Here is a 46,845-nt window from a genome sequence, read left to right on the forward strand (position 1 = left end):
TCCTTGCGGGGTAAATATGGCCTTCTCGGAGGACGGTGAACCGTTGACGGTTGACCTTGTTCTTCAAAGCGAAGCTTCGTCTCAAACTCAAAGCATCTTCTCGCTCTTCAATTAGCCTTCTCGGAGGACGGTGAACCGTTGACCGATGACCTTTCTTCCTGTTGCCTTACTCTTCCAAGCTATCAGCGTCTCCTGGCAAGCGACCCGTGCGCGGGTCCTTGGACGGTGAACCGTTGACGGTTGACCTTGTTCTTCAAAGCGAAGCTTCGTCTCAAACTCAAAGCATCTTCTCGCTCTTCAATTAGCCTTCTCGGAGGACGGTGGACCGCTGACGGACAACGTGGTTTCGTAAGCGTTCAGCGGGTTTTTGCTCTTAAGCGCGCAGCGGTTTCTAATGCGAGATCCCGTGCAGAAACATCACGGGATGACAAAGTGAGTGGATTTAGGTGCGGGCTCTACGGGATGACCGAAGAGGCGCCCATCAGGTCAGGCTTACGGGATAACAGTCTTTCAAGTCATCCTGAAATGCTCCTGTTCAGGATCTGGGATTTTCTAAGAACCGTGGTTGGGGTTAGCGGGTTGGTGGTAGGAAAGAGCAAAGGAGCAGTTCCAAGTTGTGAGTTGCATGTGAGAATAGATTCGATCCAAACGGATGTAGGGGCGTGCGGCTGCACGCCCGCTGTAAACAACGATCAGTCTTCCCAAGGATGAGATCGTCCTCTTCAATAGTTTAACGAATCGAATTCTGGGCAGAATCATGTATGAATAACGCAAAGAGTGTCATCCCGAACTCTTTTCGGGATCTGGTTTTGATCCTCTCGGCGGGGGACGGTGGACCGTTGACCGATGACCTTGTTCTTCAAAGCGAAGCTTCGTCTCAAACTCAAAGCATCTTCTCGCTCTTCAATACGGTCTTCTCGGTTATGTTGTCCCCTGAATGGACAGAGCACTATAATAGGTTATCCGAACACAAGCGAGGTGCAGAGGTGAAGAAGGGATGCAAGCTGATCTATCAGTTCAAGATAATTCTTCTAGACATCACACCGTTAATCTGGAGAAGAATACAGGTTCCGGATATCTACACCTTCTGGGATCTTCACGTCGCTATTCAGGATGCCATGGGCTGGTCTGACTATCATCTCCACGAATTCCAGGTCGTTGATCCGAAGAGTGACGAGCTCGTTTATATAGGGCTTCCGATTGAAGACACCTTCAAGGAAGTTCACGATTCCAGAGAACTGCGCATTTCCGATTATCTTTCAATCAATAATCGGAAGGCCTCTTACCTCTATGACTTCGGCGACAACTGGATCCACGATATTCTTCTCGAAGATGTTCTCGGTAGAGACTTGAGTGTCAAGTATCCAAGGTGTATCGCCGGTGAACGAGCCTGTCCGCCTGAAGATGTAGGAGGAACAATGGGTTATCGGGATCTTGTTGAGGCAATGAAAAATAAGAACCGCCCCGATCGAGAAGATCTGATCGACTGGCTGGGAAAAGAATACGATCCCGAATCCTTCGATCGTATGCAGATACACTTCGACGATCCTGACGAGCGGCTGAAGAACACATATTGAAGAAAGCAGAATAGGACGTAAGACTAGGCCATAGCTGACGTTCCAACACAGATTGCTTATAACAACAGTCTCCGAAAGGCCCTTTTATCGACAAAGAGACATGAAACGGAACAGCTCTAAAACAGCTCTGCTGAGATCTTGTCGGGTCGCGAAAACCCCTCTCCAGAACCAGGCGGCCTAACTTGAAACATCGAAACTGAACAGACTCATAGGGCATTCAGTTCTCTAAACGGCAAATGAAAGGAGCATCTTGGAAGAGCTTCTATTCGGAGTTCTCAAAGAAGGACTCTACACAGTCTTCCAGAGTGAAGCGGCTACAACATATCTATTCGGACCGAAGGATTTTATAGACTACCGGATCTTTCTTCCTGGAGATTCTTCTTTCCAATTCCTACTTAGTAACTGATGCGAACGTCTTCATCTAGCATCTAAAGCATGCTGCCTCTCGTTATCCAGACTTCAGGAGTTACGCGAGATAATCTTCTTCGAACTCCTCGATCGTCTTGTATTCCTTGACCTCGATGTTGTTCTCGTCATACAGTGACCTGTACTCTTCCATCGCTTCGTCAAACACCCTGGCCGACCGCTGCAAATCGTTGATATCGAAGTGTTTCATAAGATCGATAGATGCGCCTTCGTACTCCTCTCTCATCTCATCATAGAATCGCTGGCAACTCGCGGCAGTCATGAAAGAAATGTACTTGTTATTGGTCTTTGCAGCAAGCTTCATCTTGTTTCTCCAGTCAGAATAAATCTCCTCATATGTACCGATCAAAGCCTGCGAGTCAAGTCTCTTCTTATTCTTCAATCTGTGCTTTATCTCTTCGATTTTCTCTTTTGTGCAACGCATCAGTGAAGTCGCGTTCTTCTTGATCGAGCTAAGCGTGTCGGCCTCTATCAGTAATCGGTAATGGTCTAGAAAGCAAATCGGCAATTCCCGCATCTTTTCGATCTCTTCAGGTATGTGTCTGGACCCAAGACTCACATATGATTTATTGATTAGATACATGATCATTTCGATAGAGTTGATCAATTCGGCCGATTCATATTTGGCCACGCAGTACTCTTCACTAATTACCAAATCTGCAAGAGACTTCTGCGCCTGCTCGAAATGGGTCAGGATATTACTGAGATTACGCTCATTCAAGGGGCTATTCAGGCGTTCCGAGGCTTCTTCACGAAGCTCCATAAACCTCTGGAGATACCTGTCGTCAAGATAGTAGACAATCTTCAGATCCATCAACCTGGAGATGTATGGTGTCGAGCACTTAGCCATGTCTTCAACCTGCTGCCAGGTAGTGCAGTAGATATCATGGGCGACATCTCCCAATATGAAGCATGAACTTATTCCGTATCCTTTAGAATCGTTTATCACCGTGAAGAGATCCAAATCAGACTTGTCGTGTATGTCTCCAGAGGAAAATGAGCCGTAGATGCCGATCAATGCGACCGAGTCTGGACAGACGCGCTTCGATTTCTCGATCACAGCTTTGACAATCCTTTCGTTTCTAATCAGTAGAGCCTCTTTTGTCTTCTCATCCATAATATTCTCTCCATTTTGCATATTTACTTCTTTCACCATAGCTTGCTGAAAACACTCACTGCTCGGTACCCGCAAGTGGGTTTCACAGAATGATTGTATCAAGCGAATCGAAATTCACAAGAAGACAAGAACACTCCGCTAAGGACGAATGAGGGTAATCCTCTATGAGATCACTCGATCCATCTGAGCAGTCATCAGAGGTTTCCCCCGATAAGCACAACTTCGTGATGTTACACTTGGAGTGAAGCATAGGATGCAAAGCTGGAACATATGGGAGGTGTGCCTTGCTGGGAGCAATTGTTGGCGATATCGTCGGCTCGAGATTCGAGTTCAACAACCACCGAAGCAAAGCCTTTGATCTATTCACGGATGACTGCTTTGCTACAGACGACAGTATGATGAGCCTTGCCGTCGCCAAAGCGATTATGAAGACTGAAAGTACCATCGACAAATCTCAGGGAGACTACAGACTGAGCAGTAGCTATAACCGTCTGCTGGGAGAGTTTGCAGTAAAATACATGCAGCAGATCGGTCGAAATTATCCAAACTGCGGTTATGGAGGAATGTTTGGAAGTTGGGTATTCAGCGCCAAGCCGGAGCCGTACAATAGCTTCGGCAACGGAGCGGCTATGCGCATCGGCCCTGCGGGATTCACTGCGCGAACTGAATCGGAAGCGATAAGCCTCTCAAAAACGATAACCTCTGTCACTCACGACCATCCGGAAGGCATAAAGGGGGCTGAGGCAACCACAATTGCCGTTTTCCTTGCGTGTCAAGGCTTCTCAAAGGGTGATATTCGCGCCAGGATCTCAAGAGATTACTACTCAATGGATTTCACAATCGACGAGATTCGCTCATCATACGCCTTCAATGAAACCTGTCAGGAAACGGTGCCACAGGCCATACAGTGCTTCCTCGAATCGGATTCATTCGAAGACGCCATCCGTACTGCAGTTTCGCTTGGCGGAGACAGCGACACAATCGCGGCAATAACCGGAGCGATAGCCGAGGCTTACTATGGCATTCCGGACGACATAAGAAACAAGGCACTGTCCTATCTAGACGGAGAACTCCTTGCGATCTTCTTTGAATGGGAAGACTTCATGAAATCATAAAAATAATCGATAGAGGGGGGAACGTGGTTGGGGTTAGCGGGTTGGTGGTAGGAAAGAGCAAAGGATCAGTTGCAAGTTCCAAGTTGTGAGTTGCATGTGAGAATAGATTCGATCCAAACGGATGTAGGGGCGTGCGGCTGCACGCCCGCTCTCAACAATGATCAGTCTTCCCAAGGATGAGATCGTCCTCTTCAATAGTTTAACGAACCGAATTCTGGGCAGAATCATGTCTGAATAACGCAAAGAATGTCATCCCGAACTACTTTCGGGATCTGGGCTTGTGAAGGGCCGTGGTTGGGGGTCGGAAAGAGCAAAAAACCAGTTGCAAGTTCCAAGATGTGAGTTGTAAAAAAGGCCGGGGTTGGTGGTTGGAGGTTCGTAAGAGCAAAAGAAACTGGTTGACCGCTGAGCGGTTCTCCGTTCTCCGAATAAAAAACCTGTTCTTCGTTCCAGAGCAAGGATCTGTTCTTCGTTCTTGGTCAAAACCGTAAAGCAGCAGCATCAAGATTCCGAACAGGAGCTTTGTCGGAATGACGGAATCTGGCCTTTAGGAATAACCATTCGCTGTCATCCCGAACTTGTTTCGGGATCTGGGCTTGTGAAGGGCCGTGGTTGGGGGTCGGAGGTTAGGGGTCGGAAAGAGCAAAGTGAAACCGGTTCTCCTTTCTCCGAATAAAAAATCATGTTCTTCGTTCTTGGTAAAAGTGAAAAACGAATCGAGATTCTGAATCAAGTTCAGAATGACGGGTTCTTTCGCTCAGCGGAAAGCGGCTCTTACATTCGAGATCCCGATCAGTTGCATACCGGGATGACCCTTAAAGGAGCATTTAAGCTGTTGTTGTTGATTTTCCCCTTATTCGGGGGGCGGGGGACCGTTGACGGACAACGTCGCCTTCGGCAGCGCTCAGCGTCTTCTAGCCAAGCGACTATCTGCCCTGCACAGTCGGAACTGGCCTCGCAAAACGCGAGACTTGCCACCGAAGGTGATTGGCCTGAACCAGCAGATAAGAATTATCAGCTCTCCTTCCTTCCACCCGGTCTTGTTAACCCGAATTTCCTAACCCGCTCCTTTGTTTCCCCGCGAAGCGGAACTGACCTGAGTCAGCAGACTGGCTTCTAAATCCCTCGTCCTCTCGGTGAGAACAGCGAACATCTCGACAATGCTCTTTCTCGCTTGATCTTATCCTAAGAACGGCTCTTCACAGCGTTCAGCGGCTCTTTCCCCGCTCTTCAAACTCCGGCCCCGCCTTTTGAACAAGAATGAGCTGATCTAGGCGCGCAGTCTAGAGAGAGCACGTCACGATATCTACTTCATTCATGAATCGGATGCAGTGAACATCTCCTTTAGCGCTTCAGCGATTTCGAGTGGGTCTGAGACACGAATCAGTCGTATCCCTTCGGTCTCAGATATTTTCCGGATACCCACATTCTCTTCTTCACTCACAAGAATCATCACATTCGAATTGGGCATGATCGCTTCTATTGCCTGATTCGAGTTTCGATCGGATAACTCGATCCCTCCGGTCACATGCAAACCGATGATTGGAACTCCCCTGGATTTGGCGAATTCTATCAGCTTGTAAATTCTGTTCAATTCGTCGTCTACATCGGTCGCTATTGCGGAGCAGACAATACACATGTCTCCATCGACCAAGGAACCGGCGTCCATGACGAGCGTTAGCGGAGTCTCAGAAACTTCCATCATAGCCGACAATTCCTCCGCGCTAAGTGTCGGCGCACTCGTAACTTCGATTCCATTCCTTTTGCAAACCGTTTCCAGCATGACCGAACCCGGTCCGTCTCCCAACGAAGTGACTATGAGAGGCGGGCCAATGAGAAGAGCATCGCTCCCACCGCCAAGAACCAAAACTCCAGAGATGAGCACGAGAAGTACCGCCAGCTTTTTCAATGAATTCATAACTTAATTCCCTCCAAAAGTGATTAGTTACGGACCTGCCTCAAAGAGGATGTTGTCCTCATTTCTCCATATTAGACCAATTTTATCAGTTTTTGTGTCAATTCAAGCGTTCTAATTCTTGGATTCTCGCAATTGCATTGAGACCGGAGAAACTGAGTGTATGAAAGAGCAATTGGTAGGTAATCAGATTTTGAAAGAACGGCTCCTGGTATTCAACAGAGAGATAAGAAGCGATCCGATCCATCAACCCGCGTGGCTTATTGAATCCGAAAACTCAACGATTTGCAGTCTATACTCTTCACAGTGAAAGCCAGGAGTAGTCATCGCACCAATGTTTTGCTTAAGATTCAACGCTGCACTTCTCCAGAGATGCCGACTGGGGAGGTCACCTTCCGCGCATCCAGCGAACATCAACTGGAAGACTGTTCGATCTTGCCCACAATTAGAGGATTCTCGCTCTTCTTCATGTTCCTCTTCATGTAAGAGAGAAAATCCTCCGGTGGCTGGTACTGCCTGAAGCCTTCAGCTATCTCGTCTGTCTCTCTCTTCAGGAGTCACGGATATTGTCAGCTCATCCGAAATCAGCCGCAACTCTCTTATTCTTCCGGGGGACGAGAAGTCCTCAAACTCTAGGATTACTATGTTTTCCTCATCCCTCTTAAGAAGTATAGCCGCACAGGTAATATAGTCCTCAAAACAGACTCTGGGAGCCCGGTACCCAGAACCATTACTGCATATACGGCTTCAATTCCATCGATCTTCACATCAAAACAACAATCTTCAAGACTGATTTCCCTGTCCTTCAAAAAAATCCCAAGGATCACTCTATCCCTCCTTCAAGATATCTTACAGCGACAAGTCAAAAATGCCCTGTTCTTGAAAGGCGAAAACGGTCTTAGCAAATTGGCTTGATCTGGCTGAGCAATATTGGTAATTTGTAGGAATGGTTGTAGGCAATACACAACTACAATTCTATAATGTGATACCGTTGCGTCTAACTTACAATCATGCAACCTTGAGTCAGTTATTTCTGAGGCGACAGTTTTCAGCCATGTCGAGTCTCAGAAAGAAGGAGATTCAAACCAAGCGACTTGGCCATCTAAATGCACTGAAGATAGAGCTTTCTCATAATACTACCCAATAACGTCGATGCATTTCTGGCGATTACATTTTTTGACTCAACTTTGACAGCAAGAAATCTGAAAACAGCTAAACAAGGGAAAAAATGAAAAGAAAAATAGACGTACCACCACAGTGGTCTGTTATGCAATCTCTTTGAGTAGATCCGGTGGTCTTATCTTGAGTGCTTTGAAAGCGTCGTAAGCATTGCCCATCGTTTCAGTCCTTGCAAGAAAGCGTTTGTTTTCTGCCGTTATCTCAACTGCCCTTATCTCTTTCAAGTCTTCAAGTATTTCTGCGTAAGAGAAAGTACTTCCAATCTCTTTCAGCTTTCTGCATAAGGCAGTCTCCATTACCAGTGCAAGGAAACAGATCATTATGTGTCCCTTCACCCTCGTGTCTGTGTAATGGTATATGGGACGAAGATCGAGTCCGCTCTTCAGTTCCCTGAAGGCTCTCTCTACTTTCCACAGTAACTTGTATGATTGAGCAACCTCTCTATTGGTTAGTTTTGTGTTCGTTCTTAGAACGTATTTGCCATCATATTTGACTTCCGAAGCCATCTTTTCCTGGTCTATCTTCACATCTGTTTTCTGTATACTCAGATATCTTCTGTATCCTCTGTTTCCCACAAGACTCTTTGGCCCCTGTTTAAGTTTCTTCGTAAGGTTCTTCACTATCTCTTCTCTCTTGATTCTGTCTCTTTCTGCTTGAAACGGATTGAAACAGATTACGTATCTCTCCCCCTCATGCAGAACTTCCTTTACTTTCAGATTCTCTTCCACTTCTTCGTAATCACCGGGCTGATTCAATACCGCTTCAACTCTCTTGCTTCTTCTCATCTTCACCCCGAATATGTATGAAAGCCCGGCCTTATCTATCTCCTCAATGAGTCCGTTGCTTATCATTCCTCTATCGGCTACCACTATAACCCTGTCTATGTTGAATCTCCTTCGTATATCCTCAAGAGCTATCCTGAAGGTATCTATGTCTGCTGTGTTTCCGGGAAAGATTTGGTGAGCAACGGGGAAACCATCCTTCGTCATTAGTACCCCTATCATCACTTGCTTGCAATCAGACCTGTGATCCTTAGAACGACCATACATTGAAAGTTCGGGTCCTTCTCCCTGGAAGTACGTGCTCGTTGTATCCCAGAAGACTAGATCGAGATTCAAGTTGAAGAGAGTCTTCACATTACTGAATAGCTCTTCCTCCACCTCTTCCTTGAACTTCTCGAGATAATCCAGTCCACGGTAGTAATGCTGAAGACTCAACTGCTCGAACTCAGGTCTGTAAACCTTGGCTACCCACTTGTCTACTCCCCTCTTCGATCTCGGTTCGACAAGTCTGTTAAGTACCATAGCGAATATAGCCTCAACGTAATCGCTAACTGCATCCGTATCTCCAAGCAGTCTCTTCAATACTCTTTCGATACCCAGTTCCTTCCATAACTGCTCGAAGATAATTACAGGTCCCCACAGATAGGTTTGATTCACATTAAGGGCTTCTTTCCTAATCCACTCTTTCGTTGAGAAGTTCCTCAGACTTTCAATAAGCCTATCTATCTGGCCACTGTTCTGAAGATCATCTACCCTCCCCAGATTAACCAGAACTTTCTGTCTAGTCTTATTCCCCACTCGTATATTCTCTACGAGCTGCAGGTAATTCCTGGTGGAACCGTCCTTGTTTTTGAAGTGTTTCAGTCTAAGAAACATGGCACCAATATTATATCACTATAACTAACGATAAGTCAAGCAATAACAAAGTGACAAGCAAACCCACATGGCACCGCATTTCAAAAACGATTCCAGTATCTAAGACGAACTTATGCACCTTTCAGAACTTATTCCTACCATTTATTCACTTTTGCTGTCAAAGTTGAGTTTGACATTAGCGAAACAAAGACTGAAATGCCATACACTGACTCTGGGCTGCATGCATGGAAATCTCACACAAGCCCTTTGAGAGAAGCAAAGGCCAGCCGGTACAGGCTCTTACCGGCCAAGCAAACTGAGCCAGTGCGCCCTGCTCAGTCGGAAATCCTGCGAGACTTAAGCCATTTGTATGCCTTCGGACTGGATTCCCAGACCCTACGATAGTCTAGGGCATACATCAGAGCTTCCCGCTCCTCATCTCTATCCTCTGATTCTTCGAGCTCTTCCGGCCCAATTTCTCTGAAAAGCGTCTCAACAATTCCGGGATTCATTTTTGTTGCGCGAAGAAGGTACAAATTGGCATCCTGCTTTCTGTTTCTTATAGTGCTAATGAACGCACGCCCCATTAGAAAATCTACGTCTTCCTCTCTAGAATGGTGTTCTAGCAACTTCTCGGATTTCATGAAGTTTTTCTGTCTGAATAAGCTGTTAAGAAGGCCATGCTTTGCGTGCACTCTGTCTTCCCGGTCTATATCGAGTAGCATTTCATAGATTTCTATCGCTCGCGCCTGGTCGCCTACTCTAATTCTCAGAAAGTCAGCATAGTCAACTAGTAGATCCAGCAGGGGCCTGTTGTTCATACGATCATACTCGAGTGAGTAAGACTCCGATTCAATTTCCTCTAATAAACTTGCCACTCTTGAATAACCGGCTTCCAGAGTGTGTTGGCATTGATTGTTTAAACCTATCTCAGAGTAACTATTGGCCAGCATTGAGTAGAGCTGAAATTCATATGGGTCTCTCTCAAGTGCGTTCTCCATCCGAACAACCCTTTCAGAATTATCACGTATAGAGGCGAGTCTCATCAATTTGTAATTTCCCGGTGGGAGGTTGTACTCGATTGTGGGAGAATCGCCCGAATGCAGAACGGTTAAGCCGGGAAGAAGTGCTTCTCTTTCCTCAAGAATGATCTTGTGTAGATACTTCGTTGAATGATAGGCCTTTTCAAGAAGAGGAGCGATTTTCATGCTCGACGATAGATCTATCGGGAGTACCGGTGGGACTTTCGAATCGGAAAGAAATCTATCATAACGCTTCCGATCAGACCTCGAAAGCATTTCTTGAAGAGCTGTTGCTTTGGATGAGTAGCCCGCCTTCTGTGCAACAAGAGCCACAGCTAACTTGGTATTTGAGTCGGTTTTCAATTCAGTAACAAATGTGATCAGATCCTCGAGGGGTTTAGACTTGGGGAGAAGCTCATTTTCAAGGAGGACAGAGCATAATCCACACACTATATCTGTCACTTCTTTCTTTTCCTTACTTCCCAGAAGCATTCTAAGAAAATTCAGAATCGGTCTTCCTGAATGGGAGAAATCTGTATTACACGCAATTTCACCGAGAATCATTGGAAGAGAATCGTCAACGATCGAATTCTTTACAATGATATACAGAGGGCTGATCTGGTCTTCACTCCACTCAAGCAGATTTTCTGCGACAGCGGCGGCGTTCCTCCTTATTTGCTGATCCTCATTTGTTAGAAGACATACGAGTGCAAGTGCAGACGCACCATATCCTGCCATCGACCCGGCAGGAGTATCTTCGAAAATATATTGCAGGAAAGGAACTTCCACATCTTTGTTCAGACCAAGGGCATAGTGCGCCACTACAGTTTCAATAAGCCCGAACACAACATCGGAATAAGGATTCACGTACTGCAAGTAGAACCTTGGACAGTATTTCGCCAGCCTCACTGCTTCATACTCAAGTTCTTTCTGTTCAGCATCTTCAATCTCCGAATCAATTTTCACAGTATGATGAAGGAAATACGAAAGCACGCTGAGACCTGCAAGAAAATACCATCGGGCCATTTCAGGTCCTCTGAATTCATTTACCCCCATTGCTTCGTAGACTGACTCTTCAACATCTAAACCCGCAGAAGCCTTATCAGGCAAATTATTCAGATTCTCATGTCGGAGCTTGTTGCCAATACTGACGATCTCTTTCGCCGCAGCGAACCTCGTGTCGAATGGTATAGTCTCGTCCCAGACAAAAACACTCCAGTAATAAAGTACAAAGAATTCGCTCTGCTTAACGATTTCATGGTCAAGAGCAAATACTTCGGACAAGAGCTTCGAAAGTCTCTCGAAAGTGTCCGAACAAGACTCGTTCATAAGCTTCTCGCGATCAAAATCAGGTCCAGTAAATTCTATACCCATCCCCAAGAGATCCCGAAGATAGACAATTCTACTCTTCTGATAGTTACTCCACATAATTACCCTCCTTTGTTGCGCGATCTTAGAGGATCAACCAATCTTCACATGAAACTTCGGTTTATTGCAAGCTGTTCACAAGGACCGCCCAACAAGTATGATATCCAAATCTTCAAGACAAGACTCCATTATTGGCATTATCGCACACTTCATTTCTATTCATAAGAATTTGAGCTGAGCCCTTTATCAATTGGGAACAAATTTAGTAGACATTCGTCATAACAGTTATTAGTAGCCTTTGTCAATTAGGTGAATACGCTGGAGATTTGAACCTGTAATGCTATAGAAAGCATCAGGGACGCATACACCTAAAGAAAACCGAGTTTTGAGACACTATACAGAGAGGTGCCTTTAATTCCTTCTGGTCGACGCATTTCGATTGCTTTGCATCTTTTGCACCAACCAATTTCCCTTCCTCGCAACGAAATTTTGAGAATATCCACAGTAATCACAAATAACAAGGAATAGGCGGCGTAAGGGTTCTCTAAAGGAATTCTTTGAAATTAGTTTATTCTTCCCGCAATTGATAGAATGACTTGTAGTTTCCAATTTTGCATAATTTGCATGAGCCACTCGATCAATGGAGGTAATTACTGTGGCGACTCTAAGAGAGATCTCTGAAGCGTCTGGCGTATCCATTTCGACCGTATCAAGAGTACTTAGCAATGACGGACGAATCAGCGAAGCCACAAAGAAGAAGGTCTTGAGAATTGCAAAGAAACTCGGATACTCAGGTGAGATAGCCAATGGGCCTGGGAGCAAGGTTGTCATGTTCTTTGTTAGCAATCCTCACAGATCAATCGAAAGCGACGAATTCTTCTCTGGAGTCCAGCGAGGAATATTGAGAGGAGCTGGAGGATCGGATATTCACTGCCTGGTTCAGTCAATCAGAAGCAGAAAGAGCTTCGATGAATCACTTATTCCGCTCGATCTTGTCGAAGGCTTGATCGTTGGAGGCATCCCCATGCCTGACGATCTAAAGACGTTCCTATCGGCGGTAAAGATTCCGGTAGTCTTAATCGGCAAATATGCAGGTCTGGAATACTTGGCTTCTGTAAACAATGACAATGCGAGAGGTGGCTATCTCGCCGCAAATGAGATTATCAAACATGACTACTCCTCAATTACCATTATCACAGGACCAAGAAACGTCTCGACATTCGCCGACAGACTGGAAGGCTTCTTCAAATGTTTGAGCGAAAACAGCTTTCCATTTGACCAGGTGAAAATTATTGAATGCAACTCCTTCGAAGAGAGAGACGGAAGACAAGCCATCGAAAGTCATTCCATAACGCCGGGAAAGAAGGAAGTCATTTTCTGCACGACCGATTGGCTTGCAAAAGGTGTGATCGAGGCCCTGCAGGAAAGGAAGGTCTCTATTCCTTCAGACATAGGCGTTATTGGATTTGGAGGACTAGATTTCTGCAAAATGATCTCACCAAGAATAACTACCGTCGCACTGAACCCCTATCTTCTTGGAAGAATCGCCGTAACCCTGCTTCGGGAATTGATGGATGGCAATTCCGAATCAAAAGGAGTTGTATTTGTAGAACCTTTCTTGATGGAAGGCGAAACTTTAAGGAGGGGAAAGTAGTGCATTTCAGAGATTTAATGGATTCGAAAGACAGGCTCTTGGTCGTCAGCCTTCCCGAAAACAGTCTCGAGTACGCAAGAGCTGCCGTTGAGAACGGTGCAGACGCAATTAAGCTTCACATAAATGTGAAGCACCGAGTAACTGGAAAGGCTCATGTTACATGGACCAATGTTAGGGAGACGGTGAAGAGCATTCATTCCACTCTTGGCTGCTGCATGGGAATCGTTCCAGGAGCGGAGGCAATGGCGTCAGAAGATGAGTTACGGGAAATGGGTGAATTCGGTCTGAGTTTCTTTGATGTCTATGTCGACTACGCCCCGCCCTACGTTTTGAAAAACGATCTCTGCAAGATGCTTGCTCTTAATCATACGTATTGCAGATCAATGGCCTCTCATCTCAGAAGATTGGGGGCAGATGCGGTAGAAATATCGATCATCAACCCAAAAGACTACGGGAAAGACCTTTCTCTGGAAGACCTTCTCAAATACCTGGAAGTACTTGAACTTTCGGGATTGCCTTCTTTTATCCCGACCCAGAAAAGGATTACCGTTGACGATGCAGATAGAATTCTCAGTCTTGGCTTCAAGGGCCTGATAATCGGCCCGATAGTAACTGGAACCGATATTGAAAGTTTTTCACGGACTGTCAGGGAGTTCAGCAAAATTGCCAGAGAATGACAAGGAGGTGTGGTAATGAAGAAGTGGTTATTGATTATGATCATCTGTCTTGCTCTAGGTTTCACGGCTCTTGGTAAGACGAAGGTCACAGTTTGGTTTGCAGGTACACCCGAGGCCTTGATGGAGGCTGTGGATGATCGACTAGTTCCTGCCTTTGAGAAAGCCAACCCTGATATTGAGCTAGCTGTAGAATACATACCCTGGGGGGAGCTTTCCACGAAACTGACCACCGCCTTTGCCGGCGGCATAGGACCCGACATATTCATGCATGGTCAGGCCGCAATTGCAGGATTTGCAGAAACGGGTGTAATAATGAGCATCGACAGCCTCATCGACAAGCTAGAGGATCCAGGGGATTTTGGGGGTACTCTGGGTGTCGGTCTTTACCGAGGCAAGAATTTCATGGTTCCAGTGTTCGGCTCTGGCAGACTCCTCGCATATAGGGAAGACTTCTTCATTGAGAGCGGTCTAGATCCCGATGAGCCACCTGTGACTTGGGAACAGCTAAGAGCTTACGCGGAGGCTTTGACAATCTACGAATCCTGCAGGCTAGTGAGGGCAGGTCTTGATATTCCCGTATCAGCAATCGATCTCCAGCAAGTGTGGACAGGCTTCCTCATTGCAAACAACGGCACTCTCTTCGACAACGACTTCAATCCGATATTCAATTCCGAAGCGGGTATAGAGGCTCTAGAATACTACGTGGGCTTGATACGAGAGGCCAAGGTCGCTTCTGAATACGGTCTTACACCGATTGGAAACCTTTCCCCTATTGCGGCGGGCACAGCAGCAATCTGCTTCATGAATAACGAATCTCTCGCAGCCATCAAGGAATACAGCCCGGACGTTTACTCCAAAATTCGCCTCTCTTTCCCACCCGCAAGATACGAGAGAGCCGGTTTCTACTCCTTCGCGGGCTTCATGGTTTCGAACAGCACAAAGAATCTGGAAGCAACTGCAAAGGCTCTTGCCTTTTTGACATCAAAAGAAGGGCTAATAGAAATTAATACTGCTCTTGGCAGTTTGCCACCAAGGCAGTCCGGTGTCGAGGCTGAGTACATAGCAAATGATCCAAATTTGATGAAATTTGTGGAAGGCTCGAAATACGCCTACGGAAATCCAAATGTTCCTTTCTGGGTTCAAGCAAGAGATATTATCTCTAAGTATCTCGAACGAGCAATTATGGGAGTCATGACTCCGAAAGACGCGCTAGACGGCGCAGCTGATGAAATAAGCAAACTCAAGTAATTGATGAAGGCCGGCTTCTCCTCAGGGATGGGCCGGCCATTTATCTTTTAAGAGGTGGAGCGTGAGCAGTGCGGGGAAACTCAAGAGGCGAATAACAGTAACAGCCTTGATCTTCATTGCACCGGTGGTTGTTTACAACTTAATCTTCAAAATAGTCCCTATCTTTGTCTCTCTCTTTCTGAGTCTAACGAAATTCTCGGGGTTCGGAGAAGCCAGGTTCATTGGCCTTGAAAATTACCTCCGGATATTTGGTGACTCGGAGTTTTGGAGAGCAATTCTTGTGACTTTTCAATTCTCAATTGAAGTCCTGCCTCTCAATATGTTGATCTCTCTGTTGCTCGCCTTGCTCGTCAACAGCGCTCTGAAGGGAATGGGAGTTTTCAGGGCAATTTACTACCTCCCGGTTATTACTCCTATGGTTGCTGCAAGTATGATCTGGATCTGGCTTTATGACCCTCAAATCGGTATATTGAATTTCCTTCTTTCACTTTTTAACATACCGCCTGTGAATTTCCTCAGAAATCCAAGCACTGCGCTTCATTCAATTGTTGCCATGAGGATATGGAGAGGAGCAGGCTGGAATATGCTTATCTATCTAGCCGGTCTTCAGGGAATTTCAAGAAATCTATATGAGGCAGCAGCGATCGATGGAGCCTCGTCAGTTCGAAGATTCTTCAGGATCACTCTTCCTCTATTAAGACCTGTACACGTTTATGTTTTGATTGTAGGCATGATTAGCACTCTTCAGTCCTTCACAGAGATGTATGTCATGACTGGTGGAGGCCCTTTACAGTCAACAACTACGGTTGGCCTTCTTATTTACAGAGCTGCCTTCGACTACATGGATATGGGGTACGCAAGCTCGATGTCGTTCGTTCTAGGGATAATTATTATGATCCTGTCCGTTGTCAGTTTCAGATCACGTCAGCAGAAGGAGGCTTAAGAATGAAGAAAAACAAGCTCCGAACTTTATTACTGCTCTCGCTTGCCGCAGTCATATTCGGGTCGCCTTTCTTCTGGATGGTTATCTCCTCGCTAAAACCGAATGCAGAGCTATTCGCCTGGCCGCCTACATTCATTCCAAAGACAGTAACTCTGGAACACTACCAATCGGCACTTACCTCCAGAGGCTTCAGCAACTATTTTCTAAACAGCGCCATAGTATCACTGATTTCGATGGCGTTTAATCTGGTGTTCTGCTCTCTTGCAGGCTATGCCTTTGCCAGACTTGATTTCCCTTTGAAGAATGTTTTGTTCATAACACTATTGAGCACTATGATGATACCAGTTCAGGTGACTCTTGTTCCGACTTTCTTGATGGTGAAATCATTCCCTCTCGTGGGTGGGAATGATATTCTGGGAAGGGGAGGAACCGGCCTTCTCAACACTTACGCTGGTCTTGTTATCCCACACATAATGACTGTTTTCGGGGTTTTCATTATGAGGCAGTTCTATATGCAGTTTCCAAAGGAGCTTTCGGAGGCTGCCAGGATCGATGGTGCCTCCGAACTCGGAATCTTTAGAAAGATCTTTCTTCCACTGGGAAGGCCTGCGATGTCTGCCCTTGCGATTTTTACATTCACTCAAGCTTGGGATGATTTTCTCTGGCCCCTTGTAGTTACAAGCGACAGATCTATGAGGACTCTGCAGCTTGGACTGGAAGTGTTCAAGAACAGGTACACTGCTGATTGGGGCCCTCTGATGGCCGCTACGACGGTTTCGGTTCTACCCGTCATTATTGTTTTTCTCGTTTTTCAAAGATACTTCACTGATACAGCTTTGAGCTCCGGAATCAAATAGAGTGGGAAGTGAAGAGATGGATTTAGTTTACGATGTTGTAGTTGTTGGCGGTGGCGTAGCTGGCGTATCGGCAGCCATTGCAGCCTCCAGAATTGGAGCTAGAGTGCTCCTTCTGGAGAAAGACATGTCATTTGGAGGGGTACTAACCACTGCTTTGGTAAATCCGATGATGACCTTTCATTCACCTGCAAGACAGGTGATAGGTGGAATAGGCCAAGAGATAATCGATAGGCTCGTTTCAGTACAAGGAAGTTATGGTCACATAGATGATCCCATAGGTTTTGTGAAGTCGATCACACCATTCGATCCCGAAAAAATGAAATCATCACTAATTGAACTGCTTGTAGAGGAAGGCGTAGACTTTCTGTTCAACTCACTTGTCGCAAGTGTATCGAGAGAGGGGGACTCTATTTCAACAATAACAACTGAAAGCACTGGCGAGAAGAACAGAGTTAATGCAGAGGTTTTCATCGATTCAACGGGTGGGGGAAATCTTTCTATTCGTGCAGGAGCTTATTACAACATTGGAGACGGTAGCCCTTCCAGCTGCCAGCCAATGACACTGGTGATGAGAATTGGAGGTGTTAATCGAGAAGAGATTATTTCTTATGTCAATGGAAACAGAGATGATTTTGTTATCAATGAGCATACCGACCTGAGCTATCTGGGAATTGCCGGTTTCTTCAGCTTCATGAATAGAATTGACGATTATGGAATATCCTTCAAAAGAGACAGGCTTCTGTTCTTCGAGATCCCCTATCATCCCGGTCAGGTATTTATGAACACAACGAGATATCCTGGTTATGCAAACACGAGCAAAGAACTTACTAAGGCTCAAAGCAAAGGAAACATAGATGTTTGGAGATTCATGAATTTTCTTAAGAAAGAGATTCCTGGATTTGAAAACTCATTTCTGATTCAAACAGGCTGTCACATTGGAGTTAGAGAGACTACTCACATCGTTGGGGATTACGTTCTGAAAACGAATGACTTGATCGATAGAAAACCTTTTGATGACAGTATCGCCGTTGGATCATATCCGATCGATATTCATTTGCCCAGTTCGGCAGAGTTGAAGACGATCTCAATTCCTTACCCCGGCGAATACCATATTCCAATGCGTTCGCTAATCCCAAAGGGCTTAGCAAATGTCATTCTTGCCGGGAGAGCAATCAGTGCAGATCATACGGCCTTTTCCGCAGTCAGAACCAGCCCTCTTGCAACCGCAACCGGCATGGCTGCAGGTATTACTGCGGCACTCGCTGTGAAACACAGAAGACTTGTCAGAGATGTGAACATCGACCTGATACAGAGGGAGATCGTTGAAATGGGAGGGATCCTTTGAAAACAGTAGTTGTTCCAATGGATGATAGACCCCCAAACTACCAGCTGGTTTCCAAGATAGCAGATCTGAATTGTCTGGAGATCGAATTGCCAGATAAGAACCTGCTCGGAAGATATTTGAGGCCGGGAAATTGCGAGGAACTGGCCCGATGGATGCTTTCAAGAGAGGCAGACAGATTCATAGTCTCCGTCGATATGCTTTCTTATGGCGGTCTAATAGCCTCAAGGGAAGATGGGATCAGCACGAGAACAGCTATCGACAGACTTAGCTCGGTGAGAGAACTGAGGAGAAGATTCCCAAATGCTGAAATTCTCCTTTCCTCAATTGTCAGAAGAGCATCTGTCTCCGTTTCGTCGGCTGGCTCTAAGGAACTTTGGACGATGCTCAACAACTATCTATGGCTCTCAGGAAATGAAAGAATCAAAGAAGCCGAGGCCGTAGAAGACGAACTACCCAGAGGATTTGTCGGCAGATATCGTGAACTCCGCTTGAGAAATCACGAGGTGAATAAGGAGTGTCTGAAGCTTGTTAAAGCAGGTTGTGCAGATATTCTAGTATTAGCTCAAGAAGATACTTTTCAGCATGGCCCTCAGGAGAGAGAACTGGCTATTCTTGAAGATATGGCGAAAGACTACGTCATAGACGACCGCATATTCATACATAACGGCGCAGATGAAGTGATTCAGGAGATGCTTTCTTACAGACGAGACCAAGAGTACCCCATCGAAGTCATTTATGACTCACCAGAGACAAGAGAAAAAATCATGGATTTCGAGGACAGAGAGTTTGGGAAGAACGTAGAATCTCATATGAAGTTTCTTGGGATGCGACAGTCTTCCGGTTCTTCAACCGGGATTCTGGTTGCTGGCACAAAAATAGACAATTCGATTGAAGCTCTCAAAAATCTCAGTGAGCGGAAGCAGCGGGTCTTCATTCTAGACGTTTTCTGTGCAAACGGTTCTAGTCATTCTTTTGTTGATGCTTACCTGGGTCTGGATCTGAAGAACATCTGGGGATACTCCGCCTGGAATACAGCTTCAAACAGTCTGGGGACTCTTCTTTCTCTGGCCGCCACCTCCAGCTCTTGGGAAGTGGAAAGGAAGGCTTTTACCGAGTTTTACATCTCGCGGCTTCTTGACGACCATCTTTACCAGGGTATTCTCAGAAACACTTTGGAGAGAATGGTCGATGAATCAGGTGGCGACATATACAAAGTCAGCAAATCTAAGGGACTCTTTGAAGACTTCAGAGACAATCTCTTCATGCCTAAAGCAGAAGAGTTTCTTGATAGATTCATTCGTGGGAGGAAACTTGACATTTTCGATTTCTCCTCTTCAGAGAATCGAATATCGATTGAGAAATTCATCCTCCCGTGGGACAGAACTTTTGAATGCGAAATAGAAGTAATGATTCGCTGAACGAAATCTTGTCTAATCCTAAGTGAAGGGGGTATCTCCAGTGAAAAAGAAAGTGGCAATTGTAGGAGCAGGTGTTTGGGGAAGAACTCATGCATTTCTATATAAGGAACATCCAGAGGTTGAACTGGTGGGAATTTGCGATCAGAACGTAGAGAGAGCCGAAAAGTTCGCTGATGAATTCAGCATCCCACGAGTCTTTCCAGACCATAGGACAATGCTGGATGGGCTTGACTTTGACGCAGTATCGATTGTCACTCCGGATTTCGCTCATGGTGCGATTGTGGTAGACTGCGCAAATGCCAGAAAGGATATCCTCGTCGAGAAACCAATTGCAACAACAAGAGAGGACCTCATCAGGATATCTGAGGCGGTGAGCGAGAACAACGTAAGGATAATGACCGATCTCCACAATAGATGGAGCCCTCCCTTTGCAGTGGCCAAGAAGATGATTGATGATGGTGAGCTCGGCAGCCCCGTCAGTGCCTATTTCAGGTTGAATGACGTTCTCTGGGTCGCAACAGATATGCTCCCATGGTCGAGTAAATCATCTATTCTATGGTTCTTGGGTAGCCATTCAGTAGATACATTAAGATGGTTTTTCGGCGACGAAGTCGAGACTGTTTACTCTGTCAGTTCTTCAGGCGTCCTTAAGAATCTGGGGCTTGATACAACCGACATCTATCAAACAATTCTGACCTTCAGAAACGGTTGTATAGCATCGATGGAGAACAGCTGGATAACGCCCAACACAAATCCTTGCGTGAACGACATAAAATTCAACTTCACGGGTAGTAAAGGAATGGTTAACCTTGATCTAAGCAACAACCAGATGATCGAGTACTTCACTCAGAACGAGAGCAAGCATCCTGATGTGCTGGTAAACCACTTTGTCCACGGCAAGGCGAAAGGCTTTGCATATGAAAGTATTCGACATTTCATCGACTGTCTGGTGACTGGAGAGGAGTTCCTCATAAAGCTGGATGACGCCATCAACACCTCGCTTGTAGTTCTTTCGATTCTCGAGTCTGCCGAGAAGAGTATTCCGGTGAAGGTTAAATACCTAAATTCAGACTGAGAAAGCAATGCTCCAGCATCAGCTTTTCGGTTAACTGAATTCCATAGTTCAATATTCTACAAACGGGCGGAGTCTCCGAATCCCTTGTTCTTAAGGACTCATAGAGATTCTCTCTGAAATGAGTGTGCCACTATGTATGACTACGCATCTCGGATTCGGCTGAAGGCCTGCAACCGTTATTTAGTAAGGGAGATACTAGATTGTGCTCCAACTTTGTTGTCCAGTAATCATAAGATATTTCGAGTAAAGAGTACGAAGTTGTATGTATCACTTGTCTACTCGTTTCATTTATTTCGGCTTTCCGATTGACTCGCTTTAAGCAGATCTGAGTACAAGAGAAGCAAATTCAAAAACCCTCCTCTGTATGCAGAGTTATCACAATTATCCTGAGCGCCGCTGCCAAAGGCAAAGAACCTTTACAGCTCGTCATAAAACTTGAGGATCTTAAGCGCCCTCAGAGTCAACCACTTGGATGGCTTTCCCTTTTCTTCAACGGCAACAAGCATCTTGTCATTGAATGAGTTCTGCATCTTCCAGAATCCTTCATTGTTTCTCTTGTTTGCCACGATTCTAATTGCATCCTCGAGCCTGGGATCTTTGATTCCCAGCTCGGCAAAAATCTCCAGCAGTTCCAGCAAGTCCGTCTGATACATCAGGGGAAAACCGAATCTCAGCCAACCGGGCTTTGCTACTTTCTCGAGATCGTGGCTTTTCTTGTAAATGCGGTGTAAAAGAAAATACTCGACCAACTGCTCGATCTTCTCTCTTACTGACTCACTTCGCCTGTCATCGGGAATCGCCGCCAAGGCCTTCAAAGCCTTTGCAACGCCCAAGTGGCATGAGTGGCGTCCCCAGCAAGCTTCATATCTCTCATATAGCTTTCCGGAAGGTGGCTCTTCAATACCGTCGTCTGCTCGCTGATAGGAGCAGATCCAGTCGATGGCTCTCTGCACTCTTTTATCTTCAATGAAGCCTAGCCTGATTAGTGAATAGACCATGTTACCTGTTAGGCAGGGGATTACCCCGCTCGGGAGGCCCGTCTTGGTCTTCGCGCTTTGAGTATATGAAAAACCCCCTTGCTCGAATTCCTGAGAGCAACTCAAGATGAATTCACAGGCCTTCTTCACTCGCTCATTCTTCGGATCTGCCCTCATCTCGGCAAGAATTACGAGATTCCAGACCGTTCCACGATACTTATCGGTGTAAAACCTTTCGGGTTTACCCCAGGAGCCGTCTTCGTTCTGGAGATCTAGCAGAGTGGGCACCACACCGATCGACATTATTGCCTCTTTCGCGCCCATGACTTCAGCTTCGTCTTCTGATCGATCCATGAGAGAACTCAGCGTCAGATATCTGACTGAAGGGTTCTCTTCTTCTAGAAGCCAATCAAGAACCTTGTCCGCCATGCCACTTCCTCCAATTCTGCCTGAACCGATCTATTATATGTCGTTTTCGACTCTTGAAGACCGATTTTTACTCTTTGTATCAAGCTGTCTCCATAAGTCAGGGGTTGAATGAGATCAAGAAAGTCCGATCTGTTATCATTATTGCGAAAGACAGCTGGAGGTGCGAAATGGAAATAAGAAGGATTGACAGCTCTTACAAAGACAAAATCGTAGAGATCTTCCTGATGTCATTCGAATACTTCGAACCGGAAGAGAGCGAGTTCTTCTTTTCAGATCCATCCCTCTGGGAATATGTCTGGGGCGCATTCGACGAAGAGAAGTTAGTTGCCGCATACATAAGCTACAAATATCTCGCGAAAATCCGTACCAAACCTTTTGAATGCAGGTACGTCGAGGCCGTGGCCACACTGCCCGAATATCGCAGAAGGGGTATAACAAAAGCAATTCTCTTGAGGGATATACAGGAGACTCTGAAAAGCGGAGTAAACATTATTATGCTCGATCCTTTCAAGCATGACTTCTACGTAAGGCTGGGGTTCGGGCTTGGCTTCGAGAGTCTTGAACTGACCTTCGATTTCTCTCTTCTTTCAGATGAACTGGAAGACGACGATCTCAAAATAGTTTCCGGCAAGCTACTAAACAATGAAGAGATGAAAACGTTGATTGAAGAGGCCCGGAAAGTCCTGTGGGAAACCTCTCGTTACACCGAGGCGCTGGAAATTGCCGCTTGCAGTCAGGAGATATTCCACAAGAAGGAGCTGTTTGGAGTCGTAGCCATCGATGCCAATGGCTCACCTCATGGAATGATGGTCTACAGTAAGAAGGAGAGAAAGATGCTTATAGAGAGCTTCTCCTTCGTCGATCTTGCAGGATTATTCGCGCTGAAGAGATTCATACTAAATCATAGGGACCAGATTGCAACTTTCGAAATGAGGAGAATGCCGCCAGATTTTCCAATAGAACTCTTCTTCCATTCGAGATGGCAGGCCGGAAAAGAGCTCAAGATGATAGATGCCTCATCAAGGATGGTAAGAATCCTTCATCCGCTTCCAGTGATTTCGAAGCTCATGGATAGGTCCGTTCGCGGAAATGTTGTTCTGAAGGTAAAAGACGAACTACTCTCCCAGAATAACTGCAAAATCCTGGTCGGAAACGGGAAAGCAGAGATAACTGAAGCAACAGAGGATTTCCAGATAGCGATTTCGGACCTAGTTCCGCTTTTGACAGGGAGGATTTCGGCAACCAGGCTTTGGAGACTTGGAAAGCTCCTGACCGGCTCGTGGAATAACATCCCCTGGGGAATCTCTGAAGTTCCGGAGAAGGTTAGCATTCTCGACTCGATCTTCCCAGAAATCATAACGCATAACGTTTTGTAAGTCACTTCCAGCTGATTGATCTGAAGAGGTGATCTGAATGAGAGGAAAGCCGGTAATAGTTGAAGAATACAGTACTGCTTGGCCTAGATTGTTCAGGGAGGAAGCAGAGCGGATTTCTGCCTCACTAAATGAGTTTCAGAAGACGATAGAACATATAGGAAGCACAGCCGTCCCGGTGCTTCAGGCAAAACCGGTAATCGACATAATGATCGGCGTATCATCACTTGAACAAGCCGATTCCTGCGTGCCTTTCATTGAAATAACGGGCTATCTTTACAGACCCGAGCACGAGGATTCAATGCCGGAGAGAAGGTACTTTGAGAGATCCGGCAGTGAGATTGATTATCATATACACATGGTCGTTTTTGGAAGCAAGTTTTGGAAAGAACACATCTTCTTCAGGGACTATTTGCGCGAGAACCCAGAGGCCTTACAACAATATGCCGCGCTCAAGAAAGAGCTCGCCGAACAATTCAGAGACACCAGAGAAGCTTATACAAATGGCAAGGCCGAGTTCATCCAGGGGATACTGAAACGGCAGAAGGATTGACGTCAGGTCCCGCCTGCTGAATGACAAAGGATTGCGTTTTCCCGTTAAATAAGAAGAGCCGCTCTTGCTACTAGCTGATGGATCGTATGCCTCTTTTGGACTTACCTCCACAACACTCTTATACGCTTCGCAATAAAGACCTTGCAGCTATTGTCACGAAAGACGACCAGTCTACCGGTCACTAATACGAGAATCTGCAGAGTATAGAGGTCACTTTCCTGCATTGATTTACATGATTAGTCATAGGAAAACCGCGGATACTTGCATAATTCTTTCAAGAGCGGCTTCTTTGGCTTTCAAGAATCCAGCGTACTTTACGCTAATGTTAAAAATGGAGTCTGTCCCCGAAAAAGGGGGGTGTCTCGATACAGTTAGCTCCTTTCGAGAGCATAAAGAGCAGCGTACAGTCCGCTCATCAACTGTATCTGAACGAGTTTCTTTATGGGGATTATTGTGTATTCGAGTTCCTTCTCCAGTTTGTCGCTCATATCCTTCATGTGTTTATATGCTTTCTCTGCGGCGGCTTTGAATTCATCGTCATTCGTCTTCTCGTAGTTTAGAAGCATGATCCTTCTGAGCATTCCCCACAGGAGCATCTTGTAGGTCTTGGAGACCTGCTGGTTGTCGAAGGCTTCGGCCACAGTCGCTTTCTTTTCCAGCTCCTTGGCTGTCTTTGCCCAGTTCTCCTGAACGGGAAGGTGCTTCTCGGAGGATTCTAGAAAGTCGTCGAGAGCTGTCCGGAGCGGAGTATCTACTATTAGCCTGTCTTTCAACGGGAAGTAGATCTCCCTTATCTTCTGGTCCTCTTGCTTGGTGTCTTCGATATTGGCCAGAATAAGATCCCTCCTGATGGACTCCGTTTCGGAAAGATCTTCAATCTTTGGATTGTAATAATACGGGACTTCACATACCAGTTCAAATACCTTTTCGTTGAACTGTTTTCCGTACTCATAGCTGCAGGTACCTGCCTTTCCGATTATCTCTGCAGGATCCCTGTCGGTATTGGCTGCGTAGTAATCGTATGTATCTCTCATAGTCGGCATCTTGTAGACGGCCTCGGCGAATTTTAGTGCATATGGCATCTCCGGTTCGCCAAGCGCCGCCGGGATATCCTGGTCTTCATAGGCCTTCTCGAATATCGGATACAGAATCGGAGCATCGTCGGATATGTAGTTGTATACACCGCCAAAACCGGCATTGTGAAGGCTATATATAAAGATCGGCTTGACCTCTTCGATAATGTTCATCAATGCTCTCGTCTCGGGAATCGGATCATTGTTGTCGAGAGTTTTGTACTTTATTGGGAAGGTCCATTCAACCTGCTGAAAACTCGCAGGTCTGTAGAAATTCAGCGCGTAGTTCAGGGGAGTGTAGGGCCCTCTGAACCAGCCCTCGTTTAATTTCGCCCCATCGTTGTCGGCTACCTTGACTATGTACCAGCTCACGTCCTTGAAGGAATTTCTGAAGGCCTCGTTTTCGACGAGCTGTCGAGAAAGATAGTCGAGCATCATGCTTCCTATCGGTTCGTTAGGATGGGGAAAGCCGTACATAAGTATCACCCTGGAACCGTTGCCGATCTTTAGACAATAGATCGGATCTCCTGCCATCGATTCACCTATCTTGTAGAATCTGGCAAGATCGGGGTATTGTTCCGCGAGTTTCCTGCTCGATTCGTTAAGCTCTTCGACCGTTTTGAAGTATTCGTAATCCGGTACATTCTTGATTACCGACTTTATTGAATCCATGACTACCCCCTTTATGTAGAGACAGACAGACCGCCTGCCGTTGTAGATTGCTCGAAACTCTGGTCAATTAACAGCGAAGCTCTTGTCGACCGTCTTTCCGGAAAGACTTCTTAGCCGGGTCTTTCTTTAGAAGACCATGTTAAGTATAACCCGTTCTAATGCAAAAAAACCCCCGAACGAATCGAGGGTTCTTGGTCGGGGCAACTGGACTTGAACCAGCGACCTTCTGCGCCCCATGCAGACACGCTTCCAACTGCGCTATGCCCCGTACTCGAAGATTTTATCACAGTTGGGATAACCTTTCAAGAGCAGAACGACGCCCAGGGCAACTTTCAGATAATTAAAATTGGCTCTGCAGGCTACTCTCTGACCTCGAAGGTCAGGAAGTCGATCTCGACGCCGCCGCTCTCGGAATCATTCAACCTGAAGTCGTAATATCCAGCATCCCATGGAGCGGTGAACACTATCAAACCGTCTGTCATGCCACCGACGTAGGCATACTGAATGTCGTGCAGGTCGTTTTCCGACTCGCTTCCATGTATAATATCCGAAGGAACGATTCCGATCCAGGCGTAAGACCCGAGTCCCGAAGTTCCAAAGAAATAGAGATTGATCTCTTCACCTGGAACGAAAACGAGTTTCTCAAGGCTCATGTACTTAGATTCAAGGGGCAATTCGTCATCTGCAACGTATACCACACTCTCGATTTCATCGAGATAGAATTCGTAGATTGATCCGTCTTTCAAAGTTATTACCAGCAAACCATTCGCAATCGCGGTAACACACAATGCCGCAATTATCAAAAGAACAAGCTTCTTTTTCATGCCGCACCTCCTCCATGAAGATTCTCTCACAATTGCTCAAACGGAGGGCTGCTGTTTCGTGCCTCCCCAAAATAAGAGTTGAACCTAGATCGTCTATGATGTCAGAATCCAGTCCAATTCAGATGCTATAATATATGGTAGTCGAATATATGTAAGGAGGTTGGTTTGTGAAGATAGCTATTCCAACAATTGATAACAAAGGGCTCCAGTCACATATTTCGGAGCATTTCGGTCGTTCGCCTTTTTTTGCCTTTGTAGATGTGGAAGATAACGAAATCGTTTCACACGAAATCGAGGTAAATCCCTTTGAGCAGCACGAACCAGGTGAGATCCCTGGTTACGTGAAGAGCAAAGGCGCCGATGTGATCATAACGAGAGGCATGGGTGGCCGGGCGAGGCAGTTCTTCGAGACTCTTGGCGTGCATGCCATTACAGGAGCCAGTGGGACTTTAGAAGAGCTCGTAAGAACTTACATCGAAGGTGAGCTTTCCAGTGTTGAATACGAGCCCGAAGACCACGGAAAGTTCCACAATCACTAATTAATGACATGGAGTACGGCATGAGAAATATGAGGGGAAGAAGAATGGGGGTGGGCAGATCCTGGATCGAGCTGTATCTGCTTCTTCTCATCGCCGAAAAGCCCGCGCACGGTTATGAGCTTTCTTCTAGAATCAACGATTTCGAGATTCCGATCTTCGGTGTCGGTCAAATGGGAAGCCTCTACCGTGTGTTGGGTAGTCTAGAAGAGATGGGGCTAATAAATTCGGAATGGGACACAGAAGACACCGGCCCGGCAAAGAAGAACTACAAGATCACGAGGGCCGGCCTCGAATACCTGAAAACAGCGGAGGTCAAGATAAAGAAATTCAGGGAGAACGTCGACAAGTTTCTTGAAAGACTGAACGATCTGAATAAAATATAAAGCCCTGCGATGCAGGGCTTTACTTTACATAAGTGGCCGGATTGTCAAACAGCTTGAACAGTCCACCAGTATGAATGAAAACAACTCTCTTCCCGGCGAACCTCTCCTTTGAGATCTGAAGCATTCCCCTGAATGCCTTCGCCGTATAGACGGGATCAAGGAAGAAGGCTCTCTCCCTGGCAAGGCTCTTTATAAGCTCTATATCCTCTTCCGAAGGCACAGCATAGGCGGGGCCCGAGAAGTCGTCGACTATCTCGATCTCACCGTCGTCTATCGATACGTCTATTTCGTACTCCTTCATCTCACCGATCAGTCTCTTTGTCTTTTCCACAAAGAGTGAAGAAGGATCCTTCGTGACGTTTATTCCTATGACTCCGGTGTTGTAGCCAAGCGTCCTGAGACCCGCCAGAATTCCCGCATAGGTCCCGGCGCTGCCTACTGCAGTGAAGACGGCTTCAACTCCGTCGAGATTTATCTGCCCTGAGAGCTCTTTTGTGGCGTCTACGTATCCTCTCGCTCCCAGCGCGTTTGAACCGCCCTCCGGGATAAGGTAGACCTTCCTTCCCTTATTCTCGTACTCTTCCTTCTTCCTGGCGAAGATCTCGTCTATTCTCGAATACTCCTCCTTGGTCACATAATAGATGTCGCTGCCCACCATGGTATCTAGAAGGACGTTTCCCTGAGGAATCTCCATCGGTCTCCCTCTGAGAAAGAGAACCGGCTGCATCCCAAGCGATCTCGCCGCAATCGCCGTCGCCCTGCAGTGGTTCGACTGAATTCCCCCGCAGGTGAAAACGGTGTCCGCCTTCTTTTCCAGAGCGTCTTTCAGAAGATACTCGAGCTTTCTGATCTTGTTTCCGCTCGTGATGAAGCCGGTCAACTCGTCGTGCTTACAGAAGAGTTCGAATGGAAGATCCAGGTACTCTTCGATCCATTCAAGCCTGTTCACGGGCGTAATACCGTTAATGAACTTCAGTTTCAAGTTCTCACCCCCTACTCTTTCTTTCATCTATATTAGAGACTATTCCGTTGAGTTTTTCAATTCGCTCCCACGAAGGCGGATGCGAGTAATATAGTGCTGCATACGAAGGATGCGGGCTGAGGTTAAATAGATTAGATACGGATAGGTTCTTCAGGGCTCTTATCATCGGTTGGGGATCGCCAATAATCTGCGCCGAATAACTGTCGGCCTCGAATTCCCACTTTCTGCTTATAAACGAGTCTATCCAGTCCAGCACAGTGAAGATCGAAGACAAAAAGATCCCAGCATAGAGCAGAATCGCGTACTTCTCTGAGATACCGAAAATACCGGCGACGGTATCGCTTTCGACTATCATCCGCAGAAGAACCACTGCGAAGACTGCGACCGCGTTAGATATGAGCATCCCCTTGAAAATGTGTTTACGCTTGAAGTGGCCGGCCTCATGAGCGAAGATCGCCTCTATCTCCTCTGAACTGTGCTTTTCGAGGAGGCTGTCGTACAGAACAATTCTCTTTGCCCTGCCTATACCCGTGAAAAAGGCGTTTGTGTGGCCCGTCTTCCTCGAGGCGTCCATGACGAGGATCGACTTGACTTCGAATCCGGCCCTGTCCGCAATTTCCCTTATCCTTTTTGCAAGGTTCTCATCTTCAAGCGGCTTCAGTTTGTAGAATAACGGCAGGATCACTGTCGGGAATACAAGCTGTGTAAGTATCTCGAATCCAACGACGCCTACAAGCAGATAGACCCACCAGTATTTGAAGGAATCAATCGCAAGGAGGGCAAGATATACGAGCGGGAGGCCGATCGCGGCCGCAAGAAGGACCCCTTTTATCTTGTCCGAGACGAATGTTTTCGGTGTTGTTCGGTTGAATCCATATCTATTCTCCAGGATGAAAGTCGAGTATATCGAAAAGGGTAGAGAGATAAAGAAGAAAATTGCGGCAATCAACGCGAAAAAGACGAGGCCGCGCAACGCAAAACCTTCGGCCAGCTCCATCGAAAGAGATTCGATTACACCGAATCCCCAGAAGATTCCTATGCTGAGCGCCAAAAGGCTGACGGCAGACGAGACGATAACAAGAAGACCCTTGGCCCTCGTATATTCCACAGACTTTTCTATGAGATCATCGCTGAAGACGTCTCGAAGGTTATCCGGAAGTGAGACCTTCGAGAGTTTCGCATTTCCGTAGTTTAGGGACAGCAAAAAGAGTTCAAAGAAAGCGATTCCATAGACAACGAGAAGAAAGATTGACTCGAAGCTAGTCATCAACTACTTCTTTCTCTCTCAGATACTCTTCGACCTCTCCCTTGTCCAGCCTCCGGATCTGACCTTCAACCACCGGCCTGAATTCCTCTGTTTCGTGAAGCGCTTCTCCCAAAGGACACCTCTTCTCCGGATTCTCCAGCAGGTAGTTCATCAGTCCGTCTTTATCCTTGAAGATCTTATAGAAGACTTTCGCACCGTCAGTCAATTCGTAGATGCCGCAAGGCCCGTTGAATAATGCCTCGGCTGCCCGGAGGTAAAGCATTGCGTCATTGAAAGAACCGAAGGAGGATAAGGGACCGTGTCTTTCTCTTTCATCGCCCTCCATGCAAATCGCCCTGCCACAAGTGGAACAGATGTATTGAACATGGTTCGACAGGCAGTCTTCGGGATTCTTAAGCGGCGTCGCCCTGTTATCACTAGAGTAGCATTCGGGACATTTCAACTCACTCACCTCCAATACACTATTTTACGACATTGTGGCGATCTCTGTAACCCTCTGTACCGACTAATCTTTGGGGGAAGGCTCCCGCAATTATCAAGAGTCAGACTTACCCAGAACGCCGTAAAAGTAGCTGTGTCGATCCAGTGATGTTATCATTGTCTCTGGAGGCGATCAGGTGATAGACATCTTTGCCGGTTGGTTTTCGGCGCTCGGACTCAGCGAGACTTTCGACTTGGTACTTGCCAATATAGTTGTCGGAATAATAATGGTAGTCGTGGCCTTTCTCTCGAAATTCCTCTTCGAGAAGCTGCTGATCAAGCCCATAGAAATCATTGTGAGAAGGTCCGCGTTCAAGTGGGACGATTATTTAATCAAGCACAGACTTCTCTACAAGATAGCACTGATGATACCGGCAATAGTTATCGCTCTCTTCGCCCGGGCATTCCCCGCGATAGAGGACTTGATCTACAAACTGGTCGCCACGTATCTAATATTCATCGTCGCCGTCGTGATAGACTCCTTCCTGGACGTCTTGACGAGCGCCTATCAGTCCCTTGAAACTTCTAAGGACAAACCGATAAAGAGCTATATTACCGTAGTGAAGATCATGGTCTACATTGTGGCCGGGGTTATTGCGGTATCAGTGCTGACTGGAATCTCTCCATGGGGAATCCTTAGCGGGATCGGAGCGATGACGGCAGTTCTGCTGGTAGTCTTCCGCGACTCGCTTCTAGGACTCGTTGCAAGCATACAGATCTCAAAGAACAATCTCGTCAGCATAGGCGACTGGATAGAAGTTCCGAAATTTCAGGCCGACGGAGACGTTATAGACATAACGCTTACCACAATCAGGATCCAGAACTGGGACAAAACGATCACCACCATCCCCTCCTACGCGATAATCTCGGAATCCTTCAAGAACTGGAAGGGAATGTTTCAGGCCGGAGGAAGAAGGATAAAGAGATCGGTCTTCATTGACACCTCGTCGATTCGCTTTCTCGACGACGAGCTTTACGAAAGGCTTTACAGGATCGAGATCCTCAGACCCTATCTGGAAAGCAAAAAGAAAGAGATAGAGGAATTCAACAAGAAAAACAATGTAGATGTGACCGAACCCGTCAACGGCAGGAGAATGACCAACATTGGAACCTTCAGGGCCTATCTCATGGCATATCTGAGAAATCTCCCGGGAACGAACAAGAACATGATAATCATGGTAAGGCAGCTTCAGCCAACCGACACCGGGCTTCCTCTGGAAATATACGCCTTCAGCAGCGATACTTCCTGGGTGAACTACGAAGCTTTGCAGTCGGACATCTTCGATCACGTCTTCGCCGCACTGCCACACTTCGGTCTCCGGGTCTTCCAGAATCCTACGGGAAGAGATGTGAGGGCTCTGGGCGAACTTTTCGTAAGCGGCAAGATGGCTGTTCCGCACCCGTCTGCCGGAGAGAAATCCGCCACTATAAACAACGACGAAGACCGGCAAATAGATTATCATTAGTTAACGACAGGTCCGCAGTCATCCCGACGATATAGTCTTCTCTACATTCCCCAGAAATGCGTCTACCGAAAAGGCGAGAAGAGCCGCCGGAATAGCCCCCTCGAGCACAAAGGCGGGATTCTCCGCAACGAGTCCTGCGATGATGGGCGATCCCAACCCTCCTGCCCCTATCGTTGCACCGACAGTCGCTGTGCCGATGTTTATCACCACGGATATCCTTATTCCCGACATTATGACCTTCAGCGCAAGTGGGAGTTCCACTTTGAACAGCGCCTGCCATGAAGACATCCCCATACCGTATGCGGCTTCGCGAACATCGGGAGGAATGTTCTCGATGCCGGCAATCGTGTTCCTCACTATAGGCAGAAGTCCGTAGAGAAGCAGAGCGGCCACTGTCGGCTTGAATCCAAAGCCGAGTAGGGGAACGGCGAGAGCCAGCACGGCGACGGGCGGAAAGGTCTGGCCAAGAGAGCTCAGGTTTGACACAAGCGGCAGACACTGTCTCCCCATCGGCCGCGTGACCAATACCCCAATCGATATGCCGATAATCGTGGCAAGTCCGCTCGAGACAAGGACCATCCACATATGTTCTGCCACGAGTTCAAGCAGGGTTCCTCTCGGGTGGAGGACCTCCCTCTCTTCCGGAAAGAGCCAGCCTAGAAAGCTCTCCCATAAAGCCATGTTGGAAATGAGGAGAATGAACGCCAGCAGAAAGATCCCCAGAAAGATCCATGACGAAAGTCTGCTATTCTTCCCTGTCACTTCTCGTCAACTCCTGAATCTTCGCTAGGCTTATCTGACCGAGAAAGCGTCCCGATTTCTCCACGACGGGGAGTGCCACTGTACCGCTCTCAAGCATCCTAGAAAGCGCCTCTTTGACAGTGCTGTCGGGGCTCAAAACCTCCTCCTCGAGCATTTCAGTCAATGCCTCCCTGATGGGCAGCTCCCTGTTTGAATGCGAGACATCCACCCAACCGACAAGTCTCCTCTCTTCATCCAACGCCCAGATGAACTCCTCTTTTGTCATACCAAGCTGGTCCCAGTTGCCGTCGACGTCTATCGTCTCGCACTTTTCTATGTATTTCGTGACCGGTATTCTGGAGAGCCTCTTTAGGGCCCTGTCTGACCCCATGAAATCGTGAACGAACTTCTCTTTAGGTCTTGCCAGAATCTCTTCGGGGGTATCGAACTGAAGTATCCTTCCCGCCCTCATGACCGCAATCCTGTCGGCAAGCCTTATCGCCTCGTCTATATCGTGAGTTACGAAGACTATCGTCTTATGAAGCTCCTCTTGAATCCTGGCGAACTCGTCCTGCAGTCTCACCCTCGTTAGGGGATCGACCGCCCCGAAAGGTTCATCCATAAGGATTATCGGTGGGTCGGCCGCAAGCGCTCTCGCGACGCCCACTCTCTGGGCTTCCCCTCCCGAAAGCTCTTTTGGGAGCTTGTTTGCGTAGGACTTCGGCTCCAGGCCGACTAATTCGAGCAATTCGCTTACCCTTCTCTCTATCTTCGATTTTTCCCATTTCAGCAGTTTGGGAACGGTCGCGATGTTATCCTTCACGGACATATGTGGAAAGAGACCTACGTTCTGGATGACGTAGCCTATCCCTCTTCTTAGACTCATGACATCCATTTCCTTCACATCTTCTCCATCGATGAGGATCTTGCCGCCGCTAGGTTTAACGATTCTGTTTATCATCTTGAGAGTCGTCGTCTTACCGCACCCAGACGGCCCAATGAGAACGGTGAGCTCTCTCGAGGGTATTTCGAATGTTATATCTCTCACAGCTACGGTCTCTTCATCGTATTCCTTCGTGACATTCTCGAATCTAATCATCGGCCACCTCCGAAACGAGCCCTCTGGGCGTCAGAATAGCTATCAACAATTGCATAAGAGAATCGACTATCAGGGCGAGCGCCACGATCGGCAACGCTCCGAGAAGTACGAGATCCATGGCGGCCTGGCCAAGACCCTGAAAAACGAAGACCCCAAGACCCCCGGCTCCAATGAGCGCGGCCATCGTCGTATTGCCCACCGCCTGGACGGCCGCCGTTCTTACTCCTGCAAGAACTACCGGCAGCGAGATCGGAATCTCCACCTTTCCAAGGACCTGCAACCTGCTCATCCCCATGGCCCTGGCGGCCTCAACCGTATCGGCCGGAATGACTTTCAGACTCGAGTAAGTATTTCTAACGATAGGAAGGAGTGAATAGAGAACGAGGGCTATCATAGCTGGCGCCCAGCCGACTCCCGTTATCCCGAGCTCCCTCAGGAAGGGAAGACTCCGAGAGAGATACGACAGCGGCGCTATGAGAAGCCCGAAAAGCGCTATGCTCGGAATCGTCTGTATGAAATTCACCACACCAAAGACCGGTTTCTCGACCTTTGGCGAGCTGTTGGCCGCCACTCCAAGGGGCACTCCGATTATCACCCCAGCCACTACGGCTCCGCCGGCGATCAGAAGATGCCGTACAGTCTCTTCGAGAAACCTGTCGCTCCTGTTTGCGTACTCCTTCATGATCGCTAGCTCCCTGAGATGACCGGAGCCGAGAAGAACTGCGAACGAAGCGATTGGGATCAGAACGAGCAGTGACGACAGTATTCTCTTATCCTTCAGTTTCCTTCTTGCCGCAAAGACGACCACATAACCGGCCAGAAGGAGAATCCACAACCCGGTGGAAGGGGAGACTCTGGCAAACGGCCCCGTTTCCGAGGCGATTTGAACCGCGCTGCTACCGGCAAGGAAGAAACCATATACCGGGGCGAGCCCACCTGCAAGGCCCATCAAGAAGTAGTATCCGCTGAAAGAAAGCAAGATGGTGACACCAGAGAACGCCAGAAGAACCACGAGGCCAATTACGGAAACCCCGGCCAGGCTGACCGGCAAAGCTGCGGAAATTCTCGTCTCCTTCACCGAAAGAAAACCTGGAAGCAGTATAGAAAACAACATGATGGCCACTCCAAGAATGGCCATCATATCTTTTCGTCGCGCAAAGGAAGCCATAGGCTTTAATCTATCAAAGACTTCGACTTGAGATACTGTTCGGCTACGTCACCCGCGTCCAGGCCCTCAATCGCTATCGAAGCGTTCAAGGACTGAAGCGTCTCCAGATCGAGAGATTCGAAGACCGGCTTTAGCAGTTCTCCGATCTCGGGGTACATCTCGAAGATCTCCTTTCTCACTATCGGGGCAGGCTCATATACTGGCTGCACGCCTTTGGTATCTTCAAGGACGACCAGCCTCAGAGCCGAGAGGGCACCATCAGTACCGTAGGCCATAGCCAGATTTACCCCGTCTATGCTTTGCGCTGCGGCTCTGATCGTCTGAGCGGTGTTTCCTCCGGAGAAGGCCAGAAGCTGATCGTTGGAAAGCTCGAAGCCATATGCCTCCTGAAAGGCGGGCATCGCATCGGGCCTCGTAAGAAACTCTTCCGAAGCGGCAAGTTTAATGAAGCCCCCACCGTTCACATAATTCGCAAGGTCCTCGAGAGTCTTGATTCCTTCACCGTCGGAAATATCCTTTCGGATAGCCAGAGCCCAGGTGTTGTTTGCCGGGGCGGGGGTAAGCCACACGAGTCCGTTCCTTTCAAGATCGAGGGTCTTCACCGTCTCATATCCGGATTTCGCGTTCTTCCATACCGTGGGATCGGTGTCATCGAAGAAGAACCCTCCGTTGCCCGTGTACTCAGGGTAGATATCTATCTCTCCGGCAGTGATCGCCTTTCGAATGACGCTCGTCGTACCGAATTCAGTCTTGTCTACAACCTCGAATCCATTCTTCTCGAGGACAGTTACAATCATCTGGCCCAGGAGCGCACCTTCCGTGTCTATCTTCGATGCCACCGTAATCGGCCCCTTCAGTGCAAAACCTGAAATTGCTATGAACAATAATCCAATTAGAATCAATCTCTTCACAATAAACAACCTCCATCATTTGTATTGCCGATAATTATACTCCATTTAATTGTACACTATCACACTTGATTTTCAATGCTTCGGCGAGTATGTAGGTCCACAATACTCAGATCAGAATCGATAACGATTTGAAAATAGCTTCAATCCTGAGATTCAGACTTTGTTTATAAGGTCTTTAGAGATCGCCTTTCTTGCATTCTTGAAAAAGAGCCAATAAGAATTTTTCTCTCCAAGGATAGATTCTTTTCGAAATACCATGACTGTCCAAAAAAATACTAAGAAGGGGTAGAATGCGAATTGCGGGGAAGCGAAGGATTTTCCTCCCGGTGAGGAGATAGTTTTACTAAGCGCTGCTGCCTTAGGAAGACTTCTAGTTTCTCCTTGCAGCTAAAATGCAGTATAGAAAATGAAGTAATGACGTTTTCTTCCGCTATGTATCCAGTCCCATGAAAAGATTGTTAAGAGACTCTGCAAACGTCGGGTGTGCGAAAATACCATCTCTCAGCGAAGTATAGGGAAGATTACCCATCATTGCAATCTGAATTGCAGACATGATCTCGCCACCCTCCACTCCCAGAATCGCTGCTCCAATAATCCGGTCTGTCTTCGAATCTACAAGAGCCTTCATCATTCCACGCGTCTCATTCGTTTCGATCGCCCGAGCCACTCTATCAAAGGGGAGAGTCGCCACACGGAATTGACGTCCTTGACTAACAGCTTGTTTCTCAGTAAGACCTATCCTGCCAAGTTGGGGATCTATGAACACCACGTATGGAACAAACCTCTCTTGTATCGTCAAACCCCTCCCGTTTACGAGATTCTCTTTCATTACCCTGAAATCGTCGTATGAAATGTGGGTGAAGGCGGGCCCGCCCTTGACATCTCCGATGGCATATACATTCTTGGTTGTGGTCTCCAGCTTACTGTTGACCTCAATAAAACCTCTACCGTCAACCTTAACTCCTGCCCTTTCGAGATTAAGATCAGGAGTGTTGGGTACCCTTCCGGTCGCCAGTAACAAGTGACTTCCGACTACCGGCTTTTCCTTATCCGAAAAACGTAACCTTACACTATTCCTGTTGCCTTCACAACTATCGATTTCTATCGGTTCTGATTCCAGTAGAACATCTATGCCTTCACCTCTGAGAATCTCCAGAACCAACGTCGCAATGTCCTCATCTTCAAGTGAAAGCAACTGCTTATCCCTCTGAATTATCGTTACCCTGCTTCCAAAACGCCTGAACATCTGACCGAATTCAAGACCCACGTACCCACCACCAAGGACTATCAAGTGCTCCGGAAGTTCGTCGAGTTCCATTATCGACGTAGAGTCGTGTGCTTCAACTCGTTCAAGACCAGGTATTTTTGGAGTTGCCGGGCTCGTTCCTGTATTGATCACAATTGTCCTTGCCTCAATTAGCTCGGTCTCCCCTTCCTTAAGCCTTACTTCAAGCCCTCTGTCACCGACAAAACTTGCGCTGCCTTCAATCAGAGAAAGGTTAGGAGAATCAATAATCCTTTTCCTGCTGCCTTCTCTGAAGCTCTCAACAACTTGTCTCTTTCGCTGAATAACCTTCTGAATATCGACTGAAGATTCTCCCGCAACAACTCCGTATTCCTCTGATCGCTGGACAAGATGCGCCACTCTTGCACTTGCTATCATGGTCTTCGTTGGCGTACATCCTTCATTTACACACGTTCCTCCAACTGCCTTCCTCTCGACAAGGGCAACCCTCCATCCCTCATCTGCAAGGGAGAGCGCGAGGGGAGTACCTCCCTGGCCGGAACCAATGACTATTGCATCAAATTCCCTTTTCCTATCCTTCATTTCACCACCATCCTGATATCGTTACTTGTAGTTTCGTCCTTCGCAGACGCCTCGAGAGTTCATCTGAAACAGAGGGAACAAGTCGATGCTCTTCCAGTTACCCCAATGAAGATGTGATACTCGGTTGTCCTCTTAAGAAGAAGTCAGATGATTTGCCCTTACAGGGGAGAACTACGAGGATCGGTATAAAGAAATCCATTCTGCCGATTTCCAAATAATGATCGGAATTCCGAAGATTCTTCTCGGAAAAAGCCGTTTCCACAAAAACAGTATAGCATCGTTGAATCGGAAACGGCCGCAGTTAGCAGTCTCACACCGAAAGTTGTTCAGCAGAGAAACTGCAGCGCCGGGACGCTAATCCGTAATGAAGATTCTCTCCCTTCTTCACCTCTATACTCAATTATAGGGCAGTCGAGGAGTGCAAAGGGACTGATTGTATAATTGAAAAACATATTGCAAATCGGTGGTGAAGAGAATGCACAGATACGATGAGCGCGACACGATTTTTGCTCGGATGAATTATGAAGCCGGTACTCCTGAGTACTGCGACTACTACTCTAGACATCCCGAGTTGAAGGAGATAGATGACGAGCTTCGCGAAAGACCCGATCTCTGCGACAGAAATTCTCCTTCTTACGATCCTCTAGATGCTTCAGAGGTGAGTTCGAATTTCTCCCTTGTTGCCAGTCTACGAAGCCTGTGTGATGGAAAACCATCTAGTGAGAAGCTTCACGTAGATATAACAACCGCTACCGAGACAATCAAACGCATCGCTATTGACAGCGGCGCGGAACTCGTGGCCATAACGAAGATGAAACCCGAGTTTTATTATAGCCACAGGGGAAGACATAGAGAGAATTATGGGGATGAAATAAGCTTACGGCTTCCCTTCGGAATAGTCTTCGCTGTCGAGTTGGACGGCGAAATGATAGATGCTGCACCGGCCATGCCGGCAATGGTCGAAAGCTCCAGGAAATACTTGAAGGCAGCCATGATCGGACTGACTATCTCGTACTTCATTAGGGGGCTGGGTTACTCCGCCAGAAATCATATGGACGGAAACTATCTCGCAGTTCTACCGATAGTCGGTGCCGCCGCCGGACTTGGGTTAATAGGAAGGCATGGCCTTCTTATCTCCTCCAGTCTAGGACCAAGAATGAAGCTGGGACTTGTGACCACTGAAATGCCCTTGAAATGTACCCCACCACTGGAAAAGAATCTCGAGCGATTCTGCAGCGACTGCGGAATCTGTTCCCGCGAGTGTCCGGTTTCCGCAATTCCCGGCTGCGAGGGACAAAAAGCCAACGATACGCCAAGATGGAAGGTTGACCACGAGCTCTGCTACTCCTACTGGAGAAGAAACGGGACGGACTGCGGTATTTGCATAAGAGTCTGTCCATTCTCCAGAGGTATAGGTTTCTCAAAACTTGAAGATCATCTTGACGGAAAGCTCAAACAGTAGATCTTTCAAACTCCATTTCAGCTCTTCTATTGATCCAGAAAAGCCACCAGCCTCATCGGGGTTGGGTTTTCCAGGGATCTATGTAAGAATTGTTATATAGGAAGAAGGAGGGAAAATCATGAATGATGTAATCCAAACAATAATCGAATGGGCGATTAGAATCGGGATCAGCATCGCAATCCTTCTGGTTGCAAAATGGCTTTCGGGCATCTTCTACAAAGCATTCATTAAATTCACTGAGAAGACATCCGTTGTCTCCATTCAATATCGGAAGACAATGAGAACGCTGTTCAACCTCGCCTTCTATGCTCTGGCGGCCTTCATAATTATCTCGGTTCTCTTCAAGAATCTGGCTCCCGTTCTCGCCGGTCTCGGAGTATCCGGTATCATTGTCGGTCTCGCTGTCAAGGAGCCTCTGGAAAACCTGATCTGCGGGATACTAATAATGATAAACAAGCTAATCTACGAGGGCGAGGCAGTTGACATCGGAGGGATATCCGGAGGAGTCCAGGAGATCAAACTCAATCACGTGCTCATAAAGACATGGGACGGAAAGCTAGTCACGATCCCCAGCAAAAACGTCTGGGCAGCAACGATTATTCACTTCTGGCCCGACAACATAAGACGAAACGATCTCAACGTCGGGGTTTCCTATTCGAGCGACCTGAACAAAGTCATGAAGATCCTAGAAGAGGCAGTTAATTCTTACGAGAAGCTTTATGTCGATGACAGCCACAAACCGATGATACAGTTCACCGGATACGGCGCGTCTTCCATAGACTTCGTCGTCAGGTTCTGGGTAGAGAAGGCAAACTTCATAGACTCAAGCACCGAACTGGCAAAGATCATAAAATCCAGATTCGACGAAAACGGCATAGAGATTCCTTTCAGCCAGCTCGATCTCCATATAAAGGACGGCCCCATAGAAGGGAGAAACGAGGTTAGAGGTTAGAGGTCAGTGGTCAGAGGTTGGAAGAGCAAAGGATCAGTTGCAAGTTCTAAGTTGTGAGTTGTGAGTTGTAAAACCGCGTCGTTGCGGGTCGGAGGTTGGTGGTAGGAAATAGCAAAGGAACTGGTTGGACGTTGAATGGTTCTCCGTTCTCCGAAAAGAATGGTTTCAAGTTCCAAGATCCAAGTTGCAACAATAAGAAAGAAGACCTTTTTCTAAAGGGCGATGAGGTAAGCTCGTTTTTGGCATTCAACGGTTCTGTCTCTTTTTTTGTGTAAACCCCTTTTTTGTAATGGGTTTAAGAATCAGCTTATATACTTAGCTAATCTTTCATACTTTATCACAAGTTGAGTAAGTATCCTGGACCAATCAAGAGTTCTTACTGTCCATTTCTTTGTTATATTTATTATTGCTAGATAAGCCATCTTTAAGAGAGAAGTATCTGTTGGAAAGACTCCTTTGTTCTTCGTCACCTTTCTGAGTTGTCTATTAACTGATTCAATGGGATTAGTTGTATAAACCAGTCTTCTCAGTTCCTCTGGATATTGAAAGAAGGTTGATAGAGTTTCCCAGTTATCCTTCCAGCTTTTTATTGACAAGAGGTATTTGTTCCCCCATTTCTCTTCGAGTGCAAGTAATGCATTCCATCCCGCCTCTCTTGTAGGCGCCTGATAAACTGTCTTTAGATCGCGTGCAAGAGGTTTACGATCCCTCCAGGTAACATATCTCATGGTGTTCCTTATCTGGTGAACTATGCACTTCTGAACCTCAGAGAATGGATATACAGCCTCTATGGCTTCTTCCATTCCACTTAATGCATCCACTGAAAAGATTGCCACGTCTTCAACCCCACGATTCTTCAATTCGTTTAGAATGCTTAACCAGTAGCTTGCTCCTTCTGTTTCACTTATCCACATGCCTAGAATGTCTTTGTAGCCATTCAGGGATACTCCTAAAGCTATATAGAGTGCTTTCTTCCTTACCTGGTTGCTTTCAACAACCCTGAAGAATACCGCATCCATGTAGACTATTGCGTACGCAGATTCTAATGGCCTGTTTCTCCATTCGGAGACCAGCGGCAGTATCTTGTCCGTTATCCTGCTTATGCTTTCTGAAGATAATTTAGAACCGTAGATGTTCTCTATATGACTCTGAATATCTCTTACTGTCATTCCCCTGGCATACATGGAGATTACCTGATCCTCTATCCCAGAAATGTCCCTCTGGTGTTTCTTCACAACAACCGGTTCAAATTCACCTTTTCTGTCTCTTGGTATCTCAAGTTCTATTTCTCCGTAATCGCTTCTAACTGTCTTCTTGCTATGTCCATTCCTGGAATTCTCAGTCTCTTTGTTCTTGTAGTCATGCTTAGAATATCCGAGCTCTTCTTCCAGTTCTCCTTCAAGCATTTCTTTGATAATGTCACCAAACAAATCTTTCATTGCCTCTTGAACATCTCCGACATCTTCAAATCCATTGCTCTCGATTAACGACTTGATCTTTTCTCTGTCAAATTTCATCTTCTTTTCCCTCCATTCTTCTCTTCCATTCTAGAGGGTTTACACAATCTTATTTACATACTCCATTCAACAAGACAGCATCGAGTGCCGAATCAAGTTCAGATGACGAATTCTTTCGCTCAGCGACCAGCGGGTTTTTTCTCTTAAGCGCACAGCGGTTCTTTTGTTCGCAATTTGGAACGGACTACTTGCAACTGCTCTTCTAAGGACGGATCCTTGCTCTTGAAGGACCAAGGACGGCTTCTTTCAGCATGACTGTAAGTGCCGTTCTCGCAATCACGTAACACTGTCATCCCGGACTTGATCCGGGATCCAAGAACGAACAACCTGGACGCGTAGCGTCGGAACAAAGAACCGTTCTTCCCAGAGGACGGTGGACCGTTGACGGTTGACTTTGTTCTTAATGTCCTTGCTCTTCCAAGCGTTCAGCGTCTCCTGGCAAGCGACCAGCGGATCTTTGGACGGACAACCTTGTCTAACGTGACTGGCCTGCGTTAGCAGACCGACCACTTTTTGCCTTCTGCTTTGCGCCTGTGAGAGGGCTTCCCCTTCGGGCGAACAGCCGTTCGCCCCTACAGAATCACCTAAGATTGTCATCCCGTAGTGTTCCTGTACGGGATCTCATCTGCCCGACGCAGTCGGAACTTGCGTCGCCGAAGGCGAGACTGGCCAGGCGCAGCCTGCCTGGCCACCGAAGGTGACTGGCCTGCGTAGCAGACTGGCTTTAAGGATCTTTCCCCGCGAAGCGGGCCTTGCGTCCTGGCATGATCTTAGCCAGCCCTGCGTCCACTGATGCTCTTCAGTGCATTGCGTCCCGCCGCAGGCGGCATTGCGTCTAATGTTTTATTCTTACTCGTGCAGCGAGCATCACTTCCCCGGACGTTCCTCCGGGCATCACTTCCTGCGCAGCAGAATCACTTCTCGACGAAGTCGGCCTCGCCTGCGTCAGCAAATGATTATTATCTGCGCTCTTCCCTTTCACCCGCTCCTATTAACCCGTTCTTCGTAACCCGATCTTTCTAACCCGATGCTTTGTTTCCCCGCGAAGCGGGCCTTGCGTCCACTGATGCTCTTCAGTGCATTGCGTCCCGCCGCAGGCGGCGTTACGTTCATTTTCATCGTACAACTTCCCGAACGCGCTTTGTAGGTTATAATTATCCAGGAGGTGAGAGCTATGGCAAGCACTTACAGAAGAGAGATGTTGGAGTCAGAGATATTGAAGGTTCTCACGGTAGCTCTATCATCTTACACCAGCGAAAAAGACTCACTGGGCATGGCTTCCATTGTCAGGGTCGAGCTAACCAAAGACAAACGGTTCGCAACCGTGTACGTGAGTCTAATGGGCCCCGATGACAAGAAGAAGAAGCTCGTTGAGAAACTGAACGAAGACAAGGGGTTCTTTAGAACTGCCATTGCAAAGAACATTAGGCTTTTCAAGGCCCCCGAGATTCGTTTTAAGGAAGACACAGGAATTGAGGCAAGCTTGAGAGTGGCCAAACTACTCGAGCAGATCGAAAAGGAGAAGAACGACACGGAAAATGAATGACGGAATCGTACTTGTTGACAAGCCAGTCGGCGTGACTTCTCACGATGTTGTCAACCTTCTTCGAAGAAAACTGAATACAAAGAAGATAGGCCATGCGGGAACGCTCGACCCCTTTGCCAGTGGGCTCCTCATAGCCGGCGTGAAAAAAGGGACGAGAGTGCTTGAGTACTTTCTCGACATGGACAAGACATACAGGGCAGAGCTCGAACTGGGGCGAATAACGGACACATTTGACAATACGGGAAAGACGGTTGAAGAGAGAGAAGTTCCCGCGCTTTCCGAGGATGAGATTGTTTCTGTCTTGAAGTCCTTTGAAGGGGAGTATCTGCAGGTGCCTCCCGCATACTCCGCCAAGAAGTACAACGGAGAAAGACTTTACAAGCTTGCACGGGAGGGAAAGATCATCAACCTTCCGCCAAGGGCGGTAAGAATCTATTCGATGACGGATATAAGCTATTCAAGGGAAAGGGTTACCTTTACTGCAAGAGTCTCAAAGGGAACCTACATAAGGTCGCTGGCGATGGACATAGGCTATAAGCTCGGCTGTGGAGCGACTACTACAAACCTCCGCCGGACCTCGCAAGGAAGGTTTTCAGTCGACAGCGCTTTTCAGATAGACGATGTCTCCCAGATCTCAATCATTCCGCTTGAAGAAGCGGTTGATTTCCTTCCCGGCCTGCTCCTCAGCGATTCCGAGACCATCAACGTGCTGCTTGGCCGACAGATCTACGCTGGCGGAGTTGCCGGTATCCTGGGCAAATTTGCCAAGGATGAGATAATACGCATTGTTGGAAGCGACGAGCGCCTTATTGCGATAGCTAGATCCGAACGCACCTCCTCATTCGTGAAAACCCTACTTAGGAGGGGTTCTGTCGAGAGAGTGGCAAAACTCGTGAAGGTTCTCGGTGCCTGATATGTATGCAGCTTGCATTGGCAACTTCGATGGCGTCCATCTCGGTCACAGGGCAATCATGCAAAGGACTGTGGATCTTGCCGAAGATCTCGGTCTGCAGAGTGTCGCGATTTCGATTGTCTATCCCTGGGGATACTATTTCCCGAATTTTCCCGGAATTATCTACCCGGTCACGCACCGTCTCGAGCTGATTCTGTCATCTGGCATCGAAAAGGTAATGACGGCCAACATGTCGGAGATAAGATATCTCGAGCCTGAAGACTACATTTCAAACCTGATAAAGCAGGGTGTGAGAGTCGTTGTCGTCGGAAGCGATTTCACCTTCGGAAACGGCGCAAAAGGAAATGTGGCCCTCCTGAAGAAGCTCTCGGAAGAGAGGGATTTCAGGGTGGAGATAGTCCCCGATGCAATGCACGACAACAGAAGAATAAGCTCGAGCTGGATAAGAGAGGCTCTCGCCAAAGGCGATATCGCCCTGGCCAACTCTCTCCTCGGAAAGAATTACGCTATAAGGGGAATCGTCTACAAAGACAAACAGCTGGGGTCGAAGATCGGCTTCCCGACCGCAAACATATACAGGGGCGACGAGAGACTCGTAACGCCGAAATCAGGAGTCTACATTGTCAGATCCCGAATAGATTCAAGAGATTACTTTGGTCTGCTGAATGTGGGTTTCAGACCGACAATAAACACATCGGAGGAAGTCAAATACGAAGTCTACTTCTTCAACTATTCCGGAAACCTATACGAGAGAAAGCTCGAGCTGGAAGTCCTCGAATTCATCAGGCCGGAGCTAAAATTCGAATCCGTCGACAAACTGATAGAACAGATCAGACATGATGAAAAAGTCTCAAGACGCTGGCTTGAGATCCACTCAGACATGCTCTGAGAAGAACGTCGAGATCGCCCCGAAGAATTGAGACTTCCTCTCGTCGTCGGCAAACATTTCGTGCTTTCCGCCAGGTATCTCGAGTATTTTCTTTTCGGTTTCTATTTTCTCGTAAAGCTCCTGAGCACCGACAGGATCGACAACCCTGTCTGCCGAACCGTAGACGATCAAGACAGGGACCTTGATCTTTCCAGCATTAGCCATCGCTTTCTCGATACTCTCTTCAAGACCGAAGAAGAGATTCGGCGACACCCGGTCGTGGACATACGGATCTTCGATGTATCGCTTAACGGCCCTTTCATTGTGAGAAAGATCTGAAGGAGTGAATCGAGACGAACTGCTGAAAGTGGTCTTGGGCGCAATTCGTCTGATAACGGAAATCAGAGGGAGCAGATTCCTTACAGAATCCTTTGCAGAAAACAGATGCGGCGCACTGAGAGCAACCGCTTTGAATGTGTTCGGATACTCCTCAACGACCCTAGCGGCGATAAGCCCGCCCATGCTGTGGCCGAAAAGAAAGACTGGAAGATCGGGCTGAACCTTTTTCACACCGTCCGCAAGCTGCTTCACAGCGGAAGTGAAGTCGCCGAACGACTTGATGAAGCCTCTCGTTCCTGCCTGCATGCCGTGCCCGGCAAAGTCTGTAGCGAACACACCGAAGCCTCTCCTATTAAGATAAGAAGCAAAGCCGTCGTATCTCCCGCTGTGCTCTCCTATCCCGTGACATATAACAACGTTCGCTTTAGCGTCTAGAGAAAACCACCGTCTGATAAACACCGAAACACCTCCTCGAAATGATTATATCTCTTAAGCAGGGGTGTTTACAAAAGCGGGAGACCATGATAATATTATTTCTGTTCGGCCCCATAGGATAACGGCTAGTCCACCGGATTCTCAGTCCGAAGGTCGGGGTTCGATTCCCCGTGGGGCTGCCACTTTCTAAAACCGTTCCATTTGCTCCGAAACAGGTAAGAATCTCCCGAAAGGGAGATTCTTCATTTTTAAGTGCTGCACTTCAACCCCCGCTCGAGCGATCAAACTGGACCTCATCTCCTCCGTGTCATCCTTTCTCCTCATATTCTTCTTAGCCAAGGCACGAGAAAGAACGCATTCGAGAGTTCGCTTCGCTCATGAGAAAGCGAGAGCGAAAAATAGGGACTGACCAGTTTCTAAGGTCTGTCCTATTTTTCGCGTGACATCCCGTAGTGCTCCTGTACGGGATCTCTTTCTTCTCGTCCTTCTCGCCCTCTTTCCTCTCTCTAAAAACAAACGTTACACATGACAGGTTAGAGGTTACAAGATGAAGATCTTCATGCTCTTCTGACCTCCCACATCTGTCCTCTGACCTCCTCAATTTTCCCAAGAACCTGGACACGAAGTGTCGGAACGAAGAATTGCTTTTTCCAAGAACAGTTCCTAAGGCTCTTGCCAGACCCTGGACCCCAAAACCCTAGACCCGGTTCATACGCTCTTCTCGTAGGACGGTGGACCATTGACAGATGACCTGTTCTTAATGCCCTTGCTCTTCCAGCGATCGCGCCGATCTTTGGACGGTGAACGGCCAACGGAGAACCTTGTCTAATTTGACTGGCCTGAGTTAGCAGACGGACCACTTTTTGCCTTCTGCTTTGCGCCTGAGAGAGGGCTTCCCCTTCGGGCGAACAGCCGTTCGCCCCTACAGAATCACCTAAGATTGTCATCCCGTAGTGTTCCTGTACGGGATCTTATCTGCCCGACGCAGTCGGAACTTGCGTCGCCGAAGGCGAGACTGGCCAGGCGCAGCCTGACTGGCCACCGAAGGTGACTGGCCTGCGTCAGCAGACTGGCTTTGAGGATCTTTCCCCGCGAAGCGGGCCTTGCGTCCTGGCATGATCTTAGCCAGCCCTGCGTCCACTGATGCTCTTCAGTGCCTTGCGTCCCGCCGCAGGCGGCATTTCGTCTAATGTTTTATTCTTCTTCGCGCAGCGGGCATTGCGACCTGGCATAGTCTTCGCCAGCCTTGCGTCCCAGCATGTTCTTCGCCGGCATTGCGACCGCCGATGCTATACGGCGCATTGCGTCTCTGTTTTATACCAGCATCACTTCCCGACAAAGTCGGCCTCGCCTGCGTCAGCAATTGATTATTATCTGCGCTCTTCCCTTTCACCCGCTCCTATTAACCCGTTCTTCGTAACCCGATCTTTCTAACCCGATCCTTTGTTTCCCCGCGAAGCGGGCAATTCGACCGC

General features: G+C 47.5%; 38 protein-coding genes and 2 tRNA genes. 21 read left to right on the top strand and 19 right to left on the bottom strand.

The features are described from left to right. Window positions 1–986: 986 nt before the first annotated feature. Window positions 987–1,577, top strand: a complete 591-nt coding sequence (locus Y696_RS11185) for a plasmid pRiA4b ORF-3 family protein (RefSeq protein WP_259459930.1) — start codon at window positions 987–989, stop codon at window positions 1,575–1,577. Window positions 1,578–2,043: 466 nt separating this feature from the next. Here Y696_RS11185 and Y696_RS11190 read toward each other — a convergent pair whose 3' ends face one another. Beyond that, window positions 2,044–3,120, bottom strand: coding sequence for a hypothetical protein (locus tag Y696_RS11190; protein WP_121510497.1), 1,077 nt, complete (start codon window positions 3,118–3,120; stop codon window positions 2,044–2,046). A gap of 284 nt (window positions 3,121–3,404) precedes the next feature. On the opposite strand from Y696_RS11190, the gene Y696_RS11195 reads away from it, so the two are divergent. Further along, window positions 3,405–4,235, top strand: coding sequence for an ADP-ribosylglycohydrolase family protein (locus tag Y696_RS11195; RefSeq protein WP_121510498.1), 831 nt, complete (start codon window positions 3,405–3,407; stop codon window positions 4,233–4,235). Window positions 4,236–5,550: 1,315 nt separating this feature from the next. On the opposite strand, the gene Y696_RS11210 is transcribed toward Y696_RS11195, so the two are convergent. The 4 genes from Y696_RS11210 to Y696_RS11225 all read right to left on the bottom strand — a co-directional run bounded on the left by Y696_RS11210 (window position 5,551) and on the right by Y696_RS11225 (window position 11,416). After that, complete coding sequence (locus tag Y696_RS11210; protein WP_121510501.1) at window positions 5,551–6,153, bottom strand: DUF6305 family protein; 603 nt, start codon at window positions 6,151–6,153, stop codon at window positions 5,551–5,553. Between the two features lie 638 nt (window positions 6,154–6,791). After that, complete coding sequence (locus tag Y696_RS14350) at window positions 6,792–6,977, bottom strand: hypothetical protein (protein ID WP_259459931.1); 186 nt, start codon at window positions 6,975–6,977, stop codon at window positions 6,792–6,794. 438 nt (window positions 6,978–7,415) lie between these two features. Further along, the gene (locus Y696_RS11220; RefSeq protein WP_121510502.1) at window positions 7,416–8,987 is read right to left on the bottom strand and encodes an IS1634 family transposase; all 1,572 of its coding nucleotides are present in this window, start codon (window positions 8,985–8,987) and stop codon (window positions 7,416–7,418) included. Between the two features lie 314 nt (window positions 8,988–9,301). Then, window positions 9,302–11,416: a lipopolysaccharide assembly protein LapB gene (locus tag Y696_RS11225; RefSeq protein WP_121510503.1), complete on the bottom strand. Its 2,115-nt coding sequence runs from the start codon at window positions 11,414–11,416 to the stop codon at window positions 9,302–9,304. Between the two features lie 595 nt (window positions 11,417–12,011). Between Y696_RS11225 and Y696_RS11230 the strand changes: the two genes are divergently transcribed. The 8 genes from Y696_RS11230 to Y696_RS11265 all read left to right on the top strand — a co-directional run bounded on the left by Y696_RS11230 (window position 12,012) and on the right by Y696_RS11265 (window position 20,573). Then, a complete protein-coding gene (locus Y696_RS11230) occupies window positions 12,012–13,010 on the top strand; it encodes a LacI family DNA-binding transcriptional regulator (protein WP_183084215.1) in 999 nt (332 codons plus the stop codon). Continuing rightward, window positions 13,010–13,687: a hypothetical protein gene (locus Y696_RS11235; protein WP_121510505.1), complete on the top strand. Its 678-nt coding sequence runs from the start codon at window positions 13,010–13,012 to the stop codon at window positions 13,685–13,687. The genes Y696_RS11230 and Y696_RS11235 overlap by 1 nt, the downstream gene beginning before the upstream one ends. A gap of 15 nt (window positions 13,688–13,702) precedes the next feature. Further along, the gene (locus tag Y696_RS11240) at window positions 13,703–14,935 is read left to right on the top strand and encodes an ABC transporter substrate-binding protein (RefSeq protein WP_121510506.1); all 1,233 of its coding nucleotides are present in this window, start codon (window positions 13,703–13,705) and stop codon (window positions 14,933–14,935) included. A gap of 61 nt (window positions 14,936–14,996) precedes the next feature. Continuing rightward, window positions 14,997–15,878 (top strand): carbohydrate ABC transporter permease, encoded by an 882-nt coding sequence (locus Y696_RS11245; RefSeq protein WP_121510507.1) that lies wholly within the window; start codon window positions 14,997–14,999, stop codon window positions 15,876–15,878. Window positions 15,879–15,880: 2 nt separating this feature from the next. Further along, complete coding sequence (locus tag Y696_RS11250; RefSeq protein WP_220668795.1) at window positions 15,881–16,735, top strand: carbohydrate ABC transporter permease; 855 nt, start codon at window positions 15,881–15,883, stop codon at window positions 16,733–16,735. A gap of 16 nt (window positions 16,736–16,751) precedes the next feature. Next, a complete protein-coding gene (locus tag Y696_RS11255; protein ID WP_121510509.1) occupies window positions 16,752–18,080 on the top strand; it encodes an FAD-dependent oxidoreductase in 1,329 nt (442 codons plus the stop codon). After that, entirely contained in the window at window positions 18,077–19,498 is a 1,422-nt protein-coding gene (locus Y696_RS11260) for a DUF4127 family protein (RefSeq protein WP_121510510.1), read from the top strand. Before Y696_RS11255 ends, Y696_RS11260 begins: the two co-directional genes overlap by 4 nt. A gap of 40 nt (window positions 19,499–19,538) precedes the next feature. Further along, a complete protein-coding gene (locus Y696_RS11265; RefSeq protein ID WP_220668796.1) occupies window positions 19,539–20,573 on the top strand; it encodes a Gfo/Idh/MocA family protein in 1,035 nt (344 codons plus the stop codon). A gap of 416 nt (window positions 20,574–20,989) precedes the next feature. Here Y696_RS11265 and Y696_RS11270 read toward each other — a convergent pair whose 3' ends face one another. Continuing rightward, window positions 20,990–21,979 (bottom strand): prenyltransferase/squalene oxidase repeat-containing protein, encoded by a 990-nt coding sequence (locus Y696_RS11270; protein ID WP_121510512.1) that lies wholly within the window; start codon window positions 21,977–21,979, stop codon window positions 20,990–20,992. A gap of 167 nt (window positions 21,980–22,146) precedes the next feature. Between Y696_RS11270 and eis the strand changes: the two genes are divergently transcribed. Next, on the top strand, window positions 22,147–23,355 hold the full coding sequence (eis, locus tag Y696_RS11275) for an enhanced intracellular survival protein Eis (RefSeq protein ID WP_121510513.1): 1,209 nt from the start codon (window positions 22,147–22,149) through the stop codon (window positions 23,353–23,355). Window positions 23,356–23,392: 37 nt separating this feature from the next. Continuing rightward, the gene (locus Y696_RS11280; RefSeq protein ID WP_121510514.1) at window positions 23,393–23,905 is read left to right on the top strand and encodes a GrpB family protein; all 513 of its coding nucleotides are present in this window, start codon (window positions 23,393–23,395) and stop codon (window positions 23,903–23,905) included. A gap of 371 nt (window positions 23,906–24,276) precedes the next feature. Here the strand turns inward: Y696_RS11280 and Y696_RS11285 are convergent, their stop codons facing one another. The 3 genes from Y696_RS11285 to Y696_RS11295 form a co-directional block, all read right to left on the bottom strand. Then, complete coding sequence (locus Y696_RS11285) at window positions 24,277–25,650, bottom strand: M14 family zinc carboxypeptidase (protein ID WP_121510515.1); 1,374 nt, start codon at window positions 25,648–25,650, stop codon at window positions 24,277–24,279. A gap of 192 nt (window positions 25,651–25,842) precedes the next feature. Next, window positions 25,843–25,918: transfer RNA gene (locus Y696_RS11290), tRNA-Pro, on the bottom strand. 91 nt (window positions 25,919–26,009) lie between these two features. Continuing rightward, window positions 26,010–26,474, bottom strand: coding sequence for a hypothetical protein (locus Y696_RS11295; protein WP_259459933.1), 465 nt, complete (start codon window positions 26,472–26,474; stop codon window positions 26,010–26,012). A 167-nt stretch (window positions 26,475–26,641) separates the two neighbouring features. Here Y696_RS11295 and Y696_RS11300 point away from each other — a divergent pair, with 167 nt between their 5' ends. Continuing rightward, window positions 26,642–27,013: a NifB/NifX family molybdenum-iron cluster-binding protein gene (locus tag Y696_RS11300; protein WP_121510516.1), complete on the top strand. Its 372-nt coding sequence runs from the start codon at window positions 26,642–26,644 to the stop codon at window positions 27,011–27,013. A 20-nt stretch (window positions 27,014–27,033) separates the two neighbouring features. Next, on the top strand, window positions 27,034–27,396 hold the full coding sequence (locus tag Y696_RS11305) for a PadR family transcriptional regulator (protein WP_259459934.1): 363 nt from the start codon (window positions 27,034–27,036) through the stop codon (window positions 27,394–27,396). Between the two features lie 19 nt (window positions 27,397–27,415). Here Y696_RS11305 and Y696_RS11310 read toward each other — a convergent pair whose 3' ends face one another. Genes Y696_RS11310 through Y696_RS11320 form a run of 3 tightly spaced genes read right to left on the bottom strand, consistent with a single transcriptional unit; the run spans window position 27,416 to window position 30,087 of the window. Beyond that, entirely contained in the window at window positions 27,416–28,405 is a 990-nt protein-coding gene (locus Y696_RS11310; protein WP_121510518.1) for a D-cysteine desulfhydrase family protein, read from the bottom strand. After that, window positions 28,383–29,645, bottom strand: a complete 1,263-nt coding sequence (locus Y696_RS11315) for a M48 family metallopeptidase (protein ID WP_121510519.1) — start codon at window positions 29,643–29,645, stop codon at window positions 28,383–28,385. Before Y696_RS11315 ends, Y696_RS11310 begins: the two co-directional genes overlap by 23 nt. Continuing rightward, window positions 29,638–30,087 (bottom strand): hypothetical protein, encoded by a 450-nt coding sequence (locus Y696_RS11320; RefSeq protein WP_121510520.1) that lies wholly within the window; start codon window positions 30,085–30,087, stop codon window positions 29,638–29,640. Before Y696_RS11320 ends, Y696_RS11315 begins: the two co-directional genes overlap by 8 nt. Window positions 30,088–30,262: 175 nt before the next feature. Between Y696_RS11320 and Y696_RS11325 the strand changes: the two genes are divergently transcribed. Then, on the top strand, window positions 30,263–31,591 hold the full coding sequence (locus Y696_RS11325; protein ID WP_121510521.1) for a mechanosensitive ion channel family protein: 1,329 nt from the start codon (window positions 30,263–30,265) through the stop codon (window positions 31,589–31,591). An 18-nt stretch (window positions 31,592–31,609) separates the two neighbouring features. On the opposite strand, the gene Y696_RS11330 is transcribed toward Y696_RS11325, so the two are convergent. The 5 genes from Y696_RS11330 to Y696_RS11350 all read right to left on the bottom strand — a co-directional run bounded on the left by Y696_RS11330 (window position 31,610) and on the right by Y696_RS11350 (window position 37,338). Continuing rightward, entirely contained in the window at window positions 31,610–32,353 is a 744-nt protein-coding gene (locus Y696_RS11330; protein ID WP_121510522.1) for an ABC transporter permease, read from the bottom strand. Next, window positions 32,337–33,431, bottom strand: coding sequence for an ABC transporter ATP-binding protein (locus Y696_RS11335; RefSeq protein WP_121510523.1), 1,095 nt, complete (start codon window positions 33,429–33,431; stop codon window positions 32,337–32,339). Before Y696_RS11335 ends, Y696_RS11330 begins: the two co-directional genes overlap by 17 nt. Beyond that, on the bottom strand, window positions 33,424–34,545 hold the full coding sequence (locus tag Y696_RS11340; protein ID WP_121510524.1) for an ABC transporter permease: 1,122 nt from the start codon (window positions 34,543–34,545) through the stop codon (window positions 33,424–33,426). The genes Y696_RS11335 and Y696_RS11340 overlap by 8 nt, the downstream gene beginning before the upstream one ends. A gap of 59 nt (window positions 34,546–34,604) precedes the next feature. Beyond that, window positions 34,605–35,510 (bottom strand): ABC transporter substrate-binding protein, encoded by a 906-nt coding sequence (locus tag Y696_RS11345; RefSeq protein ID WP_121510526.1) that lies wholly within the window; start codon window positions 35,508–35,510, stop codon window positions 34,605–34,607. 430 nt (window positions 35,511–35,940) lie between these two features. Next, on the bottom strand, window positions 35,941–37,338 hold the full coding sequence (locus tag Y696_RS11350; protein WP_121510527.1) for a mercuric reductase: 1,398 nt from the start codon (window positions 37,336–37,338) through the stop codon (window positions 35,941–35,943). 475 nt (window positions 37,339–37,813) lie between these two features. Here Y696_RS11350 and Y696_RS11355 point away from each other — a divergent pair, with 475 nt between their 5' ends. Both Y696_RS11355 and Y696_RS11360 read left to right on the top strand, forming a co-directional pair. Further along, window positions 37,814–38,800, top strand: a complete 987-nt coding sequence (locus Y696_RS11355; protein ID WP_121510528.1) for a 4Fe-4S dicluster domain-containing protein — start codon at window positions 37,814–37,816, stop codon at window positions 38,798–38,800. A gap of 118 nt (window positions 38,801–38,918) precedes the next feature. Next, a complete protein-coding gene (locus Y696_RS11360) occupies window positions 38,919–39,752 on the top strand; it encodes a mechanosensitive ion channel family protein (RefSeq protein WP_121510529.1) in 834 nt (277 codons plus the stop codon). A 302-nt stretch (window positions 39,753–40,054) separates the two neighbouring features. Here Y696_RS11360 and Y696_RS11365 read toward each other — a convergent pair whose 3' ends face one another. Beyond that, on the bottom strand, window positions 40,055–41,269 hold the full coding sequence (locus Y696_RS11365) for an IS256 family transposase (RefSeq protein ID WP_006492858.1): 1,215 nt from the start codon (window positions 41,267–41,269) through the stop codon (window positions 40,055–40,057). Window positions 41,270–42,443: 1,174 nt separating this feature from the next. Between Y696_RS11365 and rbfA the strand changes: the two genes are divergently transcribed. Genes rbfA through ribF form a run of 3 tightly spaced genes read left to right on the top strand, consistent with a single transcriptional unit; the run spans window position 42,444 to window position 44,617 of the window. Then, window positions 42,444–42,815 carry a 30S ribosome-binding factor RbfA gene (rbfA, locus tag Y696_RS11375; protein ID WP_121510533.1) on the top strand — a complete coding sequence of 124 codons (372 nt, stop codon included), beginning with the start codon at window positions 42,444–42,446 and terminating at the stop codon, window positions 42,813–42,815. Next, a complete protein-coding gene (gene truB / locus Y696_RS11380) occupies window positions 42,808–43,728 on the top strand; it encodes a tRNA pseudouridine(55) synthase TruB (RefSeq protein ID WP_121510535.1) in 921 nt (306 codons plus the stop codon). Before rbfA ends, truB begins: the two co-directional genes overlap by 8 nt. A 1-nt stretch (window position 43,729) precedes the next feature. Next, window positions 43,730–44,617, top strand: coding sequence for a riboflavin biosynthesis protein RibF (gene ribF / locus Y696_RS11385; protein ID WP_259459942.1), 888 nt, complete (start codon window positions 43,730–43,732; stop codon window positions 44,615–44,617). Here ribF and Y696_RS11390 read toward each other — a convergent pair. After that, complete coding sequence (locus tag Y696_RS11390; protein ID WP_121510537.1) at window positions 44,603–45,394, bottom strand: alpha/beta hydrolase; 792 nt, start codon at window positions 45,392–45,394, stop codon at window positions 44,603–44,605. The genes ribF and Y696_RS11390 overlap by 15 nt on opposite strands. An 83-nt stretch (window positions 45,395–45,477) precedes the next feature. Between Y696_RS11390 and Y696_RS11395 the strand changes: the two genes are divergently transcribed. Beyond that, a tRNA-Glu gene (locus Y696_RS11395) sits at window positions 45,478–45,552 on the top strand. Window positions 45,553–46,845: the final 1,293 nt, after the last annotated feature.

The organism is Mesotoga sp. H07pep.5.4, from assembly GCF_003664935.1.
In the GTDB taxonomy this organism is placed as follows: domain Bacteria; phylum Thermotogota; class Thermotogae; order Petrotogales; family Kosmotogaceae; genus Mesotoga; species Mesotoga prima.

Excerpts from the sequence above, each read along its gene's own strand:
- Y696_RS11295 (WP_259459933.1), bottom strand. The coding sequence starts at position 26,474 with ATGAAAAAGAAGCTTGTTCTTTTGATAATTGCGGCATTGTGTGTTACC.
- rbfA (WP_121510533.1), top strand. The coding sequence starts at position 42,444 with ATGGCAAGCACTTACAGAAGAGAGATGTTGGAGTCAGAGATATTGAAG.
- Y696_RS11350 (WP_121510527.1), bottom strand. The coding sequence starts at position 37,338 with ATGAAGGATAGGAAAAGGGAATTTGATGCAATAGTCATTGGTTCCGGC.
- Y696_RS11280 (WP_121510514.1), top strand. The coding sequence starts at position 23,393 with ATGAGAGGAAAGCCGGTAATAGTTGAAGAATACAGTACTGCTTGGCCT.
- Y696_RS11220 (WP_121510502.1), bottom strand. The coding sequence starts at position 8,987 with ATGTTTCTTAGACTGAAACACTTCAAAAACAAGGACGGTTCCACCAGG.
- eis (WP_121510513.1), top strand. The coding sequence starts at position 22,147 with ATGGAAATAAGAAGGATTGACAGCTCTTACAAAGACAAAATCGTAGAG.
- Y696_RS11240 (WP_121510506.1), top strand. The coding sequence starts at position 13,703 with ATGAAGAAGTGGTTATTGATTATGATCATCTGTCTTGCTCTAGGTTTC.
- Y696_RS11365 (WP_006492858.1), bottom strand. The coding sequence starts at position 41,269 with ATGAAATTTGACAGAGAAAAGATCAAGTCGTTAATCGAGAGCAATGGA.
- Y696_RS11285 (WP_121510515.1), bottom strand. The coding sequence starts at position 25,650 with ATGGATTCAATAAAGTCGGTAATCAAGAATGTACCGGATTACGAATAC.
- Y696_RS11310 (WP_121510518.1), bottom strand. The coding sequence starts at position 28,405 with ATGAAAGAAAGAGTAGGGGGTGAGAACTTGAAACTGAAGTTCATTAAC.
- Y696_RS11190 (WP_121510497.1), bottom strand. The coding sequence starts at position 3,120 with ATGGATGAGAAGACAAAAGAGGCTCTACTGATTAGAAACGAAAGGATT.
- ribF (WP_259459942.1), top strand. The coding sequence starts at position 43,730 with ATGTATGCAGCTTGCATTGGCAACTTCGATGGCGTCCATCTCGGTCAC.
- Y696_RS11270 (WP_121510512.1), bottom strand. The coding sequence starts at position 21,979 with ATGGCGGACAAGGTTCTTGATTGGCTTCTAGAAGAAGAGAACCCTTCA.
- Y696_RS11255 (WP_121510509.1), top strand. The coding sequence starts at position 16,752 with ATGGATTTAGTTTACGATGTTGTAGTTGTTGGCGGTGGCGTAGCTGGC.
- Y696_RS11225 (WP_121510503.1), bottom strand. The coding sequence starts at position 11,416 with ATGTGGAGTAACTATCAGAAGAGTAGAATTGTCTATCTTCGGGATCTC.
- Y696_RS11315 (WP_121510519.1), bottom strand. The coding sequence starts at position 29,645 with ATGACTAGCTTCGAGTCAATCTTTCTTCTCGTTGTCTATGGAATCGCT.
- Y696_RS11250 (WP_220668795.1), top strand. The coding sequence starts at position 15,881 with ATGAAGAAAAACAAGCTCCGAACTTTATTACTGCTCTCGCTTGCCGCA.
- Y696_RS11305 (WP_259459934.1), top strand. The coding sequence starts at position 27,034 with ATGAGAAATATGAGGGGAAGAAGAATGGGGGTGGGCAGATCCTGGATC.
- Y696_RS11340 (WP_121510524.1), bottom strand. The coding sequence starts at position 34,545 with ATGTTGTTTTCTATACTGCTTCCAGGTTTTCTTTCGGTGAAGGAGACG.
- truB (WP_121510535.1), top strand. The coding sequence starts at position 42,808 with ATGAATGACGGAATCGTACTTGTTGACAAGCCAGTCGGCGTGACTTCT.
- Y696_RS11210 (WP_121510501.1), bottom strand. The coding sequence starts at position 6,153 with ATGAATTCATTGAAAAAGCTGGCGGTACTTCTCGTGCTCATCTCTGGA.
- Y696_RS11355 (WP_121510528.1), top strand. The coding sequence starts at position 37,814 with ATGCACAGATACGATGAGCGCGACACGATTTTTGCTCGGATGAATTAT.
- Y696_RS11335 (WP_121510523.1), bottom strand. The coding sequence starts at position 33,431 with ATGATTAGATTCGAGAATGTCACGAAGGAATACGATGAAGAGACCGTA.
- Y696_RS11360 (WP_121510529.1), top strand. The coding sequence starts at position 38,919 with ATGAATGATGTAATCCAAACAATAATCGAATGGGCGATTAGAATCGGG.